At 68.4% G+C, this 55,297-nt stretch carries 55 protein-coding genes, 1 tRNA gene and 1 other RNA gene (1 of these 57 cut by a window edge); 30 read left to right on the top strand and 27 right to left on the bottom strand.

What is annotated here, in order from left to right; all coding sequences use genetic code 11:
• Positions 1-892: M23 family metallopeptidase (locus AB4Y91_RS07605; protein WP_441417891.1), on the bottom strand; the 892-nt coding region annotated here is incomplete at its 3' end.
• 367 nt (positions 893-1,259) lie between these two features.
• Here AB4Y91_RS07605 and AB4Y91_RS07610 point away from each other — a divergent pair.
• On the top strand, positions 1,260-2,171 hold the full coding sequence (locus AB4Y91_RS07610) for an oxygenase MpaB family protein (protein WP_441417892.1): 912 nt from the start codon (positions 1,260-1,262) through the stop codon (positions 2,169-2,171).
• Positions 2,172-2,272: 101 nt separating this feature from the next.
• Here AB4Y91_RS07610 and AB4Y91_RS07615 read toward each other — a convergent pair.
• Positions 2,273-2,357: transfer RNA gene (locus AB4Y91_RS07615), tRNA-Ser, on the bottom strand.
• A gap of 225 nt (positions 2,358-2,582) precedes the next feature.
• Here AB4Y91_RS07615 and ffs point away from each other — a divergent pair.
• From ffs to AB4Y91_RS07640, 5 genes are all read left to right on the top strand, one after another.
• An RNA gene (ffs, locus tag AB4Y91_RS07620) (signal recognition particle sRNA small type) lies at positions 2,583-2,679 on the top strand.
• A 27-nt stretch (positions 2,680-2,706) separates the two neighbouring features.
• A complete protein-coding gene (locus tag AB4Y91_RS07625) occupies positions 2,707-5,799 on the top strand; it encodes a DNA polymerase III subunit gamma and tau (RefSeq protein WP_441417893.1) in 3,093 nt (1,030 codons plus the stop codon).
• Between the two features lie 51 nt (positions 5,800-5,850).
• Complete coding sequence (gene recR, locus AB4Y91_RS07630; RefSeq protein WP_441417894.1) at positions 5,851-6,450, top strand: recombination mediator RecR; 600 nt, start codon at positions 5,851-5,853, stop codon at positions 6,448-6,450.
• Positions 6,451-6,458: 8 nt separating this feature from the next.
• Complete coding sequence (locus tag AB4Y91_RS07635; protein WP_441417895.1) at positions 6,459-7,046, top strand: GNAT family N-acetyltransferase; 588 nt, start codon at positions 6,459-6,461, stop codon at positions 7,044-7,046.
• Positions 7,047-7,497: 451 nt separating this feature from the next.
• On the top strand, positions 7,498-8,856 hold the full coding sequence (locus tag AB4Y91_RS07640) for an aspartate kinase (protein WP_175322225.1): 1,359 nt from the start codon (positions 7,498-7,500) through the stop codon (positions 8,854-8,856).
• A gap of 93 nt (positions 8,857-8,949) precedes the next feature.
• Here AB4Y91_RS07640 and AB4Y91_RS07645 read toward each other — a convergent pair whose 3' ends face one another.
• Together AB4Y91_RS07645 and AB4Y91_RS07650 are read right to left on the bottom strand one after the other, a co-directional pair.
• A complete protein-coding gene (locus AB4Y91_RS07645; RefSeq protein WP_441418171.1) occupies positions 8,950-9,183 on the bottom strand; it encodes a hypothetical protein in 234 nt (77 codons plus the stop codon).
• Positions 9,184-9,366: 183 nt separating this feature from the next.
• Positions 9,367-9,591, bottom strand: coding sequence for a hypothetical protein (locus tag AB4Y91_RS07650; RefSeq protein ID WP_175322223.1), 225 nt, complete (start codon positions 9,589-9,591; stop codon positions 9,367-9,369).
• Between the two features lie 78 nt (positions 9,592-9,669).
• Here AB4Y91_RS07650 and AB4Y91_RS07655 point away from each other — a divergent pair, with 78 nt between their 5' ends.
• From AB4Y91_RS07655 to AB4Y91_RS07670, 4 genes are all read left to right on the top strand, one after another.
• Complete coding sequence (locus AB4Y91_RS07655) at positions 9,670-10,164, top strand: MarR family winged helix-turn-helix transcriptional regulator (protein WP_441417896.1); 495 nt, start codon at positions 9,670-9,672, stop codon at positions 10,162-10,164.
• 69 nt (positions 10,165-10,233) lie between these two features.
• The gene (locus AB4Y91_RS07660; RefSeq protein WP_441417897.1) at positions 10,234-10,785 is read left to right on the top strand and encodes an SSI family serine proteinase inhibitor; all 552 of its coding nucleotides are present in this window, start codon (positions 10,234-10,236) and stop codon (positions 10,783-10,785) included.
• Positions 10,760-11,740 carry a 3-methyladenine DNA glycosylase gene (locus tag AB4Y91_RS07665; protein WP_441417898.1) on the top strand — a complete coding sequence of 327 codons (981 nt, stop codon included), beginning with the start codon at positions 10,760-10,762 and terminating at the stop codon, positions 11,738-11,740. Before AB4Y91_RS07660 ends, AB4Y91_RS07665 begins: the two co-directional genes overlap by 26 nt.
• Complete coding sequence (locus AB4Y91_RS07670; protein ID WP_441417899.1) at positions 11,737-12,117, top strand: serine protease inhibitor; 381 nt, start codon at positions 11,737-11,739, stop codon at positions 12,115-12,117. Before AB4Y91_RS07665 ends, AB4Y91_RS07670 begins: the two co-directional genes overlap by 4 nt.
• A 67-nt stretch (positions 12,118-12,184) precedes the next feature.
• On the opposite strand, the gene AB4Y91_RS07675 is transcribed toward AB4Y91_RS07670, so the two are convergent.
• Complete coding sequence (locus AB4Y91_RS07675) at positions 12,185-15,331, bottom strand: S8 family serine peptidase (protein ID WP_441417900.1); 3,147 nt, start codon at positions 15,329-15,331, stop codon at positions 12,185-12,187.
• Positions 15,332-15,623: 292 nt separating this feature from the next.
• Entirely contained in the window at positions 15,624-15,809 is a 186-nt protein-coding gene (locus AB4Y91_RS07680; protein ID WP_441417901.1) for a hypothetical protein, read from the bottom strand.
• Between the two features lie 245 nt (positions 15,810-16,054).
• On the opposite strand from AB4Y91_RS07680, the gene purS reads away from it, so the two are divergent.
• The 3 genes from purS to purL are packed head-to-tail and all read left to right on the top strand — an operon-like array spanning position 16,055 to position 19,396.
• Positions 16,055-16,306 (top strand): phosphoribosylformylglycinamidine synthase subunit PurS, encoded by a 252-nt coding sequence (purS, locus tag AB4Y91_RS07685; protein WP_011690410.1) that lies wholly within the window; start codon positions 16,055-16,057, stop codon positions 16,304-16,306.
• A gap of 1 nt (position 16,307) precedes the next feature.
• Positions 16,308-17,066, top strand: a complete 759-nt coding sequence (purQ, locus tag AB4Y91_RS07690) for a phosphoribosylformylglycinamidine synthase subunit PurQ (RefSeq protein WP_441417902.1) — start codon at positions 16,308-16,310, stop codon at positions 17,064-17,066.
• The gene (purL, locus tag AB4Y91_RS07695; protein ID WP_441417903.1) at positions 17,063-19,396 is read left to right on the top strand and encodes a phosphoribosylformylglycinamidine synthase subunit PurL; all 2,334 of its coding nucleotides are present in this window, start codon (positions 17,063-17,065) and stop codon (positions 19,394-19,396) included. The genes purQ and purL overlap by 4 nt, the downstream gene beginning before the upstream one ends.
• Positions 19,397-19,479: 83 nt before the next feature.
• Here the strand turns inward: purL and AB4Y91_RS07700 are convergent, their stop codons facing one another.
• From AB4Y91_RS07700 to AB4Y91_RS07725, 6 genes are all read right to left on the bottom strand, one after another.
• Positions 19,480-19,773, bottom strand: coding sequence for a DUF503 domain-containing protein (locus AB4Y91_RS07700; RefSeq protein ID WP_441417904.1), 294 nt, complete (start codon positions 19,771-19,773; stop codon positions 19,480-19,482).
• Positions 19,774-19,840: 67 nt separating this feature from the next.
• Complete coding sequence (locus AB4Y91_RS07705; protein WP_441417905.1) at positions 19,841-20,158, bottom strand: putative quinol monooxygenase; 318 nt, start codon at positions 20,156-20,158, stop codon at positions 19,841-19,843.
• Positions 20,159-20,208: 50 nt separating this feature from the next.
• The gene (locus AB4Y91_RS07710) at positions 20,209-20,811 is read right to left on the bottom strand and encodes a hypothetical protein (protein ID WP_441417906.1); all 603 of its coding nucleotides are present in this window, start codon (positions 20,809-20,811) and stop codon (positions 20,209-20,211) included.
• A gap of 12 nt (positions 20,812-20,823) precedes the next feature.
• On the bottom strand, positions 20,824-21,372 hold the full coding sequence (locus tag AB4Y91_RS07715) for a DUF1990 family protein (RefSeq protein ID WP_441417907.1): 549 nt from the start codon (positions 21,370-21,372) through the stop codon (positions 20,824-20,826).
• Complete coding sequence (locus AB4Y91_RS07720; protein ID WP_441417908.1) at positions 21,369-21,782, bottom strand: MmcQ/YjbR family DNA-binding protein; 414 nt, start codon at positions 21,780-21,782, stop codon at positions 21,369-21,371. The genes AB4Y91_RS07715 and AB4Y91_RS07720 overlap by 4 nt, the downstream gene beginning before the upstream one ends.
• 21 nt (positions 21,783-21,803) lie before the next feature.
• Entirely contained in the window at positions 21,804-22,229 is a 426-nt protein-coding gene (locus tag AB4Y91_RS07725) for a CoA-binding protein (RefSeq protein WP_441417909.1), read from the bottom strand.
• A gap of 338 nt (positions 22,230-22,567) precedes the next feature.
• Between AB4Y91_RS07725 and AB4Y91_RS07730 the strand changes: the two genes are divergently transcribed.
• The 7 genes from AB4Y91_RS07730 (at position 22,568) to AB4Y91_RS07760 (ending at position 30,646) form a co-directional block, all read left to right on the top strand.
• Positions 22,568-23,428 (top strand): ABC transporter ATP-binding protein, encoded by an 861-nt coding sequence (locus AB4Y91_RS07730; protein ID WP_441417910.1) that lies wholly within the window; start codon positions 22,568-22,570, stop codon positions 23,426-23,428.
• A gap of 123 nt (positions 23,429-23,551) precedes the next feature.
• Entirely contained in the window at positions 23,552-24,592 is a 1,041-nt protein-coding gene (locus AB4Y91_RS07735) for an aliphatic sulfonate ABC transporter substrate-binding protein (RefSeq protein ID WP_441417911.1), read from the top strand.
• Positions 24,592-25,503, top strand: coding sequence for an ABC transporter permease (locus AB4Y91_RS07740; protein ID WP_441417912.1), 912 nt, complete (start codon positions 24,592-24,594; stop codon positions 25,501-25,503). The genes AB4Y91_RS07735 and AB4Y91_RS07740 overlap by 1 nt, the downstream gene beginning before the upstream one ends.
• Entirely contained in the window at positions 25,494-27,599 is a 2,106-nt protein-coding gene (locus AB4Y91_RS07745) for an acetate--CoA ligase (protein WP_441417913.1), read from the top strand. Before AB4Y91_RS07740 ends, AB4Y91_RS07745 begins: the two co-directional genes overlap by 10 nt.
• Positions 27,592-28,797 (top strand): dimethylsulfone monooxygenase SfnG, encoded by a 1,206-nt coding sequence (gene sfnG, locus AB4Y91_RS07750; RefSeq protein ID WP_441417914.1) that lies wholly within the window; start codon positions 27,592-27,594, stop codon positions 28,795-28,797. Before AB4Y91_RS07745 ends, sfnG begins: the two co-directional genes overlap by 8 nt.
• Positions 28,797-30,152: an O-acetylhomoserine aminocarboxypropyltransferase/cysteine synthase family protein gene (locus tag AB4Y91_RS07755; protein WP_441417915.1), complete on the top strand. Its 1,356-nt coding sequence runs from the start codon at positions 28,797-28,799 to the stop codon at positions 30,150-30,152. The genes sfnG and AB4Y91_RS07755 overlap by 1 nt, the downstream gene beginning before the upstream one ends.
• A complete protein-coding gene (locus tag AB4Y91_RS07760) occupies positions 30,149-30,646 on the top strand; it encodes a CoA-binding protein (protein ID WP_441417916.1) in 498 nt (165 codons plus the stop codon). Before AB4Y91_RS07755 ends, AB4Y91_RS07760 begins: the two co-directional genes overlap by 4 nt.
• Positions 30,647-30,755: 109 nt before the next feature.
• Here AB4Y91_RS07760 and AB4Y91_RS07765 read toward each other — a convergent pair whose 3' ends face one another.
• From AB4Y91_RS07765 to AB4Y91_RS07780, 4 genes are all read right to left on the bottom strand, one after another.
• On the bottom strand, positions 30,756-31,460 hold the full coding sequence (locus AB4Y91_RS07765) for a hypothetical protein (RefSeq protein WP_441417917.1): 705 nt from the start codon (positions 31,458-31,460) through the stop codon (positions 30,756-30,758).
• A complete protein-coding gene (locus AB4Y91_RS07770; RefSeq protein WP_441417918.1) occupies positions 31,457-32,005 on the bottom strand; it encodes an RNA polymerase sigma factor in 549 nt (182 codons plus the stop codon). Before AB4Y91_RS07770 ends, AB4Y91_RS07765 begins: the two co-directional genes overlap by 4 nt.
• An 88-nt stretch (positions 32,006-32,093) precedes the next feature.
• Positions 32,094-32,570 (bottom strand): hypothetical protein, encoded by a 477-nt coding sequence (locus AB4Y91_RS07775; RefSeq protein ID WP_441417919.1) that lies wholly within the window; start codon positions 32,568-32,570, stop codon positions 32,094-32,096.
• A gap of 393 nt (positions 32,571-32,963) precedes the next feature.
• A complete protein-coding gene (locus tag AB4Y91_RS07780) occupies positions 32,964-34,253 on the bottom strand; it encodes an adenylosuccinate synthase (protein WP_441417920.1) in 1,290 nt (429 codons plus the stop codon).
• A 378-nt stretch (positions 34,254-34,631) separates the two neighbouring features.
• Between AB4Y91_RS07780 and AB4Y91_RS07785 the strand changes: the two genes are divergently transcribed.
• Both AB4Y91_RS07785 and AB4Y91_RS07790 read left to right on the top strand, forming a co-directional pair.
• Positions 34,632-35,840 (top strand): cobalamin-independent methionine synthase II family protein, encoded by a 1,209-nt coding sequence (locus tag AB4Y91_RS07785; protein ID WP_441417921.1) that lies wholly within the window; start codon positions 34,632-34,634, stop codon positions 35,838-35,840.
• A 196-nt stretch (positions 35,841-36,036) separates the two neighbouring features.
• Positions 36,037-36,669 carry a uracil-DNA glycosylase gene (locus AB4Y91_RS07790; RefSeq protein WP_441417922.1) on the top strand — a complete coding sequence of 211 codons (633 nt, stop codon included), beginning with the start codon at positions 36,037-36,039 and terminating at the stop codon, positions 36,667-36,669.
• A 148-nt stretch (positions 36,670-36,817) separates the two neighbouring features.
• Here AB4Y91_RS07790 and AB4Y91_RS07795 read toward each other — a convergent pair whose 3' ends face one another.
• From AB4Y91_RS07795 to AB4Y91_RS07810, 4 genes are all read right to left on the bottom strand, one after another.
• Positions 36,818-37,243: a DUF3151 domain-containing protein gene (locus AB4Y91_RS07795; RefSeq protein ID WP_441417923.1), complete on the bottom strand. Its 426-nt coding sequence runs from the start codon at positions 37,241-37,243 to the stop codon at positions 36,818-36,820.
• 2 nt (positions 37,244-37,245) lie between these two features.
• Positions 37,246-38,265 carry a class II fructose-bisphosphate aldolase gene (gene fbaA / locus AB4Y91_RS07800; protein WP_175322196.1) on the bottom strand — a complete coding sequence of 340 codons (1,020 nt, stop codon included), beginning with the start codon at positions 38,263-38,265 and terminating at the stop codon, positions 37,246-37,248.
• Positions 38,266-38,468: 203 nt separating this feature from the next.
• Entirely contained in the window at positions 38,469-39,116 is a 648-nt protein-coding gene (locus AB4Y91_RS07805) for a hypothetical protein (RefSeq protein WP_441417924.1), read from the bottom strand.
• Positions 39,117-39,550: 434 nt separating this feature from the next.
• The gene (locus tag AB4Y91_RS07810) at positions 39,551-40,237 is read right to left on the bottom strand and encodes a TrmH family RNA methyltransferase (protein ID WP_441417925.1); all 687 of its coding nucleotides are present in this window, start codon (positions 40,235-40,237) and stop codon (positions 39,551-39,553) included.
• A gap of 52 nt (positions 40,238-40,289) precedes the next feature.
• On the opposite strand from AB4Y91_RS07810, the gene AB4Y91_RS07815 reads away from it, so the two are divergent.
• Complete coding sequence (locus AB4Y91_RS07815) at positions 40,290-41,156, top strand: HAD-IIA family hydrolase (RefSeq protein WP_441417926.1); 867 nt, start codon at positions 40,290-40,292, stop codon at positions 41,154-41,156.
• A gap of 30 nt (positions 41,157-41,186) precedes the next feature.
• On the opposite strand, the gene AB4Y91_RS07820 is transcribed toward AB4Y91_RS07815, so the two are convergent.
• From AB4Y91_RS07820 to pyrE, 4 genes are all read right to left on the bottom strand, one after another.
• Positions 41,187-42,227 carry an alpha/beta fold hydrolase gene (locus AB4Y91_RS07820; protein ID WP_441417927.1) on the bottom strand — a complete coding sequence of 347 codons (1,041 nt, stop codon included), beginning with the start codon at positions 42,225-42,227 and terminating at the stop codon, positions 41,187-41,189.
• Positions 42,228-42,400: 173 nt separating this feature from the next.
• Entirely contained in the window at positions 42,401-42,952 is a 552-nt protein-coding gene (locus AB4Y91_RS07825; RefSeq protein WP_441417928.1) for a hypothetical protein, read from the bottom strand.
• Between the two features lie 96 nt (positions 42,953-43,048).
• Complete coding sequence (locus AB4Y91_RS07830; protein WP_441417929.1) at positions 43,049-43,816, bottom strand: GAF and ANTAR domain-containing protein; 768 nt, start codon at positions 43,814-43,816, stop codon at positions 43,049-43,051.
• Between the two features lie 105 nt (positions 43,817-43,921).
• On the bottom strand, positions 43,922-44,506 hold the full coding sequence (pyrE, locus tag AB4Y91_RS07835; protein ID WP_175322180.1) for an orotate phosphoribosyltransferase: 585 nt from the start codon (positions 44,504-44,506) through the stop codon (positions 43,922-43,924).
• Positions 44,507-44,651: 145 nt separating this feature from the next.
• Between pyrE and acsA the strand changes: the two genes are divergently transcribed.
• From acsA to AB4Y91_RS07860, 5 genes are read left to right on the top strand one after another with little or no spacing between them, the layout of a single operon-like run.
• Positions 44,652-46,562: an acetate--CoA ligase gene (acsA, locus tag AB4Y91_RS07840; RefSeq protein WP_441417930.1), complete on the top strand. Its 1,911-nt coding sequence runs from the start codon at positions 44,652-44,654 to the stop codon at positions 46,560-46,562.
• A gap of 8 nt (positions 46,563-46,570) precedes the next feature.
• Positions 46,571-47,578, top strand: a complete 1,008-nt coding sequence (gene pdhA, locus AB4Y91_RS07845) for a pyruvate dehydrogenase (acetyl-transferring) E1 component subunit alpha (protein WP_441418172.1) — start codon at positions 46,571-46,573, stop codon at positions 47,576-47,578.
• Positions 47,575-48,555, top strand: coding sequence for an alpha-ketoacid dehydrogenase subunit beta (locus AB4Y91_RS07850; protein ID WP_441417931.1), 981 nt, complete (start codon positions 47,575-47,577; stop codon positions 48,553-48,555). The genes pdhA and AB4Y91_RS07850 overlap by 4 nt, the downstream gene beginning before the upstream one ends.
• Positions 48,548-49,933 carry a dihydrolipoamide acetyltransferase family protein gene (locus AB4Y91_RS07855; protein ID WP_441417932.1) on the top strand — a complete coding sequence of 462 codons (1,386 nt, stop codon included), beginning with the start codon at positions 48,548-48,550 and terminating at the stop codon, positions 49,931-49,933. The genes AB4Y91_RS07850 and AB4Y91_RS07855 overlap by 8 nt, the downstream gene beginning before the upstream one ends.
• A gap of 13 nt (positions 49,934-49,946) precedes the next feature.
• On the top strand, positions 49,947-50,189 hold the full coding sequence (locus AB4Y91_RS07860) for an acyl carrier protein (RefSeq protein ID WP_441417933.1): 243 nt from the start codon (positions 49,947-49,949) through the stop codon (positions 50,187-50,189).
• A gap of 77 nt (positions 50,190-50,266) precedes the next feature.
• Here the strand turns inward: AB4Y91_RS07860 and AB4Y91_RS07865 are convergent, their stop codons facing one another.
• The gene (locus AB4Y91_RS07865) at positions 50,267-51,520 is read right to left on the bottom strand and encodes an FAD-dependent oxidoreductase (RefSeq protein WP_441417934.1); all 1,254 of its coding nucleotides are present in this window, start codon (positions 51,518-51,520) and stop codon (positions 50,267-50,269) included.
• Between the two features lie 208 nt (positions 51,521-51,728).
• Between AB4Y91_RS07865 and nadE the strand changes: the two genes are divergently transcribed.
• The gene (gene nadE / locus AB4Y91_RS07870; RefSeq protein ID WP_441417935.1) at positions 51,729-52,553 is read left to right on the top strand and encodes an ammonia-dependent NAD(+) synthetase; all 825 of its coding nucleotides are present in this window, start codon (positions 51,729-51,731) and stop codon (positions 52,551-52,553) included.
• A gap of 39 nt (positions 52,554-52,592) precedes the next feature.
• Here nadE and AB4Y91_RS07875 read toward each other — a convergent pair whose 3' ends face one another.
• A complete protein-coding gene (locus AB4Y91_RS07875; protein WP_441417936.1) occupies positions 52,593-53,573 on the bottom strand; it encodes a plastocyanin/azurin family copper-binding protein in 981 nt (326 codons plus the stop codon).
• A gap of 282 nt (positions 53,574-53,855) precedes the next feature.
• A complete protein-coding gene (locus AB4Y91_RS07880; protein WP_441417937.1) occupies positions 53,856-54,629 on the bottom strand; it encodes an IclR family transcriptional regulator in 774 nt (257 codons plus the stop codon).
• Positions 54,630-54,859: 230 nt separating this feature from the next.
• On the opposite strand from AB4Y91_RS07880, the gene AB4Y91_RS07885 reads away from it, so the two are divergent.
• Positions 54,860-55,297, top strand: the 5' portion of a protein-coding gene (locus tag AB4Y91_RS07885; RefSeq protein ID WP_441417938.1) for a CoA transferase subunit A. It continues 309 nt past the right edge of the window; only the first 438 of its 747 coding nucleotides appear in the window; the start codon lies at positions 54,860-54,862; its stop codon lies off the right edge, out of view.

The raw sequence follows: 55,297 nt of genomic DNA on the forward strand, positions 1-55,297 counted from the left end.
TCGCCGGAGCGGGCGGCGCCGGCGCGGCGGGCGGCGCCGGCGCGGCGGGCGGCGTCGATGTCGCTAGCGGCGAGCCGGTGGGGGTCGGTGACGGCTTCGCCGCGGCAGTGGCCGGAACCTCGGGTACGTGTGTCTCCTGAACCCCGCCGGTCACCGCATGGGTGTGATCTTCGGACACCGGAATGGCCCAGTCCGCGCCGGCGCTCCCCGCGCTGCCGGCACCCTGCTTGCCGGCAGCAGGCGCATAGCTGACCATCTGGATGTTGTCGAGACGGTCCACCTGCCGCGTGGGGAGGAACTTCCAGTCCAAGGGGTTGGTGTGCGAGCCGTTGAGGATCGTCTCGAAGTGCAGGTGGCAGCCCGTGGACGAGCCCGTCGTCCCCACCTTGGCGATGACTTCGTCCACTCCCACCGATTCGCCCTTCTTCACGGCGATGCCCTGAAGGTGGTTGTACGTGGTGATCAGGCCGTTGCCGTGGTCAATTTCCACCCGGTTGCCGCCGCCCCAGGGGTGCCATCCGACGGCCCGCACCACACCGGCGTCGGCCGAATACACACGGGTGCCGCACGGGGCGGCAAAATCCTGGCCCCAGTGGAACTCGCCGGCGGTTCCGGTCAGCGGGCTGGTGCGCAGCCCGAACGGGGATGACTCCAGCAGTGTTTCGAGGGGCGCCATCAGGAAGCCCTTCGGCGGGCGCGAGAGGCCTGCCGACGCGACCCGGAGCTCGACCTTGCCGTCTTTGGACGTGGTCTGGACCGTGGTCCGGGCGAAGGAAATGAGGGCATGCCGGTCTGCGGTCAGCCTTGAGGTCTCCCGTGCCGCACCCCCGGGGTCAGCGGCGATCCCGGGAGCGAGCAAACCCGTGCCGGCGGAGCCGGTGGCCAGCGGCACCGCCGCATCCCGGGCTGACGGTCCCGCCGGTGCGGACGGCCCGAAAACCAGCACCGCAAGAGCCAGACCCGTGGCTGCCGCCAGAGAGCGCGCGACGACCTCCGAAGTTTTGGACTGCGCACTCGTTGAGTTTCCCCAGTGTTTTCCCACGATGTGACTCCCGCGATTTTTCCGTCAGGCCCCCATCCCAACGGGCCCACCCCCTTATGTGAACACACTCGACCGGGTCTGTGAACCTCCGCAATGCCTGGGTCCGCGCGAGGTTCGGGGCGGTTTCGGGCCACCGCGCGGCGGATTGGGTGGCGCCCCAGTAGCCCCGCAGGGAAAACAGGTACCGGCCCAGCACCGACCGGGTAAGAATAGGAGTATGCGCAATGTCCTCAGGGAGTGGCAGTCCGAGCTCAAACAGACGTTCACCGGAACCCGGGATGCGGTCCCGGAGTGGGTGGGGCGCCTGGCTGAGGGCGACGACGCCGGCTTCCACCTTCCGGGCTCCGCCGTCTGGGCGGTGCACGGGGGCATGCCGACGATTGTTGCCGGCATCCGCGCCCTCCTGATGCAGGCCTTGCACCCGGGGGCTTTGGCCGGGGTGCACGACCATTCCCGCTTCCGCGAAGACCCCCTGGGCCGGCTCGCCGGGACCATCCGCTGGATCTTCACCGTCTCCTACGGGTCCACGGGGGCCGCCCGCGCCGCGTCCGGCTGGGTGCTGCGGTTGCACGAGTCGGTGCACGGAGAATTCACCGACGGCCACGGCGTCGTGCGGCCCTACGCGGCGAACGATCCGGAGCTGCTCCGCTGGGTGCACATCGCTTTCACGGATGCCTTCCTGTCCGCGCACAAGATCTGGGGCGGGCCGATTCCGGGCGGCCCGGACGCCTACGTCCGCGAGTGGGCGCAGGCGGGGACGCTGATGGGCGTGGAGGCGCCGCCGCTGAGCGAGGCTGACATGCGCCGGCAGCTTGACCGCTGGTACGACGACGGCGAACTGGCCTCGGGCGCCAAGGTTGCCGAAACCGTGGCCTTCATCCGCGATCCCCCGCTCCACCCCGCACTCAGGCCAGGGTACCGGGTGCTCTTTGCGGCAGCGGTGTCCAGCCTGGAGCCAAAATACCGGAAGATGCTGGGGCTTCGGACCGCAAGGCTGGGCCCGATCCCGCTGCCGGTGAAACTGGCGACGAAAGTCACCCTAAGCGTCGTCCATCTCGCTCTGGGGCGGGTTGGCCCGAGTGAGCAGGCAGCACGCGAAAGGCTCCGCCGGCTGGGGTTCGCGGAGTAAGTGTGACTGGGCGGCGGACCCTCACTGCGGCGGGGCCCGCGTCTGCGGCGCGCTGGCTCAGGACGCAAAAAGGCCCCGGTCCGATGGACCGGGGCCAACCGCGGAGAATGGGGGATTTGAACCCCCGAGGGCGTTAACCCAACACGCGTTCCAGGCGTGCGCCATAGGCCGCTAGGCGAATTCTCCAGTAGCTTCTGAATCAAAAGCAGATACTAGACTACCTGAACTTCCCGGCTTCGCCCAATTGAGCCCTCCGCCCTGCGGCCACGGGACATGCCCCACGCTCCCATCGGACGTTGGACATAGTCGCCATATGCCCACGCCGCGGCCCGAAGAATGGGCATGTTCCGCCGCGAAACAGCAGGCCAACACCCGGATTCGGGGCACGCCCGATCGTCGGGTAAACTAATCGACGGCCCCTCATGTGGCGTCATCCTGTTGAACTCCCCCAGGACCGGAAGGTAGCAAGGGTAAATGGGCTCTGGCGGGTGCATGGGGGGTCTTTTATGTCTGTGCCGATTGGTAGGGTTTAGCTGTGACTGTTACTACCGCTCTTTACCGCAGATACCGCCCCGATTCGTTCGCGGACGTTATCGGGCAGGAACACGTCACCGACCCGCTGATGACGGCCCTGCGGAAGAACCGCGTCAACCACGCCTACCTCTTTTCCGGCCCACGCGGCTGCGGTAAAACCACCTCCGCCCGCATCCTTGCGCGTTGCCTGAACTGTGCCGAAGGCCCCACCGACACCCCCTGCGGCGTGTGCCCCAGCTGCATCGAACTGGCCCGCGGCGGCGCCGGTTCGCTCGACGTGATCGAGATCGACGCCGCGAGCCACGGCGGCGTCGACGACGCCCGTGACCTGCGCGAACGCGCCACCTACGCCCCGGTCCGCGACCGCTACAAGATCTTCATCATTGACGAAGCCCACATGGTCACCTCGGCCGGCTTCAACGCGCTGCTCAAGATCGTCGAAGAGCCGCCGGAACACATCAAGTTCATCTTCGCCACCACGGAGCCGGACAAGGTGATCGGCACCATCCGGTCCCGCACTCACCACTACCCCTTCCGGTTGGTCCCGCCGGAGCCGCTCATGGCATATCTGGAACTGCTGTGCCGGCAGGAGAACGTACCTGTGGCCCCGGGCGTACTCTCGCTCGTCATCCGCGCCGGCGGCGGCTCCGTGCGGGACTCGCTTTCCGTGCTGGACCAGCTCATGGCCGGCGCCGGCCCGAACGGCCTGGACTACGAACTGGCTGTGGCCCTGCTGGGCTACACGCATGCCTCCCTGCTGGACGACGTCGTCGAGGCTGTCGCCGCGTCCGACGCCGCTACCGTGTTCCGCGCCGTGGACCGCGTCATCCAGACCGGCCACGACCCCCGCCGCTTCGTCGAGGACCTGCTCGAGCGCTTCCGTGACCTGATCATCGTGCAGGCCATGCCGGAGAGCGCCCAATCGATCCTGCGCGGCATGCCCGCGGACCAGATCGCGCGGATGCAAAACCAGGCACACAACCTCGGCGCGGCCGAACTGTCCCGTGCTGCAGACGTGACCAACACGGCGCTCACCGAGATGACCGGTGCCACGTCCCCCCGGCTGCACCTCGAGCTGCTGTGCGCCCGCATCCTGCTGCCCAGCTCCGAGCAGACTGAACGCGGCATCGCCGCCCGGATCGACCGGGTGGAGCGGCGCCTGAATTACGCCGGGAACGACGTCGGGACGCCCGCCCCCGTATCGTCGCCGGCTGCCGCACCGGCACCGGCACCGGCACCGGCACCGGCTCCTACGCCTCCCGGCCACGCCCCTGCAGCGGCATCGGCTGCCGCGGCCCAGGCATCACCTCAGGCACATCGGGCAACTCCGCCCGCCCCGCTCTCCAACCGGCCTGCCGAAACCTCGGACCGGACCCCGGCTGCCGCCACCAGCGCGCCCTCGGCCAGCCCGGCCCCGGAGGCGCTGCCGCAGGAAGCGCAGCCGGAACGGCCAGCGCTCACGGCCCCGCGGGTCAGCACCAGCGACTGGCCGGTGGAGGAATCCGCGACTCCGAACGGCGCCTCCCGCCCGGCGCAAGCACCGCCGGCACCGACCGAATCGGCCCAGACCGCCCCGTCCCAACCGGCGGCACCGGCCCAACCGGCTCGGAAAGAACCGGCCGAGCGCCCCGCGGCCGGCGCCGCTGCAGCGACGGCCGCCCCAGCCCATGCACCCGCCCCCGCGGCGGTCTCCGGGTCCGGACCCGACGTCGAGGTCTTGCGCCGTGCGTGGCCCGAGATCCTGCAGACCCTGACCAAGATCAAGCGCAGCACCTGGGCTCTCGTCGAACCAAATGCGCAGGTGGGGCACTTCGAGGATCAGGTCCTGACCCTTTCCTTCACGACATCCGGGCTCGCCGGCGCTTTCGGCCGGGCGGACCACGCCGAGAACCTGCGTCAGGCGATCCACAAGACGATCGGCATCGACTGCCAGATCACGGCCGTCGCCGGCGGCACCAACAGCTCAGCGAGCTCTGAGCCAAACCCAAAAGCGCCCGCTAGCCGGGAGGCCCCGGCCACGTCGGCGGATGTGGCATGGGGCCTTGCCCCCGCCGCGACCGGGGCTGCCCCGGAATCCCCGTCGACGGCCGGCAATGGGGTCGAAACCGGACCTGCCGCCGCCGCGGAAACGCCCGCGCCGCAGTCCGCATCTGCGCCCTCACCGGAGCCTGCCCGTCCGGCCCCGGTCGAGCCGGTGTCGGCGCCGGCAGCGACCGCCGCGCCCACAGGCCCGGCCCCTGAACCGACCGACGGCCCCGCCTCCGAGCCCGGTGGTTCGTACTCGTACCCGGACGACGACTGGGGTCCCCCGCGGGACGAGGACGCCCCGCCACTGGATGAAGAGCCGCCGCTGGACTGGGATCCCTCAGCCCCGGAAGCCGCCCGGCCCGCGTCCCCAGCGGCGCCCGCACCGGCGCGCACCCCGGCCCGAGCCCGGTCCAGCAAGGAAACCCCCGCTACGACCCGGTCATCTGCCCCGGCGCCTGCCCCGGCCGCCAAGGATGCCGCCGAGGACCCGTGGGCACGCGCCGTCGAGCAGTCCCCCGGGGTCTGGACCGTCGGCACGGAATTGAACGTGGGGCGGCACACCTCCACGGAGGCCGTGGCGGAGTCCGCGCAACGCACCCCCGAGCCGGAGCCGCCGCACTACGAGCCCGCGGCTGCCCAGATCCCGGAGCCGGTAGGCGCCTTTTCCGCCGGATCCGGATCCGGATCCGGATCCGGATTCGACGGCGCCGCTGCCACCCGGGCACCTGCGGCCGGGCCCGCCCCTGCCGCCGCCGGGCCCACGGTCATCACCGCCGCGGCCTCCCCGGTCGCGGCCACGGCTCCGGTCGGCGCCCCTGCAGCCTCCGGACGGCAGAGCCTCTACCAGCGCCTGTCCAACAGCCCCGAGGCGGAAGCCGGACGGGCCAAGGCACCAGCGCGCGCCGCCGTCGCCGCCACCAGCTACGTCCAGGACGTCCCCAGCGCCGACGACGAAACCATCGAGGAGTCGGGCGTCTTCGGCCGCGCCGCCGTCGAGCGTATTCTGGGCGGGAAGCTGCTGGAAGAGCGTTCCCTGGACGGAAGCCCGCTGGCGCCGCGCTTCTAGCCCTCCCGGCGGCCGCACGGGCCGCCACTCCCCCAAACGAACGAGGAAATTGTGTACGAAGGTGCAGTTCAGGAGCTGATCGACGAGCTCGGCCGCCTTCCCGGCGTCGGGCCCAAGTCCGCCCAGAGGCTTGCCTTCCACATCCTCGAAGCCGATCCGCAGGACATGAAGCGCCTGGTCGAGGCCATCACGTCGGTGAAGGAGCGGGTGAAGTTCTGCACGGTCTGCGGCAACGTCACCGAGCAGGAGCTGTGCAACATCTGCCGGGATCCGCGCCGCGACCCCTCCGTGATCTGCGTTGTGGAGGAGTCCAAGGACGTGCTGGCGGTGGAGCGCACCCGTTCCTTCCGCGGCCGCTATCACGTACTGGGCGGCGCCATTAACCCGATTGCCGGGATCGGCCCGGAACAGCTTCGGATCCGCGAGCTGCTCACCCGGCTCAACGACGGCGCCATCCAGGAAATCATCATCGCGACGGATCCCAACCTCGAGGGCGAAGCAACGGCCACCTACCTGGCCCGGATGCTCAAGTCGATTGGCATCGCCGTCACGCGGCTCGCGTCCGGCCTCCCGGTCGGCGGCGACCTCGAATATGCCGACGAAGTCACGCTGGGCCGCGCCTTCGAAGGCCGCCGCAACGCGCTGAGCTGACGGGCCCAGTGGCCCCCGACGGCGGCGCTCCCGCCCCAATCGGCACCGAGCGCCTGATCCTGCGTCCGTTGACCGCCGACGACGACGGCGCCGTCCTGCGGTTCCGCGGCAACCCGGATGCCGTGCGGTATCTCTCCCACGAAGCCCTCAGCCCGGACGCGAACAGCGCCCGGTCGCGGAAAGTGCAGGCCGCTGCGGCGGCTTCCACCGCAGAGTGGTTCAGTTTCGCCTGGGCCATCCAGCTCCGGGCCAGCGGGGAGGTCATTGGAGACGGCCGGACCTGGAACTCAGAGGCTCCCCCGCTGCCCGGCAGGATCCCTGCCCATGCCGCGAGCCTGGGGTACATCCTGCACCCGGATCACCACGGGCTGGGCCTCGGCAGGGAAGCCGCCGGCGCCCTCGTGGAATGGTTGTTCACCGCCCGTGGAAGCCGGACTGTCTTCGCCGGCGTCTACGAACCCAACCTCCCCTCGCGCAGACTGCTGGAAAGCCTGGGCTTCCGGCAGGACCGCTATTTCACCGCGGCCGAGGACACTGCGGGCAAGAAGCTTCCGTCCTGGCGCTACCGGCTCGACCGGCCCGACCGGCTCGACTGAACCAGTTACCGCGCGCAGGGGGGCCGGGGCAAACACGGCGGGCACGGCCGATGGACATGCCCAACGGCCCCTGCCGCGAATGGACATAGTGCCCATATGCCCATCCCCCGAACACAGGAGTGGACATGTCCAACGCCGCAAACGCACATGTCCATCCTCCGCGCACGGGAGTGGACATGTCCAAGGCCGCCGACGAACATGTCCACCCTCCGTGCCCACGAACGGGCATGTCCACGGCCGCAGCGGGACATGTCCTCTCCCCGGGACGGACGACGGGCATGTCCACCAAGAGCGGGCACCGGCAGCGGCCCGGTCCGTCCGGCGTTCGGTCACAATTCAACTCCGGGCCGCCGACGGCGATAAACTTTGTTCAGAAGTAGCTGTCGCGCCGTTCGGCTGCGCCGTTTAGTAGCTTCGCCCAGAACCCCGATGATCCAGTGAGGGTGCGCGCATGAGTTTGCCCACTACCGAAGTCCACCCCGGACCGCAGCCGCAGGAGCTGCCCGCGATTCCTGCCGCCACCAAACACCTCGTCGTGAAGAAGTTCGGCGGTTCCTCGGTGGCGGACGCGGAAGGTATCAAACGGGTCGCCCGGCGCGTGGTGGACGCCCACAACGCCGGCGATGAAGTCGTCGTCGTTGTTTCCGCCATGGGCGACACCACCGACGAACTCCTCGACCTGGCCGCCCAGGTGACCGACTCCGCCCCGGCCCGGGAAATGGACATGCTCCTCTCCGCCGGTGAGCGCATCTCCATGGCCCTGCTCGCGATGGCCATCAACAAATACGGTGCCTCCGCCCAGTCCTTCACGGGTTCCCAGGCCGGCATGATCACCGACGGCATCCACGGCAAGGCCCGGATCATCGACGTTGACCCGCACCGGATCCGCACGGCCCTGGACAAGGGGCACATCGCGATTGTCGCCGGCTTCCAAGGCATGAGCCGCACCACGAACGAGATCACCACGCTCGGCCGGGGCGGCTCGGACACGACGGCGGTGGCGCTGGCCGCGGCCCTCGACGCCGATGTCTGCGAGATCTTCACCGATGTCGACGGCATCTACACCGCGGATCCGCGCGTTGTCCCGTCCGCCAGGAAGATCGACCGCATCTCCAGCGAGGAAATGCTGGAACTCGCGGCCTCCGGCGCCAAGATCCTGCACCTGCGCTGCGTGGAATACGCGCGCCGTTTCGGGGTGCCGCTGCACGTCCGTTCCTCATTCAGCCAGAACGAAGGCACCTGGGTCCTGCCCAGCGCCGATGACAAGATCACGATTCAAGAGGGAGTTGCCTTGGAGCAGCCAATCATCTCCGGCGTTGCACACGACCGTTCCGAAGCCAAGGTCACGGTGGTCGGCGTTCCGGACATCCCCGGCAAGGCTGCGGCCATCTTCCAGGTCATCGCCGACGCGCACTCCAACATCGACATGATCGTCCAGAACGTCTCCACCCACGGCACCGGCCGGACGGACATCTCGTTCACGCTGCCGATCGTCGAAGGCGCCGACGCCCTCGCCGCCCTCCGCGCCGCACAGGCCGAGATCGGCTTCGAGAATATCGAATACAACGAGAAGATCGGCAAGCTGTCCCTGATCGGCGCCGGAATGCGCTCGCACCCTGGCGTCTCAGCACGGTTCTTCGCAGCACTCTCCGAGGCCGGGATCAACATCAACATGATCTCAACCTCGGAAATCCGCATCTCGGTGGTGACCCACGCCGACCTGCTGGACGACGCCGTCCGCGCCATCCACAAGGCCTTCGACCTGGACAGCGAGGACGAGGCCACGGTTTACGGCGGCACGGGCCGCTAGGACTTCTGGAGGCCACGGACCGCTTCGCGGCCGATAAGAAAGGGAGCGGCACCTGCCGCTCCCTTCTTCGTTTCCGTCCTGCCCCCGCGCGGGTCAGACTTGTTCCTTCGGGAGGTCTTCCCGGCGGACGGCGTAATGATGTCCCTGCGAGTCCGTTTCCACTTCGAAGCCGGCGAGATCGGTCTCCGACGCTAGCTCGTAATCATCGTGCCTGTGCACGACCGGAGCGGTGGTATCCCCCCGCGAGGCGGGTCCAAACAGGAATCGCACCCAGGACGATGGGTGCAGGTGCCGGCTCAGTGCAGCCTTCCTCAGCGCATGTGCCATATTTCCCACCCCCTCTCCTACTGAAAGGCCATTTCCTGCTAATGGGCCACTCGGAACAGCGGTGGCGCGGGCGGCGCCAGTGTGCCCATTTTACGCCCGACGGCGGCAAAATGCGCGGTGGGAACCCTCGCCGGTGCGAAGGTCGGATCCCGCCGCTTAGGCAGCGGCGCGGGCCGGGCCGGCCTAGCGCAGGGACTTGTCCTCGGGGTTGCGGGGCACCACGTAAGTGCTGCCGTCTGGCCGGTGCAGGGTCTCCCACTGCTGGGTCTCGGCCTGCCGCTGGGCCAGCAGCTGGCGGTTCTGCTCCGTCATCTCATGGCCGAGCGAGGTTCGGCTGGCCGGGCCAAAGACGGCCCGCAGCTTTCCGGTCGCCCGCATGAACCGCTGGGCGGTGTTGTCCTTAGCCATCGCTACCCACTCCTTCGTACCTGATGTTCCACCAGTGTACGCTAATCATTAGCACACTAACTATTTGAAGGAGGCCGGATGACCGATGTCATCGGAACCCCCGGAAGTCCCGCAGCCGCCGTCGTGGACGAGGACCTCCTGCTGGAACACCAGCTCTGCTTCGCATTGACCGTCGCGTCCCGCAGCGTGGTCGGCGCCTACAAACCGGTGCTCGACAAGCTGGGACTCACCCACCCGCAGTACCTCGTGATGCTCTGTCTGTGGGAATCCAGCCCCCGGACCGTCCGCGACATCAGCGATGCACTCGCCCAGGAACCGGCCACGATTTCGCCGCTGCTGCGGCGGCTTGAAGCGGCGGGCTACATCACCAGGCAACGGGCCGAGGGCAACGAGCGCAGCCTCGCCGTGCGGCTGACGCCCCGCGGCGCGGCGCTGAGGGAACAAGCAACGGCGGTCCCCGGCACCATGATGGCCCGGCTGGGCCTGGACCGGGAGCAGGTCGGCGAACTGCATGCCGCCATGATGCGGCTCATCGACGCCACCCGGGCGGCGGACGGCACTACCCGCAGCTAGGGTACTTCCGCCCCGCGCCCGGGACCGGCCGCGGCGCTAGAATGGGGCTGAGACCGAGGAGAAGAGCCCATGCGCAAGAACCTGATTCCCACAGCGCTCATCTTGATGACGGCCGTCGGACTGGCTGCCTGCTCACCGGGCGGCGGACCTGCGCCGAGCGCCTCGTCCACCGGCCCTGCCTCCGCCTCGACGCCGACCGGCACCCCCTCCGCCGACACCGAAACCACCGCGCCGGCTCCCTCGCCGTCGGCCGAGGCCCCTACCGCCGGACCCGGCCAGGGCAACGCCGAGTTGGCCATCATGATCAAGCCCTCCGAAAGCGCGAAGGCCGTCAACTACACCTTGGTCTGCCAGAACGGCGTTCCGGCGGCGGAAAGCAAGCACCCCAGCGCCGCTGCGGCCTGCGCCGCCCTGAAGAAGAATGCGGCGCTCCTCAGCCCCGCACCCCGGGCCACCGACCAGGCGTGCACCCAGCAGTACGGCGGCCCGGACCAGGCGACCGTCACCGGTTCCGTCGACGGTAAGGCAGTCGAGTCGAAGTTCGGCCTGCGGGACGGTTGCGAGATCGCCCAGTGGAAGGCCGCTAAGGACATCCTTGGCTCAACCGGAGGGGCTGTCTAAACTGCAGCACCTTCCGCAGGACGCCTGGCTGGCGCGCGAAGCCGCCCACCAGCAGCGCGTCCGCACCTATTCCGATCCCTACCTTGCCCGGAGGTCGGCCGGCCAAAAGCACCCGGTGGAAGACTTCCTCTTCACGTACTACACCCAAAAACCTGGCCAGCTGCTGCGCTGGCACCCGGGCGCAGGCGTCGTGCTGTCCGGGCCGGCGGCAGCGGAGCGTTCCGGCTGGAAGTACTACCGCGTGCCCGACGCCGGCGAACTCGCCGCCGCGGGTCTGGCGCCCGGCACGGATGCGGTGACGGTGGACGTCGAACGGTTCCTCGGCGAGCGGCGCGACGCCGTGCAGTTTGCCGGCATCATCCTGGCGGGGACGGCCGCCCGGCCGGCGCAGTTCGGCTGCTTCGGACTGCACGAGTGGGCCATGGTCTACCGTCAGGACAAATTCGAACTGCGGCACGAGTACCTGAAGCTGCGGCTCGGTTCCGAGCAGACGGACCGGGTGGTCGAGGACAACCGGATCAGGTGCTCGCATTTCGACGCGTTCCGCTTCTACACCCCGGACGCGGTGCCGCTGAACACCCTGAAGCCGAGCCGCGAGAACCAACGGACCATGGAACAGCCCGGCTGCCTGCACGCCAACATGGACCTGTACAAGTGGGCCTACAAACTGGCGCCCGCGCTGCCCAGCGAGCTGGTCATGGACTGCTTCGAACTCTCCTGGCGGATCCGCGCAATGGACATGCAGGCCTCCCCCTACGAACTGAGCGAATGGGGTTACCCGCCGATCCGGATCGAGACCCCGGATGGCAAAGCCGAATACGTGGAGCACCAGCGGGCCTTCGCCGACGCCTCGCAGGAACTGCGCCGACGGCTGTTGCAGGAACTCACGCCGCTGCTGGAGGCCGCCGCCGTCGCGGCTCCCCCGCTTCCCGCGGCCCAGGAAGGACGCCCATGACGGCCACCCACGGAGCGGACAGCCCGCACGACGTCGACCTCACCATCACGCTGACGGAGGCGCCCGGGGCGCCGGAGGTCAGTTTCCGCCTGGTCGCCGACGACGGCGGGGCCTCCGCCGCATCCACCCTGCCGGATCCTGCCGCGGCACTCGAGGCACTCCGCCAGCACGGCGAGGAAATCTTCTTCCCCCTCCCCGGCCCGCCCCGGCTGTGCACCCAGCAGTACGGCGGCCCGCAGGTGGCCGTGGTCACCGGACGCTACCTGGGCCGCGACGTTCGTAGCGAATTCAGCCGTACCGACGGCTGCGAAATTGCCCGCTGGCGTGCCATGGCGCCACTGCTGGGCGGCACAGCGGGATCAACCGGGGCCATCTGAGGCGGGCATTAAGCAGCGATGGCCGGCGGTGAAAACCGCCGGCCATCGCTGTTGTTAGTTCAACTGCCTAGATGGCGTTGTTCCGGACCTGCGCCGGGTTCTGGTTCACTACGGTGGCCGGAGCCCCCGAGGCGGGAGCAACCGAGGTGGTGCCGGCCGGCGTCACGACCACGCTGACGAACGTCGGTTCGCTGGCGCCCTCGAAGGTCACCCGGCCGATGTACGAGCCAACGGCGAGCCCGGTCCAGTTAAGCGTGAGCTTGCCTGCCTTGCCGTTGGTCAGCTTCAGCGGGTTCGGCGAGAGGGTTGCGTTGCCCACATTGGCGCCGAGCACTGCTGCATCCACAGAGGCCTTGCGGGCCTTGCCGTCCGGGCTGGAGTACAGGTTCGCGTAGATCGTGTACTTGCCGCCGGCCGGGTTGGCGATCGACAGGGTCTCGCTGGAGGAGGACGTCGCGACCTGCTCGACGCCGCGCGGAGTCACAACCCACATGTCGAAGTCGGAGTTCGGGTCCGAAGAGAGGACCGAGAACTTCGCCAGCGGCACCCCGGCCGGAACCGTGACGGTCTTGACGAACGTCGAGGCGTCGGCTCGGCCGGTGAACGGACCCGGGACCAGTTCCACGGCGGAGGAATCCGCCTTGGACAGGCCGTCCAGGGTCATGCTGGTCGCGCCGTTCGTACCGGAGACCACGTTGATGTCACCGGAACCGGTGGCGGACTGGGTGGTGAAGGAAACGTCCTTCGGGGCCACCACGGACTGCGGGCGGACCGAGATCGGCGAGGAGACGGTCTTGCCCGCGCCGCGCCACGTCAGCGAGCCCATGGCGAACTTGCCGAGCGCCGCACCCTGGTTTTCGAAGGTGACCTTGAAGGTACGCTTCTCACCGGCTGCCTTGAAGTTCAGGGCGGCCGGAGCGACGCTGACCTTGATGCCGGGGACATTGGCCGAGACCTGGTAGACGCCCGGGGTGAGTGCGGTGACCGTACGGGTGACCTCAATCTTGCCCGTGAGGTTGCCCAGCGCGAAGGACGGCACGTTCATGTCCCGCGGCTTGGTGCTGGTCGGCAGCTTCAGGTCAACACCGGTGCCCTGGATGAACTTCAGGTAGTCCTCGATGTCGGCGTCGTAGACCAGGCCCGGATCAACCATGCGGGCGGGATCGACTTCGCCCGCGCCGGTGGCGTGCACGTCGGTGTCCTTGGACCCGTCGGCGAGCTTGACGTCGGAGGCAGTGGTCATCATGGCGGACTTCACCGCGGCCGGCGACCAGGTCGGGTTCTTGCCCAGGAGCAGGGCGCCGAAGCCGGCAACATGCGGGGAAGCCATCGACGTGCCGGACATGAAGCCGAACTTGGCACCGCCCTCACCGATGGGTGACACGCCTGCGAGCACCGCGACGCCCGGAGCGGCGACGTCGGGCTTGAGCAGGTCCGAGTCGGTGGCCAGCAGCGGGCCGCGGGAGGAGAAGCCGGCAATCTGCGGCTGGGCCTCCAGCGGCAGGCCGGTGGTGTCCTTGTTGACCAGCGAAACCTTGATGTCCGGGGTGGCCGTGACCTTGGCCTTGATGGCCGCGGTGGCCGGCGGGTTCACGTGCACGGTCGGGACCGAGTGCTGGTCAGCGTCCAGCGAGGAGCTGCTCAGGTTCACCAGGATCATGCCGACGCCGCCGCCGCGCTTGACCTCGGCGCTCTTGGCGACGCGGTCGAAGACACCGCGGTCGCAGACCACGACCTTGCCGGCAACCTTGGCGGGGTCCAGGGTGTCAGGTCCACACAGCGCCGCGTTGGCGTTTCCGGCGGTGGCGGCCGCGTTGGCAGCCAGCACGACGCCGGCGTCCTTGACCTCGCGGTTCATGATGCTGGCGCCGCGGAACTTGGTGCCGTCAGCGAATTCCACCGTGCCCTGGAGCTCCTGGGAGAAGCTGCTGGCGGCGACGGTGGTGACCCACGGTGCGCCGTGGTTGACGGTGCTGGCGGTGGGACCGGAGTTGCCGGCGGACGCCGCAACGAAGATGCCCGTGGCCGCTGCGTTCAGGAAGGCCACCGAAACCGGGTCAATGACGGAAGTCGCGGAGCCGGAGATGGAGTAGTTCAGGACGTCGACGCCGTCCTCGATGGCCTGCTCGACGGCGGCCACCGACGAGGAGCTGTAGCAGCCGCCCGTGTCGGGATCGGTGTCTTCCCAGCAGACTTTGTAGACGGAAAGCTTCGCCGCCGGCGCGATGCCGCTGGTCAGGCCGAAGCTGCGGCCGTCAACGAAGGTCTCAACGTTCTTGTTGCCGGCAGCCGTGCTGGCCGTGTGGGTACCGTGGCTGGCAACGTCCACCGGGGACAACTGCTCCTCCGGGGCGCGGTCGCCGGCCGGAACGTAGCGCAGGAAGTCATCGGCGAAGTAGTGCGCGCTCAGGACCTTGGAGTTGCAGGCGGAGCCGTCGAAGGAGGCGCCGGTTCCGGTGCCCTTCTGGCACTCGCCGGTAAAGGTCTCGCCGTCGGCCTTGAGCATGGCGATCTTGCCGTCAGCGGTGCGGTAGGGGACGCCGACGACAGGTGAGCCCACGAGGGGCTTGACCTCTTCGCCGGCAAAGAAGGCGCTGTCCGGGGTGTAGCCGGTGTCGATCACGCCGACGACGACGCCCTTGCCGGCGGCATCCTGGCCGCCGAACTTGGTGTTCCACGTGCCGTTGGGGCCGCTGAGCTTGAGGAAGTCGGTGCTGGAGTAATCCGGGGCGTTTTCCGTATCCGGGGCCACTGTCAGGACGTTGGGGTCCTTGGCGAGCTTGACGGCCTGGTCCGTGGTGAGCGTGGCGCTGAAGCCGTTCACCGCAGCGGAGAACTGGCGCTGGATCTTGACATTCTGCTTAGCCGCGACGTCCGCCTGCTTCTTCTCCAGGTGGGCGCGGTACTTCTTGACCTCGGCCTTGTTGGCGTCGAGTTTCTTGCCCTTGGCGGGCTTCGTGGCCGGCATCCCGTTCGTGCTGCCGTCGTAGGTGGCCGCCGGCTTTTCAGCCAGCAGGACGATGTAGCGGCCGTCCGGGTAGTTGGCGGGGTCCAGACTCTTCTGCGCGATTCCGGCGACGGTGGATCCCTGGGCTGGCGCCGCGGTGGCGGGCGCGATGGCAACTGTTGAAAGGAGAACCGGCAAGCCCAGGGTCAGTGCCGCGGCCCTCCGGAGTCCCCCGCTTCGAAGGAAGCTCTTTCCTGGTGATTTCACGAGTGATTTGAACCTTTCAGAAGGAACGGTCCCGGCGCCTTTGCCGGGGACGACGGTCTGGTACGGGTTCGGGAACAGTAGTTGACTCCCGTCCCCGGCGGATACCAGCCGATTCATACAGTACAGACTGAGAGCCGGATATGACATAGGCCACAGGTGACCAATCAAAATTAGTCATACCCCTCTACAAGTAGCGTGGCCCCGCTGGGCATGGCAAAGCCGGGACGGCAGCGCCGTCCCGGCTGGCATGGGTTGTTTTTGCGGCCGCTACGCGCTGTCAGGCGGCCGCTGGCTACTGGCGGGGCGTTCGGACAACCTCGCTGATCCAGGCCCTCGTCTTGTCATCAAGGGGGCCGGCCACATTGCTGGACCTGGCTGCCCGGTCCGCCTTGATCTTCTGCAGCACCATCCTGCCGAGGCCCGCGAAGACGGCGGCGGCCATCACAGGAAGCAACACGGATTTCGATTTCTCAGCCATGGGGCTCATCCTACTGAGCGCACCCTGCGGAGACCATAGCCGCCCCAGACCCGGGCCGCCGGGAGCACCGCCCGGTCACGAATGCGCCGTGATGCACGCCGCCCGGTAGAATGGGCGTGCAAGCTCGCGGAGCGCCCGTTCCATGTTGTTGTTAAACACCGTTGTCCTCACCACACAGCGGATCGGCGTGAGACGGCACTACTCCGCTGCGCCCTTACCCAATGCTCACGCACAGGAGTTGCCGGATGCCCCGGATCGTTGTCGACGTCATGCCCAAGCCCGAGATTCTCGACCCGCAGGGGAAGGCCATCGTGGGTGCACTGCCCCGCCTGGGCTTCACCGCTTTCAGCTCTGTCCGCCAGGGCAAGCGCTTCGAACTGACCGTCGACGGCGAGGTGACCGAGGAGATCCTGGCCCAGGCCCGGAACGCCGCGGAAACCCTGCTCTCCAACCCGGTCATTGAGGACGTCGTCAACGTCGAGGTCGTCGAGGCCTGAGATGACTGAACTTCCCCTGATCGGTGAGGCCGTGGCCGTCGCCGCTCACCCCCAGCTCGCCGGTGCCAAGATCGGCGTCGTCACCTTCCCGGGCACGCTCGATGACCGCGACGCCGCCCGCGCGGTGCGCCTGGCCGGCGCCACCCCGGTGGCCCTCTGGCACGCGGACACCAGCCTGGGCGACGTCGACGCCGTCGTCATCCCCGGCGGTTTCTCCTACGGCGACTACCTCCGCGCCGGTGCCATCTCCCGCTTCGCGCCGCTGATGGCCAAGGTCATCGATGCCGCCAACTCGGACGCCAGGCTGCCGGTCCTCGGCATCTGCAACGGCTTCCAGATCCTCACCGAGTCGCACCTTTTGCCCGGCTCGATGATCAAGAACGACCACCTGAAGTTCCTCTGCCGGGACCAGGTCCTGCGGGTCGAGAACAACACCACCGACTGGACCCGCGACTACGCCCTAGGCCAGGAAATCACGGTGCCGCTGAAGAACCAGGACGGGCAGTACATCGCGGACGAGAAGACGCTCGACGCGCTTGAGGCGGAGGGCCGCGTGGTGTTCCGTTACGTCGGCTGGAACCCGAACGGCTCCCGCCGCGACATCGCCGGCATCTCCAACGCCGCCGGGAACGTCGTGGGCCTGATGCCGCACCCCGAGCACGCCGTCGAAGCCGGCTTCGGCCCGGAAGAAGGCTCCGGCACCGAGGGCCTCGGCTTCTTCACCTCTGTCCTGAACAAGATCGTGGGAGACAACAAATGACGGAGACACCCGCAGTGGCGGCGCCCGCGGAGACCGCCAAGAAGTTCAACATCGACACCGTGGAGAACGCGGCCCGGACCCCGGACACCGAGCTCCCCTGGGCCGAGCTGGGCCTGAAGCAGAACGAGTTCGACGAGGTCGTCAAGGTCCTCGGACGGCGCCCGACCGGCGCCGAGCTGGCCATGTACTCCGTGATGTGGAGCGAGCACTGCTCCTACAAGTCCTCCAAGAACCACCTGCGCCAGTTCGGCGAAAAGGTGACGGAGGAGATGAAGAAGGACATGCTCGTGGGCATCGGCGAGAACGCCGGTGTCACCAACCTGGGCGACGGCTGGGCCGTGACGTTCAAGATCGAGTCGCACAACTCGCCGTCGTTCGTGGAGCCCTACCAGGGTGCGGCGACCGGCATCGGCGGAATTGTCCGCGACATCATCTCGATGGGTGCCCGCCCGGTGGCCGTGATGGACCCGCTGCGCTTCGGCGCCATCGACCACCCGGACACCGCCCGCGTCATGCACGGCGCCGTGGCCGGCATCGGCGGCTACGGCAACTCCCTGGGCCTGCCGAACATCGGCGGCGAAATGGTCTTCGACTCCGTCTACCAGGGCAACCCGCTGGTCAACGCCCTCGCCGTCGGCGTCATGCGGCACGAGGACATCCGCCTCGCCAACGCCTCCGGCAAGGGCAACAAGGTGGTGCTGTTCGGTGCCCGCACCGGCGGCGACGGGATCGGCGGCGCTTCGGTGCTGGCCTCGGAGTCCTTCGATGACACCAAGCCCTCCAAACGCCCCGCCGTGCAGGTGGGCGACCCCTTCGCCGAGAAGGTCCTGATCGAATGCTGCCTGGAACTCTTCAAGGGATCCCTGGTTGAGGGCATCCAGGACCTGGGTGCGGCCGGCATTTCCTGCGCCACGTCCGAGCTCGCCTCCAACGGCGACGGCGGCATGGAAGTCGAGCTGACCTCCGTGCTGCTGCGCGACCCCACGCTGACGCCGGGCGAGATCCTGATGTCCGAGTCGCAGGAACGCATGATGGCCGTGGTCACCCCGGAGAACATCGCCGCGTTCGAAGCGGTCATGGACAAGTGGGCCGTGGAGTACTCATGGCTGGGCGAGGTAACCGACACCGGCCGCCTGATCATTACCTGGGACGGCGAAGTGATTGTCGACGTCGACCCGCGCACCGTGGCCCACGACGGTCCGGTCTACGACCGCCCGTACGCCCGCCCGGAGTGGCAGGACGCCGTCCAGGCCGACGCCTTCACCGGCTCCGTGCAGGACACCGGCCGCCCCGCCGCCCCGGCGGAACTGGCCGCCGCGGTCACCGAGCTCGTCGCCTCGCCGAACATGTGCTCCAAGTCCTGGATCACCGACCAGTACGACCGCTACGTCGGCGGCAACACCGCCATGGCGTTCCCGGACGACGCCGGCGTGGTGCGGGTGGACGAGGAAACCGGCCTGGGCGTGGCCCTGGCCACCGACGCCAACGGCCGCTACACCTACCTCGATCCGTACCACGGCGCGCAGCTGGCCCTCGCCGAGGCGTACCGCAACGTGGCCACCTCCGGCGCCGTGCCGATGGCCGTCAGCGACTGCCTGAACTTCGGCTCCCCCGAGGATCCCGACGTCATGTGGCAGCTCGCCGAGGCCATCCGCGGCCTGTCCGACGCCTGCATGGTGCTCGGCATCCCGGTCACCGGCGGCAACGTCTCGCTCTACAACCAGACCGGAAGCGTGCCGATCCACCCCTCCCCGGTGGTCGCCGTGCTCGGCAAGCTGGACGACGTCGCCCGCCGCACGCCCTCGGGCTGGCGCGAGGACGGCCAGGCCATCTACCTGCTGGGCACGACGGCGGCGGAACTGGACGGCTCGGAATGGTCCAACCTGCGCGGACACCTGGGCGGCCTGCCGCCCAAGGTGGACCTCGCCGCGGAACGCGAGCTCGGTGAAATCCTGATCAACGCCTCACGCGACGGCATGGTGGACTCCGCGCACGACCTCTCCGAAGGCGGCCTCGCGGCGGCCCTCGTCGAGTCCGCGCTGCGCTACGGCGTCGGTGCCCGCATTTCGCTGCAGGACGTGATGGACCGCGACGGCGTGGACCTGTTCACCGCGCTCTTCTCCGAGTCCCAGGCCCGCGCCATTGTGGCAGTGCCCCGCTCGGAGGAAATCCGGTTCAAGGACATGTGCACCGCCCGCGGCTTCGAGCACGTCCGGATCGGCGTCGTGGACGCGGAGAGCGGCAAGCTGGAGATCAACGGCGTCGACACCCTGGGCCTGGACGCACTCCGCGAAGCCCACGAGGCGACCCTGCCGAAGTACTTCGGCTAGCACTTCCGGCTCCAAGCAACGCGGGGTCACTTACCGCCCATAAATCCCCTCGGGATGGGCGGTAAGTGACCCCGCGTTGCTTCTTAATCGTCGCTGCGCAGTTCGCGCTGGCGGGCGCTGAGCAGCTCGAGTTCCGGTCTTGCGGCCATGAAGCGTTCGACGGCGGCCAGCACCTCGATCAGGTGCGCCCGGTCCGCCGCGACCAGGCCGACGCCGATTTCGGCACGCCGGTACTGGTCATGCAATCCGGCCTCGGTCACGGAGACGTCGAAGCGGCGCTTGAGCTCGGCTAAGACGGGCCGCACGACTGAGCGCTTCTCCTTCAGGCTGTGAACGTCGCCGAGCAGGACGTCGAATTCAATCCAACCGATCCACATGACCCCAGCCTATCGACTGCTCCCCACCGGCTCCCTAGCCTTACAAGCTCGGAGCAATCGACACCGGTCAGATGGTGAGCTCGCCCATCCGGTCCCAGCCCTCTCCGTCGAACTGGCGGCTGATGATCCGGGGGGTCTCCTGCAGTGCCTGCGGCATGTCGGCCATGGCCTGCTTGAAGTGGCTGCTGTTGACGTGGTCGCCGGCGGCGTCGTCCTTGAAGGCCTCGACCAGGACGAATTCGTTGGGGTCCTCCACGCTGCGGGACCAGTCGAACCACAGGTTGCCGGGCTCCTGCCGGGTGGCCTGGGTGAAGTCCTCCACGAGGCCGAGCCAGCGCTCGGACCAGTCGGGCTTGACCTTGAATTTAACGACGATGAAGATCACGAGTTGTTGCCTTTCATTGGGAATTCCGGAGCTTCAATTCTGGCAGAGCGTCAGCAGGCATCGATGGCCGCCCGGGCGCGTTCCTGCTGCTGCGGCGTGCCCACCCTTTCCGCCCACTGCTCGGCGAGCTGGAACTCGACCATGGCCTCGGCGCAGCGTCCCGCCTCGTGCAGCGTCCAGCCGAGGTTGTTGTGCAGCGCCACCATCCAGCGCCGGGTCCGGGCGTCATGCGCCGTGGACGCGTACTCCAGGGCGCTGCGGGTCCACGTCTCGGCGTGCGCGGTGTCCGCGATCGCCAGCATGTGCAGGGCGTCGACGGCCAGGAAATCCTCGCCCAGGTGGTCGGCGAGTTCGGCGGCCTGCTCAAACAGCGGGACCGCCATCTCGGCGTGGCCGCTGCTGTTCAGCACTCGGCCGCGTTCCAGCAGCACCCGGACGGCCACCGTGGGTTCGTCGCCGTCGATGGAGTCCAGCAGCGCGTCGGCTTCCTCATACCTGCCCTGCAGGCCGATCGCACGGCCCAGCTGGGTGGCGAGCTCGGCACGTTCGTCGTCGTCGTAAGCCGAATCCGCGATCGCCGCGCGAAAGCGGGCCTCCGAAAGGCCGGGGTCGTCAAAGTTCCAGAAGCGGTCAAGGGTCTGTTGATTCAGCATTTTCTGCACCTCTCAGTTCACACCTGCGGCCAGTTCTTGCGCACTCCTAAGGTATCGGGAAGTGACGATCCGGCGCGCCCCGGCGGTGACGGCGCCCCCGGCCGCGTAGAACCAGTTGGCCGGAACCCCGAAAGCGGTGACTTTGATCAGCACGAGACCCTGTTCGTCGAGCGAAATTTCGAACGATTCCTCGCCGCGGACCGGATGCCCGGGCAGGGTCCCGTAGCCGAATCCCGCGGACTGCGGGCCGCCGCCAGCGACGGGTCGGCGCACCCACACCACCTCGCAGGGCGCGTTGATCCGGAACGGGCCGACGCCGAACCCGCTCACCACGCGCGTCCCCGGGCGCACGACGCCGGACTCCGCCCGGACGCGCAACCCGGCGCGCTTGTGCAGCTGCCAGGTCAGCAGGCCCTGCACCGCCCGGCGGTAGGCGGCTTCACCGTCGCCGACGTAGGCCTGGGTGACGAGGCACTCGATCCCGTCCGGCAGCGCGCCGGTCTCGGTGGCGCCGATCCCCGTATAGTTCAGCTCGCCGCCGGCAATCCGCGGTCGGGTCACGGCTGAGCCTCCCCGCGGGCCAGCCGGGCCCAGCCGAGCTGCTCCTGCTGGCGGCGGCTCAGGCCGGCGACCACAAGGTCGTAGGAGTCCTCCACCATGTCGCGGACCATGGAATCCGGCAACGAACCGTCCAGCCGCACCCCGTTCCAGTGCCGCTTATTCAGGTGCCAGGCGCCGGTAATTTCCGGATGCGCGGCCCGCAACTGTTCGGCGAGCGCGGGTTCGCACTTCAAGCTCACGACCAAGTCCGCGGGGTCCAGTGCGGACAGGGCGAACATCTTGGCCTCGTGCCGGGCCCCGCCGGGCACCGCGGCGCGGACCTTGAAGACCGCGGTATCGGGGCCGAACGGATAGTCCTCGAAGGCGCCCGGGAAGCCCAGGCAAATCCTGCGGAGTGCTGCTGCGTCCATGCTCCCAGCCTAGCCCGGCCGTCAGAGCCCCAAGCGCGGCGCCTCCTGGGCCGGGCACGCGTTCATGACCACGTCCAGGCCGGCCGCCTTGGCACGTGCGGCGGCGGCTTCGTCGATGACGCCCAGCTGCAGCCAGAGAGCCTTCGCTCCGACGGCTATCGCCTGGTCCACCACGTCGCCCACCCTGTGCGAATTCACGAAGCAGTCCACGACGTCGAGCGGTTGCTTGGCCGCCGGAATGTCGGACAGCCTGGCGTAGCCCGTCTCGCCGTGTACCGGGTCGGCCGGAAGATTGACCGGGATGATCTCCATGCCGAGCCGGTCGCGGATATAAAGCGACGTGTCATAGGCGGCGCGCCACTCGTTGGTGGTCAGGCCCACGATCGCCCACCTGCCCTTGGTGCGCAGGAGCCGTTCGATAACCGCGGGGTCGTTCACATGGGTCATGTAGACAGCCTATGGCCGACCACTGACTGGGCCGTGCCGCACCGGGCCGCCCGGTCCGCATTTCGAACAATCGACCGGCAGCCCAGGGGAAGCGGGCAGGTGTCCGAATATTACGCGCCGGATTTGGGGGAAATCGGTGATTCCGTTTTAGTGGGTAGTGACCATCCCGAGCGGCCGAGAGACCTGGATCGATGAAGCCGCAGCAACCCTGGTCGTCGGAGTTCCTCCCCGAAACCCGCCGATAGCAAGGTAGCGAGCCACGGGAACGGCCGGACTGACCACCCGTGCCGGAGGCTCGTTCCGTAGGGTGCTACTGCCAGGACCGATGGAGTACTCCTATGACTGCTGTCCTGTCCCCCTCCGCAACTGTCGCGTCCGCGGACGCCTCCGCCGGGGAAACCACCCGCACGCCCGCGCTGCCGGTGTCCTTCCGCGGCCTGCGCCGAGCGTTCGGTTCCGGCAGCGAGGCCCACACCGTGCTCCGCGACGTGGACTTCGATGTCCTGGCCGGTGAAGTCCTCGCCATCCTGGGCACGTCCGGCTGCGGCAAGTCCACCCTGCTTCGCGCCACCGCCGGCCTCGATGCCCCCAGTGCCGGCGCCGTCGAGATCGACGGCGTCCAGGTACAGGGTGTGGATGCGCGCTGCGCCTTCGCCTTCCAGGAGCCGCGCCTGCTGCCCTGGCACACCCTGCAGGCCAACATCGCCATCGGCCTGCCCACCGGTGTCAGCGCCAGGGACGGCAAGGCCAAGGTCGCCCGGCTCCTTGAACTCGTGGGCCTGCAGGATTTCGCCAAGCACCGGCCGCGCGAGGTCTCCGGCGGCATGGCCCAACGTGCCTCCCTGGCCCGCGCCCTGGCGCGCAACCCGGGCGTCCTGCTGCTCGACGAACCCTTCGGCGCCCTCGACGCCCTGACCCGGATCAAGATGCAGGACCTGCTGCTGCAGGTCCACCGGGCGGAGCCCACCACCGTGCTGCTGGTGACCCACGACGTCGACGAAGCCCTCCAGCTGGCCGACCGCATCATCGTCCTCGGCAAGGAACCAGCCCGCGCAACCGAATCCGGCACCCCGGCGCCGGGCGCGACGATTGTCCGCACCGTCGTCGTCCCCGGCGAACGTCCCCGGGACCGGGCTTCCGCGGAGCTGGCCCGAATGCGGGCCTCGCTCCTGGCCAGCCTCGGCGTCGACGGCCACTAACCACCCACCGCTCCCCGGACAACCGGCCGCGGGCCGCGCCACAGCCACAGCCTGCCGCGCCGGTCCGCCCCACCGTCCTTCACCTCCTCCGCATCCGCATCCACCGTTCTCAAAGGAACCTCCATGCCCTTCGCCCGCAAGACCACCCGCCGCTCGGTCCTCACGGCCGCGGCCGTCTCCGCCGCCCTGGCCCTCACCGGCTGCGTCGCCGGCGAGGGTTCCGGCAAGCCCGCAGCAAGCGGCGCCGCCGGGACCGCCGCACTGAACATCGATTTCGCGACCTACAACCCGTTGAGCCTCGTGATCAAGAAGAAAGGCTGGCTCGAGACAGCGTTGAAGGACCAGGGCGTCACCGTCAACTGGGTCCAGTCCGCCGGCTCGAACAAGGCCAACGAGGCGCTGCGGTCCGGCGCGATCGACGTCGGCTCCACCGCCGGCTCGGCTGCCCTCCTGGCCAAGGCCAACGGATCGCCGATCAAGGCGATCGACATCTTCTCGCAGCCGGAGTGGGCGGCGCTCGTAACCAAGCCGGGCTCCGGCATCAGCACGGTGGCCGACCTCAAGGGCAAGTCGGTGGCGGCCACCAAGGGCACCGACCCGTACTTCTTCCTGCTCCAGTCGCTCTCCGAAGCCGGCCTGTCCGCCAAGGACGTGACCGTGCAGAACCTGCAGCACGCCGACGGCCGTGCGGCGCTGGAAAACGGCTCGGTGGATGCGTGGTCCGGGCTCGACCCGATCATGGCCGGGGCCGAGCAGAAGGGCGCCAAGCTCTTCTACCGGAATCTCTCCTTCAACACCTACGGCTTCCTGAACGCCACCGAATCCTTCCTTAGGGAGAAGCCCAGGCAGGCGCAGGCCGTCGTCAACTCCTACGAGAAGGCGCGTGCCTGGGCGGCGGCCAACCCGGAGGAAACCGCACAGATCCTCGCCGACGCCGCCGGCCTGGACCTCGCCGTCGCGAAGACCGTGGTGCTGCAGCGCAGCAACCTCGATGTCGACCCGGCGCCGGGCGAGGCCCAGCGCAAGGTGCTGGCGAAGATCGGCCCGACCTTCGTGGAAACCGGGGACGTTGCAAGCCAGAAGCAGATCGACGACGCCGTCGCCTCGCTTCTCGATGACTCGCTGGTGAAGAAGGCGGACGCGTCCGCCATCAAGGATTCCTGATGACCCACCTCGGAAATCCCTACCTCACCGGCAACAACGTTGCGGACGGGCGCGCTGCAGCCGTCCCCGCAACTCCGGCAGACGCCGCCCAGCCGGACTCCCCCGTCACGGGTGGAGGCGGCTCCCCGGCGAACGGATGGTCCCCCGCCGGGATCCTGGCCAACGGCTGGGCGCGTCTGCTCCTTGGACTGATCATTCCCGCTGCGGTGCTGGCCGCCTGGCAACTCTCCACGGCCGCCGGGGTGTTCAGCGTGGTCCAGCTTCCGCCGCCGGCCATGGTGCTGGAGGCCGGCCTAGACCTGCTCCAGCGCGGCCAGCTCGGCCAGCACATCGCGATCTCCACCCAGCGCGTGCTGATCGGCTTCGCGGCCGGCGCGGCGCTGGGACTGGTGTTTGGGTCCCTGGTGGGCCTGTCCCGGTTCGCGGATGCCCTGCTCGCGCCCACCATCGGCGCGCTCCGGGCCGTCCCGTCGCTGGCCTGGGTGCCGTTGCTGATCCTCTGGATGAAGATCGGCGAGGACTCCAAGATCACCCTGATCCTGATCGGCGCGTTCTTCCCGGTCTTCACCACGGTCTCACTCGCGCTGCGTCACGTGGACCGGAACCTGGTCGAAGCGGCGCGGGCCTTCGGGCTCAAGGGCGTGAAGCTGCTGACCACGGTCCAGCTCCCGGCGGTGGTGCCGGCCGTGTTCTCCGGGCTCCGGCTCGCGCTGGCCCAGGCCTGGCTGTTCCTGGTCGCCGCCGAACTCATCGCCTCCTCAATGGGGCTCGGTTTCCTGCTGACGGATTCGCAGAACAACGGCCGCACGGACCGGCTCCTGCTGGCGATCGTGCTGCTGGCCGTGATCGGCAAGGTCACCGACGCCCTGCTGGGCCTCGCCGAAAAATGGGCGGTGAAACGATGGGCGTAGCTACCGAGACAGCACCGGCCAGTCTCCCGGCCATCGGGGAAGAGCGCATCGCGTTTTGGGAGGCGGCCGCCCTCCGGCTCGACTGGGCGGACGTGCCGGGCCAGGACAAGCCCTGGCACACCGCGCACCGCTGCGTCCCGGCCGACGCCGCGGCCGGCATGGGCCCGCAGATCAGCTGGTTCGACGGCGGGAAGCTCAATGTCGCCTACAACTGCGTCGACCGTCATGTAGCGGCGGGACGTGGTGACAAGGTGGCACTGCATTTCGAGGGCGAGCCCGGCGACCGCCGCACCATCACTTACGCCGAACTGCAGCGCGACGTGGCCAAGGCCGCCAACGCCCTGCTGGAGCTCGGCATCGCCAAGGGCGACCGGGTGGTCATTTACCTTCCGGTGATCCCCGAAACGGTGATCATCACCCTGGCCGTGGCCCGGATCGGCGCCATCCACTCGCTCGTGTTCGGCGGTTTCTCGGCCGAGGCGCTCAAGTTCCGGGTGGAAGACACGGGCGCCAAGCTGCTGGTCACCACCGACGGGCAGTTCCGCCGCGGCGTCGCCGTGCCGGTGAAGGCGAACGCGGACGCGGCCGTCGCCGGGGACAACGCGATCGAACACGTCCTGGTGGTCAACCGCACCACCGCGCCGGAACACCTGGCCGCCGTCCCGATGACCGCAGGCCGTGACGTGTGGTGGCACGACGCCGTCGGGGCCGCCTCCGACGTCCACAAACCCGAGGCGTTCGACGCCGAGACACCCCTGTTCATCATGTACACCTCCGGAACCACCGGAAAGCCCAAGGGCCTGGTCCACACCTCCGGCGGCTACCTCACGCAGGCGTCCTGGAGCTTCGAGCATCTCTTCAGCAACCCGGACCCGGCCCTCCGCGACCGGGACGTGCACTGGTGCACGGCGGACCTGGCCTGGGTCACCGCCCACACCTACGAGCTCTACGGCCCGCTCTCCAACGGCGCCACGCAGGTGATCTTCGAGGGCACGCCCAACACCCCGCACCCGGGCCGGCACTTCGAAATCATCGAACGCTACGGCGTCACGCAGTACTACACCGCCCCCACCCTGGTCCGGTCGCTGATGGGCTGGTTCCCGGACGGCGTCCCGGCCGGCTACGACCTCTCCTCCATCCGCCTGCTGGGCACCGTCGGCGAAGCCGTCAACCCCGAGGCATGGCGCTGGTTCCGGGAGAACGTGGGCGCCGGCACGGCGCCGGTGGTGGACACCTGGTGGCAGTCCGAAACCGGCGCCACCATCCTCTCCCCCGCCCCGACGGACACCGACTTCAAACCCGGCTGCGCGGCCCGGCCGCTGCCCGGCGTCGGCACCCGGATCGTGGACGAGGCGGGCAACACCGTCCCGCCCGGAGTCCAGGGCTTCATCGTGGTGGACGCCCCCGGCCCTGCCATCGCCCGGACCGTGTGGGGGAACCCGCAACGCTACTTCGATTCCTACTGGCGCCAGTACGCCGAGCAGGGCTGGTTCCTCGCCGGCGACGGCGCCAAGTACGACGACGACGGCGACATCTGGATACTCGGGCGGGTGGACGACACCCTCAACGTCTCCGGGCACCTGCTCTCCACGATCGAGATCGAATCTGCCCTCGTCTCGCACCCGGACGTCGTGGAGGCCGGCGTCTGCCCGGTCGCCGACCCGAAGACCGGGCACGCGATTGTGGCGTTCGTTGTGCTTCGGGAATCGGCGATGATCCCCTCCCGCCGCTTAGCGTTCCCGGACTCCCCCGAGCTCGCAAGCTCGCCCGGGGACCCCGGTCCGATCACTTCACTCGCTCGTTTCTCGCTCGCGCGATGCGCGGCTACGGAGGAAATCACCGCGGATTTGAAGGCTTGGGTCGGAGAAAGGATCGGGCCGATCGCGAAGCCGCGCGACGTCGTCGTCGTTCCCGATGTGCCGAAGACCCGCAGCGGCAAGATCATGCGCCGGTTGCTGACGCAGCTGTTCGAAGGAACCACGCTCGGCGACACGACCTCCCTGCAGAATGAACCGTCGATCGCCGGCATCCAGACCGTCCTGCGCGACCGCAATAACACCGGAAATACCCCAGAAGTAAGGAACACCAATGACTGACACCAGCAGCGTCGCCCGTCTTTCCGAACCCCTGAAGTTCGCCTACTGGGTCCCCAACGTCTCCGGCGGCCTGGTGGTGTCCACCATCGAACAGCGCACCGGCTGGGACTTCGAGTACAACAAGAAGCTGGCCCGGATCGCCGAGAACTCCGGCTTTGAATACGCGCTGACCCAGACCCGCTACGCCGCCTCCTACGGCGCGGACAAGCAGCACGAGGCCACCTCTTTCAGCCTCGCCCTGCTGGCCGCCACCGAGCGGCTCAAGGTGATCTCCGCCGTCCACCCGGGCATGTGGCACCCCGGCGTGCTGGCTAAATTCATCATCACCGCGGACCACATCTCCAACGGCCGCGCCGCCGTGAACATCGTTTCCGGCTGGCTCAAGGCCGAATTCGAGAACTTCGGCCTCGAATGGCTCGAACACGACGAGCGCTACGTCCGGACCGAGGAGTTCATCCGCGTGCTCCGCGGGCTGTGGACCGAGCAGGAGTACAGCCAGTCCGGCAAGTACTACAACATCACCGACTTCACCCTGCAGCCGGCACCCGTGGATGTGCCCGGGCGGGCGCACCCGGAGATCTTCTTCGGCGGCAACTCCACCGCGGCCCAGGCCACGGCAGGCCGGGTCGCGGACTGGTACTTCTCCAACGGCAAGGACCTGGAAGGCTTCAAGGAGAACATCGCCGGCGTGGTTGCCGCTGCCGGCGAGACAAAGCGCGGCGCTGAGGGGGCTCTCCCCTCCCCCAGGTTCGGCCTGAACGGCTTCGTCATCGCCCGCGACTCCGAGAAGGAAGCCCGCGACACCCTGCGCGAGATCGTCGAGAAGGCGCACAAGCCCGCCGTCGAGGGCTTCCGCGCCGCCGTCCAGGAGGCCGGCGCGTCCACTAAGGACGGCAAGGGTATGTGGGCCGACTCCAGCTTCGAGGACCTGGTCCAGTACAACGACGGTTTCAAGACCCAGCTGATCGGTACCCCGGAGCAGATCGCCGAGCGGATTGTGGAGTACAAGAAGATCGGCGTGAACCTCTTCCTCACCGGCTACCTGCACTTCCAGGAGGAGGTCGCCGCGTTCGGTGCGGACATCCTGCCGATCGTGCGCGAACTCGAGGCGGACCTCGCGCGCAAGCACGGCGTCGAGCTCGACCTGTCCGGCACCCCGGCCGCCACCGGCACTGCCAGCAAGCTGGTGAACGCGTAATGGCTGACCGCAAGTTCGGTTTCCGCACCCGCGCCCTGCACGCCGGCGGCACGCCCGACGCCGAACACGGCGCCCGGGCCGTGCCGATCTACCAGACGACGTCCTTCGTGTTCAAGGACACCCAAGACGCCGCCAACCTGTTCGCGCTGCAGAAATACGGCAACATCTACTCCCGGATCGGCAACCCCACGGTGGCCGCGTTTGAAGAGCGCATCGCCTCGCTGGAGGGCGGCATCGGCGCGGTGGCCACATCCTCTGGCATGGCCGCGGAGTTCATTACCTTTGCCGCGCTCACCCAGTCCGGCGACCACATTGTGGCGGCATCCCAGCTTTACGGCGGCACAGTGACTCAGCTGGACGTCACGCTGCGCCGTTTCGGGGTGGACACCACGTTCGTGGCCGGCACCGACCCGGCGGACTACGCCGCCGCAGTCCGGGACAACACCAAGGCGATCTTCGTCGAGGTGGTGGCCAACCCCTCGTCGGAGGTCCAGGACCTTGAGGGGCTGGCCAAGGTTGCACACGACGCCGGCATCCCGCTCGTCGTCGACGCCACCTTGAGCACCCCGTACCTGGTTCGGCCGATCGAGCACGGCGCGGACATTGTGATCCACTCCGCCACGAAGTTCCTCGGCGGCCACGGCACCACCCTCGGCGGCGTCATCGTCGAAAGCGGCCGCTTCAACTGGGGCAACGGCAAGTTCCCCACCATGACCGAACCGGTGGCCTCCTACGGGAACGTCTCCTGGTGGGGGAACTTCGGCGAGTACGGCTTCCTCACCAAGCTGCGTTGCGAGCAGCTGCGCGACATCGGACCCGCACTGTCCCCCCAGTCGGCGTTCCAGCTGCTGCAGGGCGTGGAGACGCTCCCGCAACGCCTGGACGAGCACCTGAGGAACGCCCAAGCGGTGGCCGAATGGCTTGAAGCCGACGAGCGGGTGGCCTACGTCAACTATTCCGGCCTGCCCTCGCACCCGCACTTCGACCGGGCCCGGAAGTACCTGCCGCTGGGCCCCGGCTCGGTGTTCTCCTTCGGCGTCAAGGGCGGCCGAGCCGCGGGCCAGAAGTTCATCGAGTCCCTGCAACTGGCCTCGCACTTGGCCAACGTGGGCGACTCGCGGACCCTGGTGATCCACCCCGGCTCCACGACCCACCAGCAGCTCAGCCCGGCGCAGCTCGAATCCGCCGGCATACCGGAGGACCTCGTCAGGATTTCGATCGGCCTCGAGGACATCGAGGACATCCTCTGGGACCTCGACCAGGCCCTGGACGCGGCAACCGAAGAGCCAGCCCCGGACACATCCGCCGGGGAAGTCCTTCCCGCGGATACCTGCACGATCGGAGCAAACGCATGAGCACCGAAGAAACCCGTACCTGGACCGGCCCGTCGGCGCCCGAGCGGTTGGCCCTGCTGCGCCAGGCCAAGTCGATCGCGATTGTGGGTGCCTCGGACAAGCCGTCGCGGGCGAGCTACTTCGTCGCGACCTACCTGCAGTCCTCGACCCGCTACAAGGTCTACTTCGTGAACCCGGTGGTGAAGGAGATCCTGGGCGAGCCGACGTACGCTTCGCTCGCTGACCTGCCGGAAAGCCCGGACATCGTCGACGTGTTCCGCAAGCATGATGACCTGCCCGGCGTGCTGGACGAGGCCATCGCCGCGGGCGCCAAGACGCTCTGGCTGCAGCTGGGCTCGTGGCACGAGGACGTCGCGAAGGAAGCCGAAGCGGCCGGACTCGACGTCGTGATGGACCGCTGTGTGAAGATCGAGCACGCCCGCTTCCACGGCGGCCTGCACCTGGCGGGCTTCGACACCGGTGTCATCTCCTCCAAGCGGCAGGTCCTCGCCTAAACGAGGCCCCTAAACCCAACTAGCTCGCAGTTGTTGTCGTATTGAGCACTCAATACGACAACAACTGCGAGCTACTTGGGTTAACCGGGATGCCCAGGCGGCGCGACCGCTACGGCTTGGCGGTGGGGAAAGCCGTCGGAAGCCCGGGAAGTGCGGGGGACGTCGGCAGCGGCCCGGGTACGAGGCCCCGGCCGTTCTGGCCCTGGGAGCCGGGCTTTACGGGCCGGTGTCCCGGCGTCGGAAGAACTCCGCCGCGGCCGACGGCGGGAGGAGTAGCGACGGGGCCGGCATGCTTCGGGACCTGCGCCGTTGCGGGGGCCGAGGGCGCCGCCGGACCAGCCAGGGACGGAGACGTGCCAGCCGGCACCGGAACCGGGGCCGCCGGCAGATCCGAGGGCGTCCCGCCGGAAGGGGCAGGGGTCCGGCTGGGGGCGGCGGGGTGGAAGATAACGCCGAGGGTGTGGCCCACATTCTCACGGAAGTCGTGGCTGGAGGCCGCCACGGCGCCGGCGCCGAGGCTCATTGCACCGATTACGGCGCCACCAATCAGGGCCATCCGGCGTTTGTGGCCGCGCCGCCGGTCCGCCAGGTTGCTCACACCGGCCGGAAGGTCGTCGGCGGAGCGGGCCACCGCATCAGCTGAACCGGCGGAGAGCAGCGCGGCAAGGTCTGCGCGGGGCGCCGGTGCCTGCTCCGGCACCAGGGCCTGCAGCTGCTCGAGGGTGCTGCGGAGTTCGGCGGCAGCTTCGAGGCCGGAGTCACGGAGCATCGCCTGGATGCTGCCATCCTGCTGGGGGTCGCGCGTGCCGGTCATGATGCTGCGTGGTCCTTTTCGGTTACAAGTTCGCGCAGGGCACTGAGCCCGCGCCGCTGAAGCTGTTTGATGGCACCCGGGGTCTTACCCATGATGCCGGCCACCTGATCGATGGAGAGGTCTGCGACGATCCGCAGGACCAGGACTTCCCGCTGCTCTTCGTTGAGCCGGGCAAGTGTGTGGGACAGGCCGCCCAGGGAACCAAGCGCCTCGTCCTCCGCGGAAGCGGAACACCGCGCGTCGTTCAGCGGGTCATATTCGGCCAGGTACGGTGTGCGTTCGGCGCGCCGGTGATGGTCGACCAGCCGGGCATGGGCGACGGAGAAGATGAAGGTCCGCAACCCGGTGTGGCCGCCGGTGACGTTGGCCAGTCTCGGCAGAACGTCCACGAAGACGTCCTGGGTGAGGGCCTCGGCGTCGTCGACGCCCTTGGCCCGGAAGTAGCCGAGCACCGCCGGGGAGATCACGGTGTAGACGGCGCTGAATCCTGACGGGTCGCCAGCCAGAGCTGCTGACAGTTCATCGTCGCTCAGCTGGTCTGCCAAGAGGCTTTCCTTCCGTTACTGCAGGGGGTGCGGCCCCCGATAGTCTAGCGGCCGCACCCCGTCGCCTCCGAAGAGAGGCGTTTGGTGCTTACTTGTCGAGCTTGGGCTGCTCAACCGACGGAACAGCCGGCACGGCCTTGACAGCCGGGGCGCCCTTGGCGGCGGGAACGGCCGGGGTGGCGACGGTTACGCCGGCGTGGGCCTTGGCCTCGGCAGCGCCCTTGGCATTGGCGGCACCGTCGACGGCAACGCCGTCCTTATCGGCGGACACGGAGCCCTCAGCGGCACCCTCGGTACCCTCGACGTCGGCGTCGCCCTTGGCGGACCCGTCAGCGTTCGGGGTAGCCGGAACGGCCGGAACGGCCGGGGTGGCGGGTGCGTCGGGCAGTTCCGTGGTAGCCGGAACGGCCGGAACAGCGGGGGTGGCGGGCGTAGCGTGGTTCACTTCAGCCTGCTGGGTGCTGGACGTCTGGGCCGCGTTGGCCAGGCCGATTCCGGAGAAACCTCCGACCGCGAGAATCGCGGCGCCGACAGCAATCTTGGTGGTCTTGCTAACACTCTTCATGTAAAACGTACATCCTTTGGTTGGTTGAAGGCTGGCCGGCGCCTGATGGGGGCAGGCGCCAGCCGGCACTTACGGTCGAAGTCCTGTCGGCGCCTGATGGGGCAGGTGCCCGTCGGATCTCTCTCGAAGTCCCCGGCGCCTGATGGGGGCAGGCGCCGGTCGGATCTTCAGCTACAAGGCCGGCCGGACCTGGTGGGGGGACCAGGGCTCCGGGCGGCGCTTACAAAGGAGTAATCGCTGGGGCACACCGAAAGGTTACGCATCGATGAGAATTTCTTTTTTGTTTTTTGGGCGGCCCCCGCGACGGTCCCGAACTGCGGCTTTAACGACGACGGCGGCGGGCCACCATTGCAGGTGACCCGCCGCCGCCGTCGTGCGTCGGTTGCTGAAGCGTCAGTCGTTGATGAGGTCGTTGACCACGATCGTCTGGTCGCGGTCCGGGCCGACGCCGATCGCGGAGAACCGGGTGCCGGAGAGTTTTTCCAGGGCCAGCACGTAGTTCCGGGCGTTCTCCGGCAGGTCGTCCAGGGTGCGGGCGCCGGTGATGTCCTCGGTCCAGCCCTCGAAGTACTCGAAAATCGGCTTGGCGTGGTGGAACTCGGTCTGGGTCATCGGCATTTCGTCGTGGCGGACGCCGTCGACGTCGTAGGCCACGCAAACGGGGATCTGCTCGATGCCGGTGAGCACGTCCAGTTTGGTCACGAAGTAGTCCGTGAAGCCGTTCACTCGGGAGGCGTGGCGCGCCAGGACGGCGTCGTACCAGCCGCAACGGCGCGGACGGCCGGTGTTAACGCCGAACTCGCCGCCGGTCTTCTGCAGGTACAGGCCCATCTCATCGAACAGCTCCGTGGGGAACGGTCCGGCGCCGACACGGGTGGTGTAGGCCTTGATGATGCCGATGGAGCGCGAGATCCGGGTGGGGCCGATGCCCGAGCCCACGGAGGCTCCGCCCGCGGTGGGGTTCGAGGAGGTCACGAACGGGTAGGTGCCGTGGTCGACGTCGAGGAACGTGGCCTGGCCGCCCTCCATGAGGACCACCTTGCCCTCGTCCAGGGCCTTGTTCAGCACGAAGGTGCTGTCGATGACCAGCGGGCGCAGGCGTTCGGCGAAGGACAGGAAGTAGTCCACGATCTCGTCCACCTCGATGTCCCGGCGGTTGTAGACCTTGACCAGCAGTTCGTTCTTCTGCCGCAGCGAGCCTTCGACCTTCTGCCGCAGGATGGAGGCGTCGAACACATCCTGGACGCGGATGCCGAGGCGGGCCACCTTGTCCATGTAGGCGGGGCCGATGCCGCGGCCGGTGGTGCCGATGGCGCGGCTGCCGAGGAACCGTTCGGTGACCTTGTCCAGCACCTGGTGGTACGGCGCCACGAGGTGGGCGTTGGCGGAGACGCGCAGCTTGGAGGTGTCCGCGCCGCGGGCTTCGAGGCCATCGATCTCCTGGAACAGGGCTTCAAGGTTCACCACGCAACCGTTGCCGATCACCGGGACTGCGTTCGGGCTCAGGATGCCAGCAGGAAGGAGCTTCAGCTCATACTTCTCACCGCCCACGACGACGGTGTGCCCGGCGTTGTTGCCGCCGTTGGGCTTCACGACGTAGTCGACACGGCCGCCGAGCAGGTCGGTGGCCTTACCTTTGCCTTCGTCGCCCCATTGGGCTCCGACGATCACGATTGCTGGCATGGGATCCTCCCCCATTCGTTCGGGCCGGACTGTGTGTGATCCACCAGGTGGTCACCGCAGCTCAGCACCGTTCATGAGAATGCCCCGGATCTACCGCTGTGCTCTTACCATCAACGCCAGAGTCCGGGGCTCTTACCACCCAAGTTTAGCCGAAATCGGTGGCCGGCACCGTTTTTGCTCCCCGCGTGCACACTGCGACACATAGCGGGCACGACTTGCGGCAAAGGCGTGGGTGGAATTAAGTGAGAGTGACCATCCCGAGCGGCCGAGGGACCTGGACCGTTGACGCCGCAGCAACCCTGCCGGACTCAGCCTGCCTCCGTGGCCGGCCTGCCAGCGAGGGTGCTACCGCCAGGACCGATGGAAGGAAACCGCGCCATGTCCCAGAACACCGACCACATCCGCGTCACCCACGCCGGCTCATTGCCCCGGACGCCGGAGCTCATCGCCGCGAACGAGGCCAAGGAAGCCGACGGCGTCACCCCCGAGTTCCTGGATCTGCTGGAGACCTCGGTGGTGGACGTCGTGCAGCGCCAGAAGGATCTGGGCGTCGACATCCCCAACGACGGCGAGTACGGCCACACGATGTCCAGCACGGTGGACTACGGCGCCTGGTGGAACTACTCCTTCTCCCGGCTCGGCGGACTGGAACCCACCGAGGTGGACCGCTGGGCCGACGCCAAGGTCCACCGTTCCTCGCCGGGCCACATCGTCCTCACCTCGTTCCCGGACCGCCGTGACCGGCAAAAGTTCAACGACGCGTACAACGACCCCTCCTCCGGGATCCTGGCCCACCGCAAAGCCGTCACACAGCCAAAAATCGCCGGGCCACTGACGTACACCGGCCAGGCGCTCGTGGCCTCGGACATCACCAACCTCAAGACCGGCCTGGCCGCGGCCGGCCTCACCGAGGGGTTCGTCGCCTCCCTCTCCCCCGGTTCCTGCGCCCGCGTCGCCAACGAGTACTACCAGAGCGATGAGGAACTCCTCTACGCCTGCGCCGATGCCATGCGCGAGGAATACAAGGCCATCATCGACGCCGGCCTGACCGTCCAGCTCGACGACCCCTCCCTGGCCGAGAGCTGGGACCAGATCAACCCCGAGCCGAGCCTCGAGGACTACCTGAAGTTCATCCAGCTCCGGGTCGAAGCCACCAACTGGGCGCTGCGCGACCTCCCGCAGGACCAGATCCGGCTGCACGTGTGTTGGGGATCCTGGCACGGACCGCACACGACGGACATCCCCTTCGCGGACATCATCGGCTCCGTCCTGCAGATCAACGCCGGCGCCTACTCCTTCGAGGCGGCCAACGTGCGGCACGAGCACGAATGGCGGGTCTGGGAGGACACCAAGCTTCCCGAGGGAAAGTCGATCATCCCCGGCGTCGTCTCCCACGCCACCAACGTCGTGGAGCACCCGGACCTGGTGGCGGACCGGATCGTGCGCTTCGCGGACCTGGTGGGCCGCGAAAACGTGATTGCGTCCACGGACTGCGGCCTCGGCGGCCGCGTCCATCCACAGATCGCCTATGCCAAGCTCGAAGCGCTCGGGGAAGGCGCACGGCGGGCCAGCAAGCGGCTCTGGTAGCCGGACCGGGCCGGCCGGCCGCTGCCGGCCCGGGCAACTCGCCGGACATTTCGCAGGGCTTGATAGACTGGTAGAGACCGAACAGGAATCGGTCCACACCACATTTTCAAACCACTCCGGCCTCCGCGCGCCCTGTCTTTGGCGTGCCCGCAGCCGGTCTGGCAGCTTTACCAATCCGCAGGAGACCCAGCAATACATGACAGCCCTGGCCACTGAAAATTTCCGCGAACAGCTCCTGAGCCGCCGTTACGAAGCTAACGTCGCGCCGGTCAACGAACTGTGCGACGCACTGCAGACCGCCAAAGCTGGCACCACGGTCCCCTACGTGGATCCCGCCCACGACATCGACGAGTGCCGCATCATCAGCCTGTACTCCAACATCGGCACTGCGGATCCGTCCGGCTTCATCACCGCCGGGGACGAGGAAGCTGCCACCCGCATGCTCGGCATCCAGTGGAAGCTGGGCCTGCGCCCGGAGTTCGTCATGCCGTGGAACGTCCACCCGTGGCACGTGGGCGAGGAGCCGAACGGCAAGTTCACCCCGGACCAGATCTCGGCCGGCCTCAAGCCGTTGCTGAAGTTCCTCGCCCTGGTGCCGCGCGCGTCCGTCATTGTGGCGCACGGAACCGAAGCCAACCGCCTGGCCAACCTGCTGCTCAAGACCGAGGTGCCGATGATCTGGCGCCGCGGCCTGAAGACGTACAAGGTCCGCTCGCTTAGCGGCCGCGCGTTCGCCGGCACCCCGGCCCGCCAGGAGCAGTACCTCGAGGACATGCGCGTCGCCTACGCCGACGCCATGGCCCGCACCGGACTGGCCAAGGCCAGCTGACCCACCCGCGTTAACGACGGCGGGCGCCCACCGAAAGGTGAGCGCCCGCCGTCGTCGTTTAAACCCCAACGCGGGGTCACTTACAGCCCATCCGCGCTGGCGGAATGGGCCGTAAGTGACCCCGCGTTGCGTTAAGTCGCGGCGCCTGTCAGCCCTCGGCTTCGATGGCTGCCTTGGCGGTGGGGTCGGAGTCCTTGAGGAACTTCTCGATCCGCTCGGGCTCCTCGGCCTCGCCGATCGCCGCGGACGCGCGGCCCAGCGAGTACAGGGCGCGCAGGAAGCCGCGGTTCGGTTCGTGCTCCCACGGGATCGGGCCCACGCCGCGCCAGCCGTTACGGCGCAGCGAGTCCAGGCCGCGGTGGTAGCCGACCCGGGCGTAGGCGTAGGAATCGATGGTCCGGCCTTCCTTCCACGCTTCCTCGGCCAGCACGGCCCAGAGCAGCGAGGACGTCGGGTGCTTCTCCACCAGATCCAGCGCCTCCTGGCCCGCATCCAGCCCCGCGTTGACCTCAGTCTCGGCAGGCAGCAGCGTGGGCTCGGGGCCAATCAGGTTCTTGCGGAACTCGTCCGACATGACTAGAACGTCTTGCCGGTGGAGCCGAGCTGCTGGGCGGCCTCGACCACGCGGGCGGCCAGGCCGGCTTCGGCGGACGCGCCCCAGACACGGGGGTCGTACAGCTTCTTGTTGCCGACCTCGCCGTCGACCTTCAGGACGCCGTCGTAGTTGCGGAACATGTGGTCCACCACCGGGCGGGTGTAGGCGTACTGGGTGTCGGTGTCGATGTTCATCTTGATCACGCCGTAGGAGACGGCGTCCGCGATCTCCTGCTCGGAGGAGCCGGAGCCGCCGTGGAAGACGAGGTCGAACGGGTTGGCCTTGCCGATCTTCGCGCCGACCTGCTCCTGGATGTCCTTGAGGATTTCCGGACGCAGCTTGACGCCGCCCGGCTTGTACACGCCGTGCACGTTGCCGAAGGTCAGGGCCGTGATGTAGCGGCCGTTCTCGCCGGAGCCGAGGGCGTCGATGGTCGCGAGGGCGTCCTCGACCGTGGTGTAGAGCTTGTCGTTGATGGCGTTCTCGACGCCGTCTTCCTCGCCGCCGACGGTGCCGATCTCGACCTCGAGGATCATCTTGGCCGCGGCGGTGCGCGCGAGCAGTTCACGCGCGATCCGGAGGTTCTCCTGCAGGGTTTCGGCCGAGCCGTCCCACATGTGCGAGTTGAAGAGCGGGTTGCGGCCGGCCTTGACCTCGGCCTCGGAGGCGGCGAGCAGCGGCAGGACGAAGCCGTCCAGCTTGTCCTTGGGGCAGTGGTCCGTGTGCAGGGCGATGTTGACGCCGTAGTTTTTGGCCACTTCGCGGGCGAACGCGGCGAAGCCCAGGGAACCGGCCACCATGTCCTTGGTGGAGGCGCCGGACCAGTAGGCGGCGCCGCCGGTGGAGACCTGGACGATGCCGTCGGACTCGGCCTCGGCGAAGCCGCGCAGGGCGGCGTTCAGGGTCTGGGAGGAAGTGACGTTGACGGCCGGGAACGCGAAGCCGCCCGTCTTTGCGCGGTCGATCATCTCGGAGTAGATCTCTGGGGTTGCAATGGGCATGCTGACTCCTAAAGTGAATTTCGTCTGCGGGCTGGGTTGACCCTGGAGTGAACCTCGTCGGCTACGAACCATCCTAGCCATTCCTGCGCACGGCAGTGTCTCCGGTCACGCGGGGGCTGTAACACTCGCTCCCGCGCCTCCCCCCGACTCCCGCCGAGATGGCACCACGCGGCAGTGTGGCCGCCCAACATTGCCGCGAACTGTCATTTCGCGGGCCAGCCCCGGCTCTCAAGCGCCGCCCGGACCTTGCTGACGACGGCGGGGCGGTCACCGGCGAGATCGAAACGGGAAACCCGGAGCTCCAGCCAGCCGGACCTCGTGGTGGTGTCGGCCCGGCGGATGTCCTTCAGGTACTGCTCCTCCCCGTTGTGGTGCGCCCCGTCGTACTGCAGCGCGAGCCGCCACTGCGGGTACGCCGCGTCGGGCCAGAGCACGGGGGCCGTGTCCCCACCCCACATCTGCTCGCCCCACACCACGTGATTCAGCACCGGCTCGGGCAGGCCCGCGCGCACCAGGGCGAGGCGCATGTGCGTTTCCGGCGCCGAGTCGGCGCCCACCCGGATGAGTTCGGCGGCGGTCCTCGCCTTGCGCACGCCGCGGACTCCCGGGTGCCGGGCCGCCATCTCCCTCAGGTCCGCGACGCTGCACAATGCCCGGCGGGGAAACGGATGTCCCTGACCGTGTTCGCAGACGAGGGAATCGCCCACGGCAACAAGTTCCTCGGGCCCCAGAACCGCGGCCAGGTCCAGCCACGTCCGGGCCGGCGAGGTGAGCCGGACGCCGTCGAGCTCCACCACTTCGTCCGGCAGCAGAGTCAGAAGATGCCCGACGACGTTTGCCCGACGCGGCATGCTGGAGCCCCTGCGGCGGGCAAGGTGGATGCGCCAGTCTTCGCCCTGCCAGGGCGGCAGCGGTGCTTCCCAGAGGCGGGCCGCCGAGCCGAGCGCGAGGATGGAATCGTCATCAAGGTCGGTAGGGCGCGCAGGGCGGCCGCTCCGGCGGCCGCCGAGTCCGTCGGGACCCGAATGCCGCGGGACACGGTCACCAGATCCCGCGCCGCGGTCCGCGTGCGGGTGACGCCGGCCTTGTCCGCGGCACGGAGCGAGAAGGATCCGGTGGTCAGATGGAACGGAAGCGGTGCCCGGCGCATGGGCCCAGTCTTGCCGCTTCGGGCACTGTCCGATGCGGTTATCCACAGCCCTTTGCCGCAATCCGCGCCGAGGTGGCATTTCACGGCAGTGTCGGGCGCAAACACTGCCGTCAAGTGCCATTTCGCGGGGTGCCGCTACCCCGGGAGCTGGTTGAAGACGTGCCGGCGGATCCAGGCGTGCATCGCGATCGCGGCCGCGGAGGCGGCGTTGATCGAGCGGGTGGAACCGAACTGCTCGATCGACAGCGTCGCGACGGCGGCCTCATGGACCTCCGGCGTCAGGCCCGGGCCTTCCTGGCCGAATACCAGCACGCAGTCCCGGGGCAGCTCGTAGGTTTCCAGCGGGACGGAATCGGGGAAGATGTCGATCCCGATCACGGCCAGCCCCTCCCCTTGCGCCCAGGCGACAAAGTCCTCAACGGTGGCGTGGTGGCGGACGTGCTGGTAGCGGTCGGTGACCATCGCCCCGCGGCGGTTCCACCGGCGTCGTCCGATGATGTGGACTTCCTTGGCCAGGAACGCGTTGGCGGTGCGGACGACGGTGCCGATGTTCATGTCGTGCTGCCAGTTCTCAATCGCGATGTGGAAGTTGTGGCGCCGCGAATCCAGCTCGGCGACAATCGCCTCGTGCTTCCAGTAGCGGTACTTGTCCACCACGTTGCGGCGGTCGCCGTCCGCGAGCAGGTCCGGGTCCCAATGTTCGCCCTCCGGCCACTGCCCCTGCCAGGGGCCGACGCCGACCTCCGCCTTGGGCTCCGCATCGCCGTCCGGAACGGCCGCGCTGCCGGCAGTGGGTTCGCTGGGAGTCTCGGGTTCAGTCACGACTCAACATTAGACTGGGACCTGTTGCGGCACACTATCGGCGGAGGGCACCATGGCGGACCAGTATGAAGACCAAGGGACAGACCAGCGTTCAGACTCCGATGACGTGCGGTCCACGTCCTCGGTGTATCGCAGCGGCCAGGAGATCGAGTGCTGGCTGACAGACATGGACGGCGTGCTGGTCCACGAGAACCAGCCGATCCCGGGCGCCTCGGAACTGATCCAGCGCTGGGTGGACACGTCCAAGCGGTTCCTGGTCCTGACCAACAATTCCATCTTCACCCCCCGGGACCTCGCGGCGAGGCTGAAGAGTTCCGGCCTGGAAATCCCGGAGGAGAACATCTGGACCTCGGCCCTGGCCACGGCGCAGTTCCTCAAGGACCAGGTACGCGGCTCCGAGTCCGGCAACCGCGCCTACACGATCGGCGAGGCCGGGCTGACGACGGCGCTGCATGAAGCCGGCTTCATCCTCACCGACCAGGACCCCGACTTTGTGGTGCTCGGCGAAACCCGGACCTACTCCTTTGAAGCCATCACCATGGCCATCCGCCTGATCCTCGGCGGCGCCCGCTTCATCGCGACCAACCCCGACGCCACCGGGCCTTCCAAGGACGGACCGATGCCGGCCACCGGTGCGATCGCCGCGCTCATCACCAAGGCAACCGGCCGCGAACCCTACATTGTGGGCAAGCCGAACCCGATGATGTTCCGTTCGGCGATGAACCAGATCGACGCGCACTCGGAGACCACCGCCATGATCGGGGACCGGATGGACACGGACATCATCGCCGGCATGGAGGCGGGGCTGCACACGGTGCTGGTGCTCAGCGGCATCACGCATAAGGACGACATTGCGGCCTACCCGTTCCGGCCCAACCAGATCCTGAACTCGGTCGCGGACCTGAAGAACCAGATTTGAGCGGACTAGGCCGACGGGTCCGCCCTCGGCCTAGAAGGCGGTCTTCTTGCCGCCGCCGGACGGCAGCGGCAGGAACTCGTCCTGGAGCTCCTCGATGAGCGGCCGGTAGACTGAGGGGTTCCACTGCGGGCTGGCATGCGCCGGCCGCGCCCCGTCCGTCCGCAATGAATCCGAGACCATGTTCGCCTTGAACCGCAGCATCCAGGTGTCCCGCGCCGTCTCGTAGCTCACGGTCTGGTCCCCGGGGTTACCGATGAATGCCATCTTCGCGTCCCCCAGCTTGCCGACGAAGCGGTTCAGGTCGAAGTGGTAGATGTAGGCCGATTCGGTCTGGATCAGCACGCTGGACGGGGCAATCGGCGAGAGCTGTTCCAGGGTCTGGTCCAGCACCTGGCCCCAGCTGCGTTCATGCTTGTTCAGCATCCGTTCGCCGAGCTCGTAGCCGCCGCGCAGCACGGTGGGGAACCGGAACCCGCTCTCGTACAGGAACACCACCCCCTCGAACCAGCTCTGGTCCAGGACGTCATACCGGCTGGAAGGGCTGGAGTCGAGCAGGATGAACGCCACCTTGACGCCATGCAGTTCCAGCAACCGGGCTGCGACCTGCACCGCGACCATGCCGCCGAAACTGTGGCCGTAGAAGTAGATGGTGTCGAGCTGGTGGGCGCGGATGTGCTCGATGACCGCGATCACGATCTTGTCGATGTCCAGGCCAAGGTTGGAATAGCCGACGGCGGCCAGTTGGCCCCGTTTGGTCAGCGCGCCGCGCAGCGAGTTCAGGATCCACTGCGCCTCTTCCCAGCTGGTCTTGTAGCCTGGGAAAAGGAACCAGCTGGCGTGGGGGAAATACAGTTCCGCGACGTCGTCGGGCACCGGGAGGATCTTGTTCACCCGCCGCTCGGCCTGCACCCGGCGGGTGAACAGCATGTCCCCGGCCAGGACCGAGGCGGCACCCGCGCCGATCAGGAAGTTCCGCCGCGAAAACCGTTCGAGTTCAGCGGCATGCCGGAGTACGCGGGCCTCGGCGTCCCGGGGTTCGCGCCCGTCGTTCGCTTCCGTCTCATGCGGCACACCTCTACCGTAGCCACTGCGACGGTGCAGCAGAAACGGAGGGTGAAACAGCGATCCGCGACGCGGTTCCGGCCCGGCGACGCGCAATATTCCTGGCGCGCCGGAAATCCCGCGTCGAGCGGACTTTTCCGCGTCGCGGAGGACTATCCGCGTCGCGGAACGGAGGGATCGTCCTAGGCCGGTTCGGGCGCGCGGCCGACTTCGCGCCGGGCGAGCTCCAGGCTGATGTCTTCGTACCTGGCCAGGAGCTCCGAGGGCGCACCGTTCCGCGGATCATCCAGCTTGCCGAAGACACAGTCGCTGGCGGCCAGCAGCTCATCGTCGGAGTAGCGGGCCAGCGGTCGGGTCCCGGACGGGTTAATCGAGGCCACGAAATCCGCAGAGAGGTCCAGCGGCTGGAACACCTTTCCGAAGTCGTCGCCGAACATCTGTAGTTCAAGCGAAACCCCGGCAGCAACAGGCATGGCCCCGGCAACGTCGAACTGGCCGGGTCCTCCGTCAATGGCGTTGAGGTCGTTGCGCAGACCGGCAAGGGCGGCCGATTCCACGAAGTCGGCGTGCGCGAGATCGACGCGGATGTGTGAACTGACGCCCATGCGTCGGATGCGCTGGATCAGCTGCATCAGGGCGGGGCGGGAATCCTGGCTGAGGCTGCCCCGGACATCGATCCGGATGACGTCTGCGGCGACATCGAGCTTCACCTGGGCATTGAGAGATTGGTCCATAGGTACTCCAAAGAAAGTGTCTATGGCCGACGGCTCAACCTCACTCAGCGTAACGGCGGGACGGGGCGGGCACAAGTCCCCGGATCAGCCGGCTAGTCAGCCGGCGGCCTGCCGTCCCGGCTCCTGGAAGTGCGTCCGCGTCGCCGAACCGCCAACGGACTCCACCAGCGAAGTGGCAATGTCGCGCAGTTTCACGTTGCCGTGGCTCGACGCGTCGGTGAGGATCTGGACCGCCGTTTCCTGGCTGCAGCGGTTCTGCGCCATCACGATGCCGACCGCCATATCGATGACCGTGCGGGATTCGAGCGTGGCCCGCAGGTTCGTGGCGCTGTCCGTGTGCAGGGAAAAGCGCACGGCCATGCGCAGCGCCTGGGAGATCTGCCGGGTGAAGTCACGCGCCCGGTCTGCGACGTCGCCGTCGAACTTGTGCGGTGCGTCCGAATACAGGTTCAGCGCGGCCTGGGCTTCGCCCTGCAGGTGGAACGGCACCGAAAGCACCGAGCGCAGCCCGTGCGAGGCGACGGCGGTGGCGTAATCGGGGCCCCAGCGGTCTTCCTCGAAAAGGTCCGGGACGTAGACCTCGCGCTCTTCCTGCGCCGCCGTCAGGCAGGGACCCTGCGCCAGCCGGTACTGGATCTCGTCCACTTCCCGGGCGGATTCGCTGCTCCAGCCGATGGTCGCAGCCTTCCGGTCCCGCAGCAGGGTGATCCCGCACAGCGCGTCGTCGCCCTTGCCTGCCACCTGGTGCGCGGAAAAACGCGCGAGTTCGTTGAGAAACTCTTCGAAGTCAGTGCTGTCGAGGATGAGGTTCTGGACCTGGTCGACGGTGCTGACGGTTGCAGGGTATTCCTGGGGCGGGAGCATAGCGCGTTTCTCCAACTACGGGTACAGAGGTACCGATGGGGGTATTTAAGAAATGATAAGTCACCCCCAAAGCACCGTCCATACGTGTCCGCCGCCGGTGAAACCCTAGCTCAGGCCCAGTTCGTCCTTGCCGAAAGCGAACAGGTAGGGGACGCCGGCTTCGGCTTCGATCTTTTCCTTGGCGCCGGTGTCGCGGTCCACGATCACGGCGACGGCCACGACGTTGCCGCCGGCCTTGCGCACGCCCTCGACGGCGGTCAGCGCGGAGCCGCCCGTCGTGGAGGTGTCCTCAAGGACCAAGACCTTGCGGCCCTCAACCGAGGGCCCCTCGACCTGGCGGCCCATGCCGTAGGACTTCTGGGCCTTGCGGACCACGAAGGCGTCCACCGGGCGGCCGGCGTCGACGGCGGCATGCATGACGGCGGTGCCCACCGGGTCCGCCCCCATCGTCAGCCCGCCGGCGCACTCAAAGTCGATCCCGGCGTCGTCCAGCAGGGACAACATGACCTGGCCGACGAGCTTGGACGCCTCGTGGTGCAGGGTGATGCGGCGCAGGTCGATGTAGTAGTCGGCCTCGGCGCCGCTGGAGAGGATGACCTTGCCGCGCACGACGGCCAGCTCCTTGATCAGTTCCAGGAGGCGGGCACGGGCGGCAGCGGCGTCGGCCGCAAAGTCACTGGTGGCAGTCATGGGACCCAGTTTAGTGGCAGGCGCCGGCCCGGATCCCCGTCCGGACGCCAGATGTCGGCACCGCGGCGGCCTCCTCCCGTGCCGGCCTGCCCGCACGGGACTTACGGCACTGGCAGCCGGCGCGGGGCGGGCGTCCGATGTAAGCATGACGGCAGGAACCGAACCTTCCACCCGCTGGCCGGCAATCCCCAAGGACCCCGGCAGCTTCCGGGTCCGGCCGAACCTCTTGGATTATGACGCCAGCTGCGCGGCGTTCTCCTGGGATCACGCCCGCCGGGAGCTGTCCGGCCTGCCGGATGGCCGGGGCCTCAATATCGCTTTTGAGGCGGCCGACCGGCATGCGGCCGGCGGGCTCGGCGGCCGCGAGGCGCTGCGCTTCATCCGGGCCGACGGGAGCAGCCATGCGCTCAGCTACGCGGAGCTGGCAGAGCAAAGCAGCCGGTTCGCCGCGGTGCTGAGCAGCCTCGGCGTCGGGCGCGGCGAGCGCGTCTTCTCCCTCACCGGCCGCAACCCGTCCCTGTACATTGCGATGCTCGGCACCTTCAAGAACGCCAGCGTGTTCTGCCCCCTTTTCTCGGCCTTCGGGCCGGAGCCCGTGCGCCAGCGGCTGCAGCTGGGCTCCGGACGCGCGCTCATCACCACCCGGGCGCTCTACCGGCGGAAAGTGGCCCAGCTGCGCGACTCGCTGCCGGAGCTGCGGCATGTGCTGCTGATCGACGCCGACGGCAGCCCGGAACCGGGCACCCTGGACCTGGCCGCGCTGCTGCAGACGGCCCCGGCCGACGGGCAGATCGCGGCGACCCGGCCCGAGGACATGGCGCTGCTGCACTTCACGTCCGGCACCACCGGGACACCGAAGGGCGCCATCCACGTCCACGACGCCGTCACCGCCCACCACGCGACCGGCACCTTCGCGCTGGACCTGCATCCGGAGGACATCTACTGGTGCACGGCCGATCCCGGCTGGGTGACCGGCACGTCCTACGGGGTCCTGGCCCCGCTCAGCCACGGCGTGACGAGCATCGTGGACGAGGAGGAGATGGACGCGGACCGCTGGTACCGGATCCTCGCCGAGCAGCACGTGACCGTCTGGTACACCGCGCCCACCGCGCTGCGGATGCTGATGAAGGCCGGGGTGGACCGCGCCACGGGGCACGACCTGTCCGCCCTGCGCTTTGTCGCCAGCGTCGGCGAGCCGCTCAATCCGGAGGTCGTGGTCTGGGGCAAGGAAGCCTTCGGCCAGCCGGTGCATGACAACTGGTGGCAGACCGAAACCGGCGGCATCATGATTTCGAACTTCGCGGCCACCGAGATCCGCCCGGGCTCCATGGGCCGGCCGCTGCCCGGCATCGAAGCCGCGCTGGTGGTGCGGGACGCACAGGACAAGCCGGTGCTCAGGGACGGGCAGGCGGTGCTGGTCACCGCGCCGGACACGATGGGTGAGCTTGCGCTGCGGCCCGGCTGGCCCTCGATGTTCCGCGGCTACCTGCACGAGGAGGAGCGCTACCGGCGGTGCTTCGTGGGCGGCTGGTACCTCACCGGCGACCTCGCCAAGCGCGACGCCGACGGCTACTACTGGTTCGTGGGCCGGGGCGACGACGTGATCAAGTCCTCGGGGCACCTGATCGGCCCGTTCGAGGTGGAGAGCTCGCTGATGGAACATGAGGCGGTGGCCGAGGCCGGCGTGATCGGCGTTCCGGACCCGGTGGCAGGCGAGGTGGTCAAGGCCTTCGTGGAGCTGCGCCCCGGCTGGGAGCCGTCGGAGGAACTGCAGCTGGATATCATCGGGTTCGCGCGCAAACGGCTGGGGCCCGCGGTGGCACCCCGGCTGCTGGACTTCACCACGGCGCTGCCGAAAACCCGCAGCGGGAAGATCCTCCGGCGCCTGCTCAAGGCCCGCGAACTGGGGCTCCCGGAGGGCGACACGTCCACCATCGAGTCCCCGCCGGGGGCGGCGCCCGACGGCCAGCCCGGCGGCCAGCCCGACGGCCAGCCCGGCGGGCAGCCCGGCGCTGCGGGACGGGCAGCCGGCACGGCGCCGGAGGGACCGCAGTGACCGGGCCAATGGCGGCGTCCGCCGGGCCGCTGGATCCCGCGCACGGCCGGCACCTGCTGCTGCAGATGCTGCGTGTGCGCCAGCTCGAGGAGAAGTGCGTCGAGCTGTACAGCGCCGCCAAGATCCGCGGCTTCCTGCACGTCTACATCGGCGAGGAGGCGGTGGCGGCCGGGGTGCTGGAAACCCTCGCGCCGGAGGACGCCGTCGTCGCCACCTACCGGGAGCACGGCCACGCCCTGCTGCGCGGCGTGTCCGCCGGCTCGATCCTGGCCGAGATGTACGGCTTCGTGGAGGGCTGCTGCCGAGGCCGCGGCGGCTCCATGCACCTGTTCGACGCCGCCACGCGCTTCTACGGCGGGAACGCGATCGTCGCCGGCGGGCTGCCGCTCGCCGTCGGGCTGGCGCTCGCGGACAAGATGGCCGGCCGGTCCCGCGTCACCGTGTGCTTTTTCGGTGAGGGCGCCGTCGCGGAGGGCGAGTTCCATGAAAGCCTCAACCTCGCCGCTCTCTGGCAGCTGCCGGTGCTGTTCTGCTGTGAAAACAACCTTTACGCGATGGGCACGGCGCTGGGCCGTTCCGAGTCGCAGACCGACATCGCGCTGAAGGCGGCCGGTTACGAGATTGCCGCCTGGGCCGTGGACGGGATGGACGTGCTGGCCGTCGAGGAGACCGCCCGTCGCGCCGTCGACGCGGTCCGGGCCGGCGGCGGACCGCACTTCCTGGAACTGCGCACCTACCGTTTCCGGGCGCATTCGATGTTCGACCCGGAGCGGTACCGGGACAAGGCCGAGGTGGCGCGGTGGCTGGAGCGGGATCCGATCACGCTGCTGCGCTCGGCGATGGAGGCAGCCGGCCAGCTGACCGAGGCGGACTGGCAGCAACTGCAGGCCGACGCCGAAGCGGAAGTCGCGGCCGGCGTCGAGGTTGCGGAGGCCGGCACGCCGGAGCCGCTCGAGGACCTCACGCGTTTTGTGTACAGCGACCCCGGCGCCTGGCAGGAAGGGGACGGGTCATGAAATCCAGCTACCGGGAGGCGCTCCGGGCCGGGATCCGCGACGCCCTGCAGCGTGACGAGCGGGTTTTCCTGATGGGCGAGGATGTGGGCGCCTACGGCGGCTCCTTCGCCGTAAGCCTGGGCCTGCTGGAGGAGTTCGGGCCGGAACGGATCCGGGACACCCCGCTGTCCGAGTCCGGGTTTGTCGGCGCCGGGATCGGCGCCGCGCTCGGTGGGATGCGACCCATCGTGGAGATCATGACCGTCAACTTCAGCCTCCTGGCCCTCGACCAGATCGTGAACAACGCCGCATCCCTGCTGCACATGTCCGGCGGCCAGTTCCACGTGCCGCTGGTGATCCGGATGACCACCGGGGCCGGCCGCCAGCTTGGTGCCCAGCATTCGCACAGCCTGGAGGGGTGGTACGCGCACATCCCCGGGCTGCGGATCCTCACCCCCGCCACCCTCGAAGACGCCCGCGGGATGCTGTGGACCGCGCTCCAGGACCCGGACCCGGTGCTGATCTTCGAGCACGGCTCGCTCTACAACGTCCCCGGCGAACTCGCCGAGGACGCCGGGGCGGTGGACATCAGCAGCGCCGCCATCCGGCGGCCCGGCGCCGACGTCTCACTCATCACCTACGGCGGGACGCTCCCCCTCACCCTCGAGGCCGCCGGGCAGCTCGCCGCCGAAGGCATCGACGCCGAAGTGCTGGACCTGCGCACGCTGCGGCCGCTCGACGACGCCGCCATCCTCGACTCGGTGGCCAGGACACACCGTGCCGTGGTGGTGGACGAGGGCTGGCGCAGCGGCAGCATCTCCGCCGAAATCAGCGCCCGGATCAGCGAACACGCGTTTTTCGAGCTGGACGCGCCCGTAGGCCGGGTCTGCAGCGCCGAGGTGCCGATCCCCTACTCCAAGCACCTTGAACTCGCCGCCCTGCCCTCCGCGGAACGGGTCGTCGCGGCAGCGCGGGAGGCGGTCGGGGCACGTGGGTGACTTCCTGATGCCCTCGCTCGGGGCCGATATGGAGCACGGCAAGATCGTCGAATGGCTGGTCAAGCCCGGCGACTACGTCCGCCGCGGCGACCTCGTGGCCGTGGTGGACACGGACAAGACCGTGATGGACGTCGAATCCTTCCAGGAGGGGGTGGTCGCGGACCTCCTCGTGGACATCGGCGAGACCGTGCCGGTGGGCACGCCGCTGGCCCGGATCACGCAGACCCCGGCCGAGGTCGGGGCTCCCAGCCGCGAGGCGCCGCCGCCCCGGCCCGCGGCCGCGAAGCCGGCCCCTCCCCCGGAAGCCCCTCCGATCGCGCCGCCGGTCCGGCACCTCGCGCACCGGCTCGGCGTCGACACCGGACGGATCCACGGCACCGGCAAGGATGGCGCGATCACCCGCGCCGACGTGGAGCACGCCGTGGCAGCCCGTCCGGCGGCCGCAGGGCGGGTGCGGTCCTCGCCGCGGGCCAGACGGCTCGCCGCCGAACTCGGCGTCGAGCTTTCGTCCGTCGCCGGCACCGGACCGGAGGGCGCCGTGACCGTCGAAGACGTGCAGGGCGCCGCAGGCCGCCAGCCGGAGGCCGGTCTCCGGGAGGCGGGACCGCGAGGGGCGGCTGCGGAAGCGCCGGCGGCATCGGCGCAGGCTGCCGAAGCGGCCCCGCCGGAAGCGCCGGCGCAGGCTGCGGAGAAGCCCGCGGAGGCCCGCGAACGGGTGGCCACCCTGCGCCGGGCCATCGGGGCGCTGATGTCGCGCTCCAAGCAGACCATCCCGCACTACTACCTGAGCACAACCCTGGACCTGCGCGCCGCCGTCGGCTGGATGCAGACCGTCAATGCGCAGCGGCCGGTGGCGTCCCGGTTAGTGCCCTCCGCCCTCCTGCTCAAGGCGGCGGCGCTCGCGGCCAAGGAAGTCCCGGAGGTCAACGGCTTCTATCTGGACGGGGAGTACCGGCCCAGCGCCGCGGTGCATCTGGGCGTCGCGGTGGCCCTGCGCCAGGGTGGCCTGGTGGCCCCCGCGCTCCACGACGCCGACACCCTGGCCCTCGACGAGCTGATGGAACAGCTGCGGGACCTGGTCAGCCGCGCGCGGGCCGGACGGCTGCAGCGCGCCGAGATGGCGGACCCCACCATCACCGTGACGAATCTCGGGGACCTCGGCGTGGACAGCGTCTACGGGGTGATCTATCCGCCGCAGGTGGCGATGGTGGGCTTTGGCCGCGTGCTGGAGCAACCCTGGGCGGAGAACGGGATGCTGGGCGTCCGGGCCGCCGCGATCGCCACCCTCTCGGCCGACCACCGGGTCAGCGACGGGTTGCGCGGCGGCCGCTTCCTTGCCCGGATCCAAGAGCTGCTGCAGAAACCGGACGAACTGTGAAGACGGAGACACCATGAATGAACAGGATGCCCGGGCCGCGGTGCGTGCCGCGCTGGGGAAAGTCGCACCGGATGTTGAGCTGGACGACGTCGGCGGCGAGGCCCGGCTCCGGCAGGACCTCGAGCTGGACTCGCTGGATTTCCTGCGGCTCGTTGAAACCATCGACACGGCGACCGGCGTGGACATCCCGGAGCGCGACTATCCGGCAGTCGCCACGGTCGACGGCCTGATCAGTTACCTCGTCGCGCACGGCTGAGGCGCATCCGCTGCTCCGTAACCGCCGTTTTGGTGACGCCAATGGGCACCTGCGCAGCCATCGACGTCAGTGAGGGGCTAGGCGTGCGGCTGGGGCCGGGCCTCGGCGCGGCGCGCGAAGGCGGGGGCGTGTTCCGGGCGGGGTCCGAAGCCGATGAGCCGGGGAATGATCCGGCGGACCGCTGGAATCCGCCGGGCCAGGAAGAGCGCGACGGCCGGAAACTTGGTGCGTTGTCCGGCCATGATCGGGCCAAAGACCGCGCGGTGCATGAGCCGCTGTCCGGTCTGCACGACGACGGTCGGGAGCCGCCGTCGTCGTTCGACGCGTCGGAGGTCCGCCGCCGTGACCCGGCCGCGGAGCAGCGCGGGGGCGAGGATTTCCGCCGCCGCCACGGCGTCCTGGATGGCGAGGTTGATGCCGACACCGCCGGCCGGGGACATCGCATGCGCGGCGTCGCCGATGCAGAGCAGACCGTTGACGTGCCACGACTGCAGCCGGTCCAGGCGGACGTCGAGCCAGTGCAGGTCATCGAGGGAACGGATGGCGTCCACCCGGTCCGCGAGGTCCGGCCGAAGCCCGGCGATCCGGCGCCGGAAGCCCTCGACGCCCTCCGCACGGATCCTGGCGTCGGTGCCTTTCGGGGCGAGGTAGCCCATTTGGTAGTAATCGTTGCGGGACAAGGCCACCAGCGCCTCCCCGGGGCCGAACGCCGGCACCAGCCCGGCCACTTCGCCAAGTTCGGCGGGATACCGGGGCAGCCGGAACCACCAGGTGTCGAAAGGAACCGGAAACTCTTTCGGCGCCAGCCCGACGGCGGCACGCAACGCGGAGTGGCGGCCGTCCGTCGCGACCACCAGGTCCGCCCGGAGCTCGTCCTGCGCGCCGTCCGGGTCGCGGAACCGGATCCCGCGGACACGGCCCCCGTCGCGAACCAGCCCGGTGGCCGTGTGGCTCATCAGCAGGGTGAAGCCGGGCTCCTCGGCAGCAGCTGCGGCCAGGAAGTTGAGGAAATCCCACTGCGGCATCATGGCGATGTAGTTGTACGGCGGCCGCAGCGAATCAAAGTCGCCCATGGTCACCGGCGGCCCGCCCGGGACCGGGAACACGACGCTCTTCAGGCGGCTTTGCGGCAGGCGGCGGAACTCCTGGCCGAGGCCGAGTTCGTCAATCAGCCGGATGGTGGACGGGTGCACCGTGTCGCCGCGGAAGTCGCGCAGGAAATCCGCGTGCTTTTCCAGGACCGTCACCTGCACCCCGGCCCGGGCCAGCAGCAAGCCGAGCATCATCCCGGCCGGACCGCCGCCGGCCACCACGCATCCCGTCGTCTCCATGGCCATACGCTACGCCTGCGAGGGGTGCCGGGGGGAGGGGTCTTGGCGGCGCTTCCGGATTCGGGCGGCGGTTCCGGACAGACGCAGCGCGGACCCGCCTAGCGGCCGTCCGGAAGCTCAGCGGCGGTCCGGAAGCATAGCGAAACCGGGCACCCGGCCGGTCGGCAACAGTTGAGCACGATTGACTCGGCTGGCTAGGCTGTGAGGCATGCGTGAACTCCAGGCGAAGATCATTGAAGAAATGGGCGTGCAGCCCCGGATCGACCCCGCCGGGGAGGTGCGCAAACGCGTCATGTTCCTCAAGGACTACCTCAAGGCGAGCCACACCAAGGGCTTCGTCCTAGGCATCTCCGGCGGCCTCGACTCTTCGCTGGCAGGACGGCTGGCACAGCTCGCGGTCGAGGAGCTCGACGCCGAGGGCGTGGAGGCGAACTTCGTCGCGGTGCGGCTTCCCTACGGCGTGCAGCACGATGAGGACGACGCCCAGGCGGCCCTGGACTTTGTGCGGGCCAAAACGGAGTGGACCTTCAACATCTCGGCCGCGGTGGACGGCTTCGAGGATGAATTCGAAAAGACCGTGGGCAACGGCATTTCCGACTTCCACAAGGGCAACACCAAGGCCCGCACACGCATGATCGCCCAGTACGCCCTGGCCGGGGAGCACAACTACCTGGTGATCGGCACCGACCACGGCGCCGAATCCGTGACCGGATTCTTCACCAAATACGGCGACGGCGGCGCGGACATCCTGCCGCTGTTCGGCCTGAACAAGCGCCAGAACCGCGCCCTGCTGGCCGAACTCGGCGCCCCGGCCCGCATCTGGGAGAAGGTCCCGACGGCGGACCTCCTGGACCACAAGCCCGGACGCACCGATGAGGAAGAACTCGGCCTGAGCTACGACACCATCGATGACTACCTCGAAGGCCGCGACATCCCCGACGCCGCGGCCGAGCTGATCGAGCAGAAATACCTGCGGACGCGGCACAAGCGCACCGTCCCGGTCACCATCTTCGACACCTGGTGGAAGCAGTGACGCTCCGCTAAGGGTTCCTGGCCGGATCGTTCCGCCCGGTCACCTCCGGACTTCCACGGTGCCCACCATGCCCATGAAGTCATGTAGGCCGCAGATGTAGTCGAACTCGCCGGCCTTGGTGAAGGTCACGGTGAACTTGCTGTGCGGGGGCATGATTCCTGAGTTGAGGTCTCCACCGGCAAACTTCGCCGGGTTGCCCCGGGGGACGAAGACATTGGCGGGTTCCTTGCCGAAAGTGACGGTGTGCGGGGCGCCCATGCCGCTGTTGACGAAGGTCACTTTCTCGCCCACCCGGATTTCGACCTTCTGCTGGACGAAGCGCATCACCATGGACGTTCCGTTATCCGTTCCCGCGATCACGGTGTGTTCGTCCGCCTGGTCCCGGGCGTCCTCCCATGCCTGGCGTCCGTCCCGCAGGATGGCCCGTTCCTGCCTCCCCGCCTGGCGGTCGTACTGCGCCTGGCTGTACGGGTAGTCGGTTCCGGCCGCCCGGACGTGGACAACTCCTTTCATGGCCATGCCGTGGACCAGGCAGTAATAGGTGAAGTTGCCCTTGCGCGGGAATGCCAGGGTGTATTTCGTGACTTGCTTAAAGCCACTGTCGGACACGTTCGTCATGACCCCGGAGTTGTAATACGAATGCCCGTCATAGGCCTTGCCGCCGCGCTGGTAGATGTTCTGCGGCAGCGATGGGTTGAAGGGCTGGGTGGACCTCAGGGACTGGCCTTTGGCCAGGAACGTCACGGTGTGGATCTCGGCGGAGTTGGCCTCCCAGGTGACCTTGTCGCCCGCGTTGATGTAGATGTTTCCGGGCAGGAAGGCCATGCCCTGGATGGCCTGGCTCGAGGATTCGGACCCGACCTGGACCGTCCACGTCCTGGCGGATTCTTCGCCACCCGCGACGGCGGCAGCGCTGACGGCTGGAGCACTGACGGTAACTGGCAACACGAGCGCGGCGATGAAAGCGATGAGAACGCGCAGCAAGCGCGGCGCGTGAGGGGATTCTGCTCGGCGAGTCATGGGACTCATTCCTTTTGGGGCTGGAGGATTGCGGCCGGGAAACCGGCTCATCTGGTGCGCCGACGCCGCTTCCCGCGACGCCGTTTCGCTCCGGCCTGGACCGCGTCCGCCGCTCTCTTCTCCTGCTCCCAGTCCCCCAGCATTAAGGCGGGGAAGTAGTTTTTGGGCCAGACGCGCCACCCGGACTGGGGAATGGGCGCTGTCTAAAGCGCATGCAGCCACGGCTGCAATTCCAATCGTGCTCCGCGCCAGCCGGTTTGTCGAGACGGCGCCGGCGGCGGCTCAACCGCCCTGCAGCTGCAGGGATATCCGGTGCGCTTCGTCCATCAGCAGGCGCCCGAGGTATTCGCGGCGGTCCGCCCGGAAGCGCGGTTCAATCCCGGTCAGGGACAGCGCCCACGCCGGCCGGCCGCGCTGGTCGAATACGGCGGCGCCCATTCCCCAGCTGCCTTCCAGCACCAGGCCCGGGTTGACCGAATAGCCTGCCTGCCGCGTCGCTTCCAGGTTCGCGCGGACCACTTCCTCGCTGTGGGCGGCGGCAAAGCTCCCGGCGTGGGTGGCCCAGCCGGCCAGCAGTTCTTCCTGCTCCGCCGCGGGCAGGAACGCCATGATGGCGGTGCCGGCGGAGGCAACGCCCAGCGGAAAACGGACACCCTCATGCAGCACGAAGGAGCGGACCGGGAAACTGCCCTCCTCCCGGAGGAGGCACACCGTCTCGGCGCCGCGGCGGATCGAGAAGAAGGCGCTCTCCCCGGTTTCCTCTGCCAGCCGGCGCAGGCTGGGCCGGGCAATGTCCTCCAGCGGGAAACGCGCCGAAGCCACCGATCCCATCAGCAGGATCTCCGGGCCCAGCACCCAGTTGCCGCTGTGCGGATCCTGGTCCAGCAGTCCCTCGGCGGCCAGGGAAGTGAGCAGCCGGTGGGCGGTGGGACGCGTCAGACCGGATTCGCGGACCAGTTCCACGAGCGGGGAGCCTTCCGGCTTCCGTCCCACGATCCTCAGCAGGGCCGCGACGCGGCTTACCACCTGGGCTCCCTGTACGGGGACGGAGTTCATCTTTTCCTCGCATTTCGCAAAACAATCATCAAACCATCCACATTGTGGACAGTGCCTAGCCTAGCGTCCACACTGTAAAAAAGCACGGAAAGTTGCGGATTTGCGGCGTTGACAGTGCTCTACGCCACACCATAGGCTCCTTCCTCAGGCGAACAGTCCACAACGTGGATCACGGCGGCGGTCCCGTGGCCAGGCCGCCGGTTACTCAGAAGCTCAATGAGGAGATGCAAATGTCAAAGGTGAAATCCGGCGCGGCAGCGGCGCTGCAGGACGTGCTGCGGGACGGCATGACGCTGGCGGTCGGCGGCTTCGGCCTCAGCGGCATTCCGGCAGACCTGATCGAGGCGGTCCGGGACTCCGGCGTCAAGGACCTCACCGTGGTCTCCAACAACATGGGCGTGGACGGCAAGGGCCTCGGCGTGCTCATCGAGGCGGGCCAGGTCCGCAAGGTCATTGCCTCCTACGTGGGCGAAAACAAGCTCTTCGCGGAGCAGTACCTCGCCGGCCAGCTGGAGGTCGAGTTCACCCCGCAGGGCACCCTCGCCGAGCGCCTCCGCGCCGGCGGCGCCGGCATCCCGGCCTTCTACACCAAGACCGGCGTCGGCACCCTCGTCGCCGAAGGCAAGCCGCTGGCGGAGTTCGACGGCGAAACGTATGTCCAGGAGCGT

The organism is Arthrobacter sp. YAF16, from assembly GCF_052113385.1.
Classification (GTDB): domain Bacteria; phylum Actinomycetota; class Actinomycetes; order Actinomycetales; family Micrococcaceae; genus Arthrobacter.

What these genes read in the sequence shown, in the direction of transcription:
- AB4Y91_RS07860 (WP_441417933.1), top strand. Translation starts at nt 49,947, where the DNA reads ATGAATGAACAGGATGCCCGGGCCGCGGTGCGTGCCGCGCTGGGGAAA.
- pdhA (WP_441418172.1), top strand. Translation starts at nt 46,571, where the DNA reads ATGGCGGCGTCCGCCGGGCCGCTGGATCCCGCGCACGGCCGGCACCTG.
- AB4Y91_RS07670 (WP_441417899.1), top strand. Translation starts at nt 11,737, where the DNA reads ATGACGGCCACCCACGGAGCGGACAGCCCGCACGACGTCGACCTCACC.
- AB4Y91_RS07700 (WP_441417904.1), bottom strand. Translation starts at nt 19,773, where the DNA reads ATGTGGATCGGTTGGATTGAATTCGACGTCCTGCTCGGCGACGTTCAC.
- AB4Y91_RS07830 (WP_441417929.1), bottom strand. Translation starts at nt 43,816, where the DNA reads ATGCTCCCGCCCCAGGAATACCCTGCAACCGTCAGCACCGTCGACCAG.
- AB4Y91_RS07720 (WP_441417908.1), bottom strand. Translation starts at nt 21,782, where the DNA reads ATGGACGCAGCAGCACTCCGCAGGATTTGCCTGGGCTTCCCGGGCGCC.
- AB4Y91_RS07790 (WP_441417922.1), top strand. Translation starts at nt 36,037, where the DNA reads ATGACAGCCCTGGCCACTGAAAATTTCCGCGAACAGCTCCTGAGCCGC.
- AB4Y91_RS07795 (WP_441417923.1), bottom strand. Translation starts at nt 37,243, where the DNA reads ATGTCGGACGAGTTCCGCAAGAACCTGATTGGCCCCGAGCCCACGCTG.
- AB4Y91_RS07815 (WP_441417926.1), top strand. Translation starts at nt 40,290, where the DNA reads ATGGCGGACCAGTATGAAGACCAAGGGACAGACCAGCGTTCAGACTCC.
- AB4Y91_RS07760 (WP_441417916.1), top strand. Translation starts at nt 30,149, where the DNA reads ATGAGCACCGAAGAAACCCGTACCTGGACCGGCCCGTCGGCGCCCGAG.
- sfnG (WP_441417914.1), top strand. Translation starts at nt 27,592, where the DNA reads ATGACTGACACCAGCAGCGTCGCCCGTCTTTCCGAACCCCTGAAGTTC.
- AB4Y91_RS07850 (WP_441417931.1), top strand. Translation starts at nt 47,575, where the DNA reads ATGAAATCCAGCTACCGGGAGGCGCTCCGGGCCGGGATCCGCGACGCC.
- AB4Y91_RS07865 (WP_441417934.1), bottom strand. Translation starts at nt 51,520, where the DNA reads ATGGAGACGACGGGATGCGTGGTGGCCGGCGGCGGTCCGGCCGGGATG.
- nadE (WP_441417935.1), top strand. Translation starts at nt 51,729, where the DNA reads ATGCGTGAACTCCAGGCGAAGATCATTGAAGAAATGGGCGTGCAGCCC.
- AB4Y91_RS07775 (WP_441417919.1), bottom strand. Translation starts at nt 32,570, where the DNA reads ATGAAGAGTGTTAGCAAGACCACCAAGATTGCTGTCGGCGCCGCGATT.
- fbaA (WP_175322196.1), bottom strand. Translation starts at nt 38,265, where the DNA reads ATGCCCATTGCAACCCCAGAGATCTACTCCGAGATGATCGACCGCGCA.
- AB4Y91_RS07785 (WP_441417921.1), top strand. Translation starts at nt 34,632, where the DNA reads ATGTCCCAGAACACCGACCACATCCGCGTCACCCACGCCGGCTCATTG.
- purQ (WP_441417902.1), top strand. Translation starts at nt 16,308, where the DNA reads ATGACTGAACTTCCCCTGATCGGTGAGGCCGTGGCCGTCGCCGCTCAC.
- AB4Y91_RS07660 (WP_441417897.1), top strand. Translation starts at nt 10,234, where the DNA reads ATGCGCAAGAACCTGATTCCCACAGCGCTCATCTTGATGACGGCCGTC.
- AB4Y91_RS07875 (WP_441417936.1), bottom strand. Translation starts at nt 53,573, where the DNA reads ATGACTCGCCGAGCAGAATCCCCTCACGCGCCGCGCTTGCTGCGCGTT.
- pyrE (WP_175322180.1), bottom strand. Translation starts at nt 44,506, where the DNA reads ATGACTGCCACCAGTGACTTTGCGGCCGACGCCGCTGCCGCCCGTGCC.
- AB4Y91_RS07710 (WP_441417906.1), bottom strand. Translation starts at nt 20,811, where the DNA reads ATGCTGAATCAACAGACCCTTGACCGCTTCTGGAACTTTGACGACCCC.
- AB4Y91_RS07725 (WP_441417909.1), bottom strand. Translation starts at nt 22,229, where the DNA reads ATGACCCATGTGAACGACCCCGCGGTTATCGAACGGCTCCTGCGCACC.
- AB4Y91_RS07765 (WP_441417917.1), bottom strand. Translation starts at nt 31,460, where the DNA reads ATGACCGGCACGCGCGACCCCCAGCAGGATGGCAGCATCCAGGCGATG.
- AB4Y91_RS07730 (WP_441417910.1), top strand. Translation starts at nt 22,568, where the DNA reads ATGACTGCTGTCCTGTCCCCCTCCGCAACTGTCGCGTCCGCGGACGCC.
- AB4Y91_RS07745 (WP_441417913.1), top strand. Translation starts at nt 25,494, where the DNA reads ATGGGCGTAGCTACCGAGACAGCACCGGCCAGTCTCCCGGCCATCGGG.
- acsA (WP_441417930.1), top strand. Translation starts at nt 44,652, where the DNA reads ATGACGGCAGGAACCGAACCTTCCACCCGCTGGCCGGCAATCCCCAAG.
- AB4Y91_RS07805 (WP_441417924.1), bottom strand. Translation starts at nt 39,116, where the DNA reads ATGCCGCGTCGGGCAAACGTCGTCGGGCATCTTCTGACTCTGCTGCCG.
- AB4Y91_RS07825 (WP_441417928.1), bottom strand. Translation starts at nt 42,952, where the DNA reads ATGGACCAATCTCTCAATGCCCAGGTGAAGCTCGATGTCGCCGCAGAC.
- AB4Y91_RS07610 (WP_441417892.1), top strand. Translation starts at nt 1,260, where the DNA reads ATGCGCAATGTCCTCAGGGAGTGGCAGTCCGAGCTCAAACAGACGTTC.
- AB4Y91_RS07880 (WP_441417937.1), bottom strand. Translation starts at nt 54,629, where the DNA reads ATGAACTCCGTCCCCGTACAGGGAGCCCAGGTGGTAAGCCGCGTCGCG.
- AB4Y91_RS07640 (WP_175322225.1), top strand. Translation starts at nt 7,498, where the DNA reads ATGAGTTTGCCCACTACCGAAGTCCACCCCGGACCGCAGCCGCAGGAG.
- AB4Y91_RS07680 (WP_441417901.1), bottom strand. Translation starts at nt 15,809, where the DNA reads ATGGCTGAGAAATCGAAATCCGTGTTGCTTCCTGTGATGGCCGCCGCC.
- purL (WP_441417903.1), top strand. Translation starts at nt 17,063, where the DNA reads ATGACGGAGACACCCGCAGTGGCGGCGCCCGCGGAGACCGCCAAGAAG.
- AB4Y91_RS07755 (WP_441417915.1), top strand. Translation starts at nt 28,797, where the DNA reads ATGGCTGACCGCAAGTTCGGTTTCCGCACCCGCGCCCTGCACGCCGGC.
- AB4Y91_RS07735 (WP_441417911.1), top strand. Translation starts at nt 23,552, where the DNA reads ATGCCCTTCGCCCGCAAGACCACCCGCCGCTCGGTCCTCACGGCCGCG.
- AB4Y91_RS07780 (WP_441417920.1), bottom strand. Translation starts at nt 34,253, where the DNA reads ATGCCAGCAATCGTGATCGTCGGAGCCCAATGGGGCGACGAAGGCAAA.
- AB4Y91_RS07650 (WP_175322223.1), bottom strand. Translation starts at nt 9,591, where the DNA reads ATGGCTAAGGACAACACCGCCCAGCGGTTCATGCGGGCGACCGGAAAG.
- purS (WP_011690410.1), top strand. Translation starts at nt 16,055, where the DNA reads ATGCCCCGGATCGTTGTCGACGTCATGCCCAAGCCCGAGATTCTCGAC.
- AB4Y91_RS07655 (WP_441417896.1), top strand. Translation starts at nt 9,670, where the DNA reads ATGACCGATGTCATCGGAACCCCCGGAAGTCCCGCAGCCGCCGTCGTG.
- AB4Y91_RS07645 (WP_441418171.1), bottom strand. Translation starts at nt 9,183, where the DNA reads ATGGCACATGCGCTGAGGAAGGCTGCACTGAGCCGGCACCTGCACCCA.
- AB4Y91_RS07740 (WP_441417912.1), top strand. Translation starts at nt 24,592, where the DNA reads ATGACCCACCTCGGAAATCCCTACCTCACCGGCAACAACGTTGCGGAC.